Here is a 55,692-nt window from a genome sequence, read left to right as displayed (position 1 = left end):
CCGGTCGATTTTTCCAACATTGGCAGACATATCGAACCTCCTGTTCATTGGAGACATTATATTCCTGTTCTTGAATAAAATCGACAGTCAGCTTGTCGCAGGTCCTGTTCTTAAAGCAGGGGATGCCGGTTGACGTCTTTGTACAAAAGATAGCGGAACGGCGTTGATCCGGTGGCGATGCAGGCCTGCGGACAAAACGCGCGCAGCCACATGAAATCGCCCGGTCCCACATCGACCCAGTCCTTGTTCAGAAGGTATTGTGCCGTGCCTTCCAATACGTAAAGCCCGTGTTCCATCACGTGGGTTTCGGCAAAGGGAATGCGCCCGCCCGGCTGGAAGGTGACGATGTTCACATGCATATCATGGCGCAGATCTTCGGGATCCGCGAAACGGGTCGTGGCCCAGACACCGCCGCAATCGGGCATTTCGACGGGGGCCACGGCGGCGTCAGATGTGACAAAGGCGTCGGGGGCATCCAGCCCGTGTGCGGGTTCGTATTGTTTGCGCACCCAATGGAACCGCGCTGGTCCGTCTCCGGTGTTTCGGATCGTCCAGTCGCTGCCCGGCGGGATGTAGGCATAACTGCCAGCGATCAGCGTATGATTCTGCCCGTCCACCACAAGACGCATGGTGCCATCTGCCACAAACAGAACACCCTGCGCATCCGGATCCGGTTCCGGCCTGTCGCTGCCACCGCCGGGGGCCAGTTCAACCGCGTATTGCGCGAATGTTTCGGCAAATCCGCTAAGTGGGCGGGCAATGATCCAGGCGCGCGCGTCCTGCCAGCCGGGCAGTTTGCTGGTCACGATATCGCGCATCGTTACAGCAGGGATCACGGCATAGGCATCGGTGAACACGGCCGTGCCATCTGGATGAACGGATTGGTCCGGCAACCCGCCGGGGGGAAATGCGTAACTCATACCATGTCCTTCAGACGCAGGAACGCGATGCGTTCCACCTGTGCGCAGGCGGTTTCAAATTCGGTGTCTGTGTCGTTATCCAACCGGGCGCGGAACGCGTTCAGGATACCCGCCCTGGAATGGTCACGCACCGCGATGATAAAGGGAAAGCCGTGCTTTCCCACATAGGCCTGATTGAGCGTCGCAAACGCCTCGTGTTCCTCGGCGGTCAGGGCATCAAGGCCTGCCCCCGCCTGTTCTGCGGTGCTTTCATCGGTCAGGCGCTTTGCGGCGGCAAGTTTGCCAGCCAGATCGGGGTGTGCCGTCAGCACGCCAAGGCGTTCGGCCCTGTTTGCGCTGCGAAACATCCGGGCAAGGGCCGAATGCAGGCCCGCGGCAGTATCGTGGGCAGGACCAAGTTCAAGATCAAAGGCGCGTTCGGCGATCCACGGGGAATGTTCGAACACGCCCCCGAAGGTTTTGACAAATGTCTGTTTGTCCAGCGCGCTGGGGTTTGGCCGATCGGATACGGCGGGGGGATGGTGCGCGTGCCAGTGGCGGGCAATGTCGATGCGGCGCGGGCACCAGACGCCTTCGAACCCCTGAATATAGTCGATGAAACGCGCCAGCGCCTGCACACGACCCGGCCGCCCGATCAGGCGGCAGTGCAACCCGATCGACATCATCTTGGCCGATCCGTCCACGCCTTCGGCGTAAAGCGTATCAAAGCTGTCCTTGAGATAGGACAGAAACTGATCGCCCGCGTTGAACCCCTGCGGCGTGGCAAAGCGCATGTCGTTGGCATCCAGCGTGTAGGGGATGATCAGCTGATCATGGTCCCCGACACGCAACCAGTACGGAAGATCATCGTCATAGGCGTCCGAGACATAATCAAACTGGCCGGTTTCTGCCGCCAGACCCACCGTGTGTTCCGAACACCGGCCTGTGTACCAGCCGCGCGGGGGCGTACCGGTGACTTCGGTATGCAGGCGGATAGCCTCGGCCATGTCGGCGGCTTCGGCCTTGGCGGTGTAATCCTTGTAATCGATCCATTTCAGCCCGTGGCTGGCGATTTCCCAGTCGGCGGCCTGCATCGCCGCCACCTGTTCGGGGCTGCGGGCCAGCGCCGTGGCAACACCGTAAACCGTGACCGGTATGCGCGACCTGGTGAACAGGCGGTGCAGGCGCCAGAACCCGGCGCGCGCCCCGTATTCATAAATGCTTTCCATGTTCCAGTGACGCTGCCCCGGCCAGGATGCGGCCCCGACGATTTCGGACAGGAACGCCTCGGATCCGGCATCGTCATGCAGAACGCAGTTTTCGCCGCCTTCTTCGTAGTTCAAAACGAACTGCACGGCGATGCGCGCACCGTTCGGCCACTTGGGATCAGGCGGGGTTGCGCCATAGCCGATCATGTTTCTGGGGTAACGTGTCATGCAGGGATTCCTTTGATCCCCGTACTAAACCATAAAATATCCGGTGACTTTCAAAAAAAGCGGTAAACACCTTAAGAACTGTTCCGGCGCTCCTGTCAGGATTGGGTCGGATCGGCGGGCGCGCCTGCGCGGGTGCGATGCGGCCCGAACACCGCGGCCAGGGCCAGAATAAGGCCCGAAACCGTCGCGATCATCCCCGCAGCGCTGACCGCGTCATCCGCGCCCAGCCACAGCGGGCCATACCCTGCCAGAACGTAACCCAAAACCGCAGCAAGCGTGGCAAACCCGACGCTCCACCCGATCTGGTGTTCCAGCCGGTTGGTCATCAGACGTGCAGCGGCCGGCGGGCAGATGAACATCGCGATCACGATGATCGACCCCACCGCATCAAAGGCCGCAACGGCGGCAACTGCGGCCACAACCACCAGCGCAAGGCCGATCAGGTTGGTGTTGATCCCGACAGAACGGGCAAACCCTTCGTCGAATGTGGACAGTTTCAGCGGGCGCCAGAACAGCGCGACAAAGGCACAGACACCGATCAGGGCCAGCGCAATGCGGATCAGTTCGACCGGAAGTGTCGCCAGCGCAACCGGATCAAACAAGGACGCCCAGCCCATTGCATCCAGCCAGATCAGGCTTTCCAGATTGCCGAACAGGGCATGTTCGACATCAAGATGCACGGTCGAGGTATCGGATTGTTCAAGCAGAAGGACACCGCCCGCGAACATGGTGGTGAACACAACCCCCATCGCTGCCCCCGGTTCGATGCCGCCCAGTCGGCGCACTGCCTCAATCGCGGCCACGGCGATCAGCGCAGCCCCGCCCGCGCCCAGCATCATCGGCCAGGTGGATACGACCCCCGTGATCAGAAACGCCACCACAATGCCCGGCAACACCACATGGCTGATCGCATCCCCGATCAGCGCCTGTTTGCGCAGCACCAGAAAATTGCCCGGCAGTGCGCAGGCAATCGCCGCGAAGGTGCCGATCAGCAATGGCGGTAGCGACAGCGGAACAAATTCGGTCCCCATCATGCCGGCACCATGCGCGGCGCAGCCATTTTCGCATCGACGTCCCTGATCTGGTCCTGCGTCAGCACCGTTTCGATACCTGTCAACCCGTCGTAATGCGCCGCGGCGGTTTCCTGCAACGGGTCGGCGCGCACGATTTCCCAGCGTTTTTCATCCAGCAGGGCCTTGGCCGCGCGGGCGCGCCCCTGATCTGTCGCAACGCCATCGGGGCGGGCCAGACCGGCGCGCTGCAACAGGCGCAATGTCAGTTTTTCATAGATCGGCTGGCCTTGTGCCAGCGCCAGCAGGCCCTGACGCAAATGCACCTGCCGCTGGAACCGCTGATGACGCAAAAGCGCAGCCAGAACACCGCGGTTGGGCGCCAGAAACAGCGAGAGCGCGAATAACAGGAAACACACCAGAACGATGATCGGGCCTGTGGGCAAAGCCGGGGCCGAGGCGGAAACAGCCGCGCCGACATAACCGGAAATGCCGCCCAGCGCACCCGACAGCAATACGACATGATCTGTGCGGTCGCTCCAGAACCGGGCGGTGACCGGGGGGATGATCAACAGCGCGACGATCAGGATCAGGCCGACAATTTTCAGACCGACAACCGTCACGGCCATGACCAGCCCCATCATCGCCAGATCCATCCGGCGCACGTTCATGCCGGTTGAGGCCGCGTATTCGGGATCGAACGCAACCAGCGTCATCGGGCGGCGCAACAGCAGCACCAGCGCCAGCACGGCCGCGCCACCGACAAGAATGATCATCGCATCGGCCCACAACATCCCCGCAGTCGAGCCAAGCAGGAACCCCTCCAATCCGGCCTGCCGCCCGCTGGACATGTTCTGGATCACGGTCAGCAGCACGATACCAAAGCCGAAGAACACGGACAGTACCGCGCCTATGGCGGCATCTTCGGCCAGCCGCGTTTTTCGGGTCAGCCAGCTGACGCACAAAAGCCCGATCCAGGCTGACAGGGCCGATCCGGCCATCAGACCGGCCAGATTGCGCCCGTCCCCGCCCAGCAGCACCATGACGATAAAGGCCAACCCGACACCGGGCAGGGTGGCGTGGCTGATCGCGTCACTGACAAGGGCGCGTTTGCGTAAAAACAGAAAGGTGCCGGTTACACCGGCGGCGATACCCAGCAAGGCCGCCCCGATGGCCACAAGGGCGGCGTTATAGCCAAGCCCCAACAGCAGCGCGTCGCGCAGCATGGCAGATTACCCCGCAACGCCGGACAACTGATCCATCTGCGCCCCGGCCAGACGCCCGCCATAGGCTTTTTGCAGGTTGTCAAAGGTGAACACGGTATCCACCTGTCCTTCGGCAATGCGGGTGGTGTTGATCAGGAACACATGGTCAAAGTAATCCGGCACGGTGGTCAGATCGTGGTGCACGGCGACGACGGTCTTGCCCTGGGCGCGCAGCGTGTGCAGCACCGCGATAATCGCCTTTTCTGTGGCGGCATCGACACCGGCAAACGGTTCGTCCAGCAGATATAGATCGGCATCCTGTGCCAAGGCGCGGGCCAGAAAGACGCGCTGTTGCTGGCCACCTGACAACTGGCCGATCTGGCGGGTGGCGAAATCGGCCATGCCAACGCGATCCAGACAGTCCTGCGCGATCTTCCTGTGGCTTCCACGCAAACGGCCCAACAGGCCCAGATCACGGTAAAGACCCATCAGGACCACATCGATCACGCGGGTCGGAAAATCCCAATCGACACTGGCGCGCTGGGGCACATAGGCAATACGGTGCCGCTGGCTGGTGACAGATTGGCCAAAGACCGTAACACGGCCCGACAGCGGTTTGATCAGGCCCAGTGCCGCCTTGAGCAACGTCGATTTTCCCGCGCCGTTTGGCCCGATAATGGCCGTCATCGATCCGGCCGGTACTGTCATATCAACCGAAAACACCGCCGGTTTCTGACCGTAAGATACGGTCAGCCCGCGGATCGCCAGCGGACTGTCCGAAACATCGTGCTGCGGTGTCACATGTCCGTTTTGTGCTGCCAGTTCCAGTTGCATGGCTTAGAACCCCGCCGACAATTTACCAAGACGTCCACGCGGCGCTGCGTTGGCACCCAACGCGGCGGCAATGATGGTAACGTTGTGATCAATCATCCCCAGATAGGTGCCTTCATAGGTGCCATCGGGGCCCATCGCATCGCTGAACAATTCACCCCCGACGCGTACGGTGTGGCCGCGCGCCGCAGCGCCTTCGACCAGTGCGCGCATGTTGCGATCAGAAACAGAGGTTTCCACAAAAACGGCGCCGATGTTACGATCCACGATCATATCCACCAGCGCGCTGATCCGGTTCAGACCGGCTTCGCTTTCGGTGGAAATGCCCTGAATTCCGATCACCTCGAACCCATAAGCCGCGCCAAAATAGCCAAACGCATCATGCGCTGTCAGCAGTACGCGGGTTTCAGGCGCTACGCCTGCCAGTGTGTCATCGGCATAGGTGGCCAATTGTGTCAGTTCGTCGATATAGGCGGCCGCGTTCCGATCAAACACCTCAGCTCCTTCAGGGTGGGTTTCGCCCAAGGTGCGGGCCACTTCGGTCACGACATCGGCCCAGATCGACGGGTTCATCCAGATATGCGGATCGTATTTGTCGGCGTAATCGTCATGGGCCAGCAGCTTGTCCTTTGACACCGCTTCGGCCACGGCCACAACGTTGCGATTGCGCCCCAGATCGGCAAAGAAATCTTCCATCTGCGCCTCAAGATACAGACCGTGCCACAGCACCAGATCGGCGCGCGTCATGGCAACGATATCGGATCTTGTCTGGCGATAAGCGTGCGGATCAACACCCGGCCCCATCAGTGCGCGCACCTCTACCAGATCGCCACCGACAACCCGTGCGGCATCCGCGATCATGCCGGTGGTGGCCACAACCTTGATCTGTGGTTGCGCCACAGCGGCAGAGCCGAGGCCGGCCAGCACCGCCGCCGCCATCGCAAACCCCAGAAAAAAACGCCGTACCATCGTGAATGCCCACTTTCCGCGAGAAGACTCGCCTTGTTGCAATTGAATATGAGAGCCATTCGCAACAAAGTCAATGATATTGCGAATAATTCGCGACTACAGATGCGCCGGAATCCGCCTGCGGTTCAGGGCAAAGCGGACGCGAGGGCGATCTTGCCATGGGTCGTTTGCCGTGACACGCTGTAAGGGAAAGATGTGGCAGGGAGCCATCATGCACAGCCAGACAGACACCACGACCGCGCATTTGCCGCTGGTCACCGAGGCCCGCAATCAAGGTATGCCGCTTGACATGCAATGGGTGCGGGCTGTGCAGGCCAACACTTCCGCCATCGAACGCCGTGCCGCCACATTGCCGGGGCGCCGTTCGGTGAAAAAGGAATATCAGGCGGCGTGGCTGTTGCGCGCGATCAGTTGTATTGATCTGACCACGTTGTCAGGCGATGACACGGCGCCACGGGTGCGCCGGTTATGCGCCAAGGCACGCCAGCCGGTGCGCGCCGATCTGCTGTCTGCGCTGGGCATGGGCCAGATCACCACAGGGGCGGTGTGCGTGTATCATGACATGATTGCCACGGCTGTGGACGCGTTGCAGGGCAGCGGTATCCCGGTCGCCGCCGTTTCAACCGGATTTCCTGCCGGGTTGTCGCCGTTTCACCTGCGCGTCGCGGAGATCAGCGAAAGCGTGCAGGCGGGCGCGCAGGAAATCGACATCGTGATTTCACGCCGCCATGTTCTGAACGGTGACTGGCAGGCGCTTTATGACGAAATGGCCGAATTCCGCGCCGCCTGCGGCCCTGCCCATGTCAAAGCCATTCTGGCGACCGGTGAATTGGGCACCTTGCGCAATGTCGCGCGGGCTTCGCTTATCTGCATGATGGCGGGGGCGGATTTCATCAAAACCTCGACCGGCAAGGAAAGCGTGAATGCGACCCTGCCGGTGACACTGGTGATGGTGCGTGCGATCCGCGACTATTTCGAACGCACCGGATATCGCGTTGGATACAAACCCGCCGGCGGCATATCCAAAGCAAAAGACGCTTTGGTGTATCTGGCCCTGATGAAAGACGAACTGGGCGATCGCTGGCTGCAACCCGATCTGTTCCGCTTTGGCGCGTCATCGCTGCTGGGGGATATCGAACGGCAGTTGGAACATTATGTGACGGGCCAGTATTCCGCCGGCTACCGCCATCCGGTGGGGTGATTTTATGTGCGACACACCTGAAACCAAGGGAACGGGCAAAGCATGAGCGTGGCAGACATTTATGAATCGATGGAATACGGCCCCGCCCCCGAAAGCGCGGCCGAGGCGTTTGCGTGGCTGGTGGATCAGGGCGACCGGTTCGGCCATTTCATCAACGGGGCCTTTACCGCCCCCGGCACCGGATTTGAAAGCCGCAACCCCGCCAATAACGAGGTGCTGGCCACGCTAAGCCAGGCGAGTGCCGCCGATGTGGATGCCGCAGTGGCAGCGGCACGTGCGGCACAGCGCAAATGGCAGAATATGGACGGGCCAAAGCGGGCCAAGTATCTTTATGCTATTGCCCGTCTGCTGCAAAAACACGCCCGCCTGTTTGCCGTGCTGGAAACGCTGGATAACGGCAAACCGATCCGCGAAAGCCGCGATATCGATATTCCGCTGGCACAGCGGCATTTCTATTATCACGCCGGCATGGCGCAACTGATGGAAACCGAACTGCCCGATGCGCAGGCCATCGGCGTGTGCGGGCAGATCATCCCGTGGAATTTTCCGCTGCTGATGCTGGCGTGGAAAATCGCGCCTGCGCTGGCAATGGGCAATACAGTTGTTCTGAAACCGGCGGAATACACATCGCTGACCGCCCTGCTATTTGCAGATATCTGCCGTCAAGCCGGTTTGCCCAAGGGCGTGGTGAACATCGTTACCGGTGACGGGGACGTGGGCGAAATGATTGTCGCGCACAAGGATATCGACAAGATCGCGTTCACCGGATCAACCGCCGTCGGGCGCAGGATCCGCGAGGCAACGGCAGGATCAGGCAAGGCGCTGACATTGGAGCTGGGCGGTAAATCGCCCTATATCGTGTTCGACGATGCCGATCTGGATTCAGCCGTCGAAGGGCTGGTGGATGCGATCTGGTTCAATCAGGGGCAAGTGTGCTGCGCAGGGTCGCGCCTGTTGGTTCAGGACAGTATCGCAGAGCGGTTTTATGACAAATTGCGCGCGCGCATGGACAAGCTGCGCATCGGCAGCCCGCTGGACAAATGTATTGATGTCGGGGCCATCATTGACCCCAGTCAGCTGGACATGATCACGCAGAAAGTGGCGGCCAACGCTTCAGGGCAAACCTATCATGCCGCCGTCGAAATGCCGGTTGAAGGCTGTTTTTACCCCCCGACGCTGATCACCGGGATGACGGTCTCTGACCCGCTGATGCAGGAAGAGATTTTTGGCCCCGTACTGGTATCAACCACGTTCCGCACCCCTGCCGAAGCGGTCGAACTGGCCAACAACACACGTTACGGGCTGGCCGCAACGGTGTGGACGGAAAACGTGAACCTTGCACTGGATATCGCGCCGAAACTGGCCGCAGGCGTGGTCTGGGTGAATGCCACGAACCTGTTTGACGCTGCCGCCGGATTTGGTGGCGTGCGCGAAAGCGGGTTTGGCCGCGAAGGGGGCTGGGAAGGCCTGGCCGCCTACACCAAGCCCAAATCAAAAGGAAAGCGCCTGAAACCGGTCGCACCTTTTGGCGGAGATGGCGCGCCCGCCGATCCGATCGACCGGACGGCAAAACTGTATATTGGCGGTAAACAGGCGCGGCCTGACGGGGGATATTCGCGCCCGGTTCATGGCAAGAACGGCGCGCTGCTGGGCCATGCATCGCTGGCCAACCGCAAGGATGTGCGCAACGCCATCGAGGCCGCACATGCCGCCAAGGCATGGGGCAAGACCAGCGGCCATTTGCGCGCACAGATATTGTACTATATCGGCGAAAACCTTTCGGCGCGGGCGGGTGAATTTGCCGACCGCCTGAACAGGATGCAAGGCACCCGCACCGGCAAGGCCGAGGTGGACGCCGCTGTCGAGCGGTTGTTCACCTATGCCGCCTGGGCCGACAAGTATGATGGGCAGGTGCACGGCGTGCCGATCCGCGGCGTTGCGCTGGCGATGAAGGAACCGGTGGGCGTGATCGGGGCGTTGTGCGCGGATACCGCGCCGCTGCTGGGGCTGGTTTCGGTGATGGCACCCGCAATTGCGATGGGCAACTGCATCACGCTGGTCGCATCCGAACCGTTCCCGCTGTCGGCAACCGATTTCACGCAGGTTCTGGAAACGTCGGACGTGCCGGCAGGGGTGGTAAACATCCTGACCGGTGCGCATGGAGAACTTGCTCCTGCGCTGGCGGGGCATATGAACATCGATGCTGTCTGGTCGTTTTCATCTTCGGATGTTTCAGGCGTGGTGGAACGCGCCTCGGCCAGCAACCTCAAACGCACCTGGGTGAACAACGCCCGCGATCTGGACTGGTTTTCCCAAGAAGCGCAGGGCAAACCGTTTTTGGCCGCTGCGACCGAGATCAAGAATATCTGGGTGCCTTACGGCGAATAGCGAGCGTGAAAAGGGGCGGCATTCCCGCCCCTATTGCGTGACGTCCGGCAGGCCTTCGGGTTTGCCGACAACGACAAAGTGCAACCCGTCCGGGTCCAGCAGTTCGCCAGCCACGCGTTTGACATCGTCCACCGTCACCGCGTTGACTTGATCGTTGCGGGTGGCGATGTAATCAACCGGCAGACCCTGCATCTGCATGGCGACCATAATATTGGCAATCGGCCCGTTGCCGTCAAAACGCAGCGGATAGGCGCCTGTCAGATAGGTTTTGGCATCGGCCACTTCCTGTTCGCTTGCGCCCTCTGTTGCCATGCGGGCCCATTCATCGCGGATCACCTGAATGCTTTGGGCGATACGGGTATTGGCCGAAGCGACCGACCCCATGTAGGTGGCCGCATAATCGCGCGGCACCAGATACGAATAAACACCATAGGTCAGCCCGCGCTTTTCGCGCACTTCGGTCATCAGGCGGCTTTCAAACGACCCGCCGCCCAGAATGTGGTTCATCACATAGGCGGCAAAGAAATCATCATCATCCCGTTCGATACCTTTTTGTCCGAACAGGGCGACAGATTGCGGCGTGTCGAAATCAACCACCGTGATACCGCCCGAAAGCGTCACATCCGCGTCTTCTGGCAGGGGCGCGCCGGTGTCGGGCAGATCACCCAACAGCGTATCGATCAACTGCCCCAGTTCGTCGGGCGTGATGTCGCCCACGGCGCTGACATATAAACGGTCGCGGGCAAACACCGCCTTGTGCGCGGCCAGCAGATCGTCACGCGTAAGGGCGGCCACGCTGTTTTCCGTCCCCGACAGCGCTGAGCCATAAGGGTGATCCCCGTAGGCCATCGCGGCAAAGGCATCGCCTGCGATGTCGTTTGGGTCTTTGGCGTTGGACTGGATGTTGGCGATCACCTGCGCGCGCACCCGTTCGATCGAATCCGCATCAAAGCGCGGTTCCTTGATGGTGGAGCGCAACAGAGCCACCGCCGCATCGCGGTTTTCTGTCAGAAAGCGCGCGGAAATACCCAGTGAATCATCATCGACGCTGTAGCTGAACGACGCGGCCAGCGCCTCGGTCGCGCGGGCAAAGGCGCGTGCATCCAGATCACCGGCGCCTTCCTCAAGCAACCCCGTCATAAGATTGATCGCGCCGCGTTTGCCCGACGCATCCAGCGATGCACCGCCGGCAAAGCGGATTTCAAGCGCCACAAACGGGATCGACGGTTCCTGCACAAGCCATGCGTCAATGCCCGAAGGCGATGTGATTTCCTCGATCTTGATCTCGGCCCATGCCGGAATGGCCAGAAAGACCGTCAGAACCGCTGCCAACAGATGTTTCATTGCAGTACCCCTTCCTCGGGTCGCATCAGCCAACCGGTCACGGACGCATCACGATCAAACACATCGCGCGCCGCCTGCATGATGTCGTCTTCTGTCACGGCCTGCAGAAGGTCGGGCCACGCCTGCACATCCTCTACGGTCAGACCCGATGTAAGGGCACGACCATAGCGGTTGGCGATCCGGTCGACATTGTCACGCGCATAGATTTGCGAGGCCCGCAACTGCATCTTGATCCGGTCCAGCTGTTCGCTGTCCACGCCTGTTTGCATGAACTCGGCAATCGCCGCATCCATCGCGTCTTCGGCCTCTTGCAGGGTCACGCCGACGCTGGGCACGACCACGATGTCAAAGGTCGTGTCATCCAGCGATACACCATTGTAAAACACACCGGAATACACCGCGATCTGGCTTTCAAATTGCAGCTTTTCCGTCAGCACCGATGTTTGCCCGCCGCCCAGAACCTCGCTTAGCATGGTCAGGGCCGCTGCCTTTTCCTGTGCGCCGCTGTCGCGTTCCGACGCCAGGTAGGACCGGCTGACATAGGGCTGCGCCACACGCGGATCACGCATCGTCAGACGGCGTTCGGCGCGCTGGGGCGGTTCGATTGTCCGCAGCCGCTCGGGCAGGGCCGGATTGGCAGGGATCGCGCCATAGTATTTTTCGGCCAGCATGCGCACGTTTTCGGGATCAACATCCCCCGACACCACCAGAATGGCATTATTGGGCGAATAATAAATATCGTAGAACGAAAGCGCATTGTTCAGATCAAGCGTTTCCATTTCGTGCATCCAGCCGATGATCGGCACGCCATATCTGTGATTCAGATATTGCCCCGCGCCCATCTGTTCGTTGAACAGGGATTGCGGATTGTTTTCGACGCGCTGGTTGCGTTCTTCGATGATCACATCACGTTCGGTGGCAATATCGGCTTCTGTCAGGCGGATGTTGACCATCCGGTCTGCTTCCATCTGCATCATCAGTTCAAGCCGGTCAGCGGCGACGCGCTGGAAATAGGCGGTGTAATCATAGCTGGTAAAGGCATTGTCGCGCCCGCCATTGGCGGCAACCGTCGCGGAAAGTTCGCCCGCTTCCATATTGTCGGTGGCCTTGAACAACAGATGTTCCAGGAAATGCGCAACACCGGACGCGCCTTTGGGTTCATCCGCCGATCCGGCGCGATACCATACCATATGTTGAACCACCGGCGCGCGGTGATCTTCGACCACCACAACATCCATGCCGTTATCCAGCGTGAAGTGGGTCACAAGTTCGGTGTTGTCGCTGGCGAGCGCAGGTAACGCTGCCAACCAGAGCGCTGTAAAAACAGAAATAATCCGACGCATAACCACTCCATTCACGGGATTCGGGCAGTAGGTACGCCATAATCCGCAGGGTTCAAGCTGTCCTGTCGAATTTGTGACGTCTTCAGGGCGGGGAAGACGGTGTTTTCACGCCGGCCCGGCGGAAGCTGTCCGCAACCTCGAACGGATTAAGCGCAAAGCCATCGTAAACCTTGTTGTAAAGATCAACCGGTACGATGCGTATCCGTGTGAACCGCCCGCGGTTCTTGCGGAACTGTGCATCCTCTTCCGCCAGCGACTGGCGGATGTCAGGGGCCACGCCGAACCGGCTGGCATAGGTCACGATCGCACCGTCCGAACCCGGGATCGGGCCATTTGGCGATCCGGCAGCACGCCCGCCCAGCGCTGTGTTCGCGTCGTCAATCGGGCGCTGATCCACAAGGTTTGCACCGCCCGGCGTCGGGACCGGCAACGCCGTCAGCCCGGTGGGCTGTTGCAGTGGCTTCACGGTTTGCACCTGAAATTCGTCCGGTCCGCTGGAATCACTTTTCAGGTCGCGCAAACCGGTGTCTGCGCAGCCCGCCAAAACCGCGGCCGATGTAATTGCCAATACCGTACTGCGCAAAAGGCGCATTGCTGCACTCCTGACTGTTTGGAACAGGTCTAGCCTATCCGTCTTCCAAGGTCACGGGGCCTTTTTGCCGTCTTTGACAAAGAAAACCAACCCGATCGCCCCCGCAAAAATGAAAATATCCGCAACATTGAACACAAAGGGATTGCGGATGCCACAACAGGACATATTGAGAAAATCAAGCACATATCCGTACCACAGCCGGTCGATCACATTGCCCAATGCGCCACCGATCAGCAAACCGGCGCTGAAATAGCCCCAGATACCGGTTTCAGAGCGCCGTATCCAATAGGAAATCGCGGCGATAATGATCACTGCCACGGCGATCAGCACCCAACGGCTGAGGTCAGAATCCTGATCGAACAGGCCGAAATTCACGCCCCGGTTTTCACCATAGCGAAAATTCAGCAGCGGCGGCCATAAATCTATGGCGCGCACCCGCGCCAGTGCCATGCCGTGGATGACCCAGTATTTGGTGATCTGATCAATCAGAACCGCCGCAAGCGCGGCCCATATCACGGTACGCATATGCCCCAAGCCGTTCACCTAGTGCCTGAAATGGCGCATGCCGGTGAACACCATCGCCAGCCCGGCCGCATCGGCTGCGGCAATCACCTCGTCATCCCGCATCGAACCGCCCGGCTGGATCAGCGCCGTTGCGCCTGCTTCGGACGCCGTGATCAACCCGTCGGCAAAGGGAAAGAACGCATCAGACGCCACAACAGACCCTACGGTCAAAGGCGCGGGCAGGCCCAGTGCCTCGGCCATGTCAATTGCCTTGCGCGCGGCGATCCGCGTACTGTCGACACGGCTCATCTGGCCGGCACCGACACCCACGGTCGCCCCGTCCTTGACGTAGACGATTGCATTGGATTTCACGTGTTTGGCCACCCGCCAGGCGAACAGCAGATCGGCCAGTTCCGCGGCACTTGGCGCGCGCTTTGTCACGACTTTCAGATCGGCGGCGTCAATATGGCCGTTGTCACGGTCCTGCACCAGCAATCCGCCCGAAACCTGCCGCACCACCTGAGCGGCGGTTCGCGGATCGGCCAGACCGTTGGTTGTCAGCAAACGCAGGTTTTTCTTTTTGCCAAAAATACGGATGGCGTCCGCATCTGCGCCGGGCGCAATCACAACTTCGGTAAAGATGCCGCTGATTTCTTCTGCCGTGGCCCCGTCCAGCGGCTGGTTCAGCGCGATGATCCCGCCAAAGGCGCTGGTGCGGTCACAATCAAAGGCGCGCCCGTAGGCCTGCGCCAGCGTCTCCCCCGTGGCCACACCGCAGGGATTGGCGTGTTTCACGATCACGCAGGCCGGGCCGTTTTCCGGGGCAAATTCACTGACCAGTTCAAAGGCGGCATCGGTGTCGTTGATATTGTTATAGGACAGTTCCTTGCCCTGATGCTGTGTGGCGCTTGCCGCGCTGGGTGCGGTGCTGCCATCGGTGTAGAACGCCGCAGACTGATGCGGGTTTTCACCATAGCGCAGGGTTTGCGCCAGCGTGCCGGCAAAGACACGGCGACGCGGCGCAGGATCGTTCAGAGCCGAGGCCATCCATGTCGACACAGCGGCATCATAGGCTGCGGTTCGGGCATAGGCGGTCTGGGCCAGTTTCTGGCGGAAGGCATAAGGTGTTGCGCCTGCACCGGACGACATTTCATCCAGCAAGGCCGCGTAATCGGCGACATCGACGACCACGTTCACAAAGCGGTGGTTCTTGGCAGCGGCACGAATCATCGCGGGGCCGCCGATATCGATATTTTCGATGCAGGTGTCATAGTCGGCACCTTGCGCCACGGTTGCCTCGAACGGGTAAAGATTGACGACCAGCAGGTCGATCGCGCCGATACCATGTTCGGCCATGGCGCTTTGGTGTTCGGCATTGTCGCGCAGCGCCAGCAATCCGCCATGTACCGCCGGATGCAGGGTTTTGACACGGCCATCCATCATTTCGGGAAAGCCGGTAATCTCGGCCACGTCCGTTACATCCAGACCCGCCGCGCGCAGGGCCGCTGCAGTGCCGCCGGTACTCAACAATTCGACCTGCTGTGCGGCCAGCGCCTGCCCCAGTTCGATCAGCCCGGTTTTGTCAGAAACAGAAAGCAGGGCGCGGCGGATAGGGATCAGGTCGGTCATTCAGGTGTCCTTAGAGGCTTAGTCGATATCATCAGGGTCGTTCTGTTTCAGGTCGCGCACCGCGATTGCGGTGTCTTGCGCCTTGGACAGGGACCAGCGTATGCGCGTCGCATACTCGATTGCGCGACCAGATAGAACGATCTGTTTTGTCGCGCGTGGTTTCAGACGGCCATATTCAAGATAAACGCTTGGATCCAAGGACAGTTTAAAAGATCCATCATGCCGGAATACCCAGATTTCACCGCTTTTAAGCGCCATCGACACAGCCGACCCACCCAGATCCAGGGCCGCATCCACTTCGGGGTGCAAATGGAACCGGATGTCAAAACCGACGCCCTTCAACGCAGATTTTTCCAGCGCCATGTCAAAGCTTTTCATGCTGGTGTCATCAATTGCCAGCAACATGTCCTCGCCCACCACACCGCGGCCATCAAAGGTCATTTCCAGAATGCGCGCATGGGTCAGACCGTGGGTCGGCACATAGCCGTCATGACCGCTTTCCAGCCGCATACCATCGGACGCAAGCGACATTTCAATCGGCACATGCCGGGGCGCATCTATCAGTGCCTCTTGCTGCTCTCCGCGCGTCAGGCTGCCCAGCCGCGCGCTGGAATAGCCATCAAGGCACAGGGTGGAATGGGAAGGCGTTGCGCGCCCGGCCCGGCGCCAATCGGCCCCGAAAGACCCGCCCGAGCCGCAGTTCACCACAAGAGGGCGGCGCCCCGATGTCAGTTCGAAAGCCAGAGTTGATGCGTGCGCGTTGTAAGACGCCTTGCCCTTGGGTGGCGGGCTGGCATCCATGATCACGCTGGTGCGCCCGCCCGACAGACGTGCGTATCCCATCGACATGCCGTCAGGGTGCCGGGTTTTGACATGGCTGGCGGCCAGCGCGTGATCAAGCCAGCCTTCCAATCCGCGCCCGCCGCCGTGAAAGCGCGCCAGTCCGCCATCGCTGTGGCGCAGGGTGCGCAAACTTGGGGCGATCCGTTCAATCGCGGCGATGTGGCCCGCTGGCAATTCCCGCCCCGCTTCGCCAAGTGCGGCTGCCGCCCATGTCAGCAAGGTGAACACATCCAGCAATTCTTCGGGGTTGCGGGTGGGCAGGCCGCCTTGTTCATCGATCTGGCTGGCGCATTCCCGCGCCAGTGCGCGAATGGCCGGTTCTGCCCGTGATTCCATTCCTTCAAGCGACATGCCCGCATAGATCAGACCGGTCAGCGCCTCGAACCGGGGCAAACCCGGCGCGGCGCTGTGCCAGCGTCGGGACAGAAACCGGGTCTGATGCGCGAGTGACGTGAAGAACGCATCGCTTTGCGCCGAATCCTGCCCCCGCAACAGAAAAATCGCGTGGTTGATCCATCGGATCAGGCGGCGCCCTGTCAAATCCGGCGACCAGCCCGGCCCCGTTCCGTTGCCATAGCGTTCGATCCAGCCCCAAAGCCAGTTCTGTGCCCTTAACCGTGCCGCGCCATCGCCAACGGCGGCCAGATCGTCCAGCCAGCCGAAACCATGCAATTCCTTTTCATAAGCGCGATCCGGCGAACGCTGATCCCACACGTCACCATTGGGTGCTTCGATCAGGTATCCGGCAAACAGGCAGTTGCCCGCAACCAGTTGCCTGCCACGCGCAAAACTGCCGATGGTGCGCGGTTCGGGTTGCGACACAAAGCCTTTGGCCGCTTTTGAACGCGCTGCAAGACGCGCGTAAAAGCGGTTCATGAATTGCGTGCGCCGCACCGAAAAACGTTCTGGTCTGGACATCTGCTTGCCTCATACGCTCTGCTGGCGTTTGGCGTATGTTACTGTGCTATCGGGTCAGTGTCACCGATCAAGATAACAATCGTGCAAATCCGCTTGGCGGTCATCCGCCCATCTTGCGCAGACGCGCCATATAAAACCCATCCATTCCGCCCTGTGCGGCCCAGTAATCGGGGCGCAGACGCAGCCCGCCCTCGGATGTGATCCAGCCCGGATCGACACCGTCAATGTCCAGCGCAGCGCGATCAACCTGCATGTCGCTGTGACGGGCAAGTGCCTCTTCGATCTGCACTTCGCCTTCGTCGGGAAGCAGTGAACAGGTGCAAAACACCATGCGCCCGCCGGGTTTCAGAAGGGTCCACATGTGGTCGATCATCCGTGATTGCAGATCAATCAGCGCGCCAAATTCCGATCCGTCCTTGGCAAAGGGCAGATCGGGGTGGCGCCGGATGGTGCCGGTGGCCGAACAGGGCGCATCCAGAAGAATGGCGTCATAAAGGCCGCCGTGGGTCATCCCGTCAGCAACAACAAGATCGGCCTTCAAACCAGTGCGGTCCAGATTGTCCTGCACGCGGGCCATACGCGCGGCGGAATCATCGACCGCCGTGACCTGTGCGCCGCTAGCCGCGATCTGCATGGTTTTGCCTCCCGGTGCGGCGCACATATCCAGTACGGTTTCGCCTGCTTGCGGCGACAGAATACGCACGGCCAAGGCCGCTGCCGTGTCCTGCACCCACCAATCGCCTTGCGCATATCCGGCCAAGGTCGTCACTTGCCCCGCATCTGCCACCCGCACCGAACCGGTGGGCAGGACGATACCGTTCACAGCAGTGGCCACGGCCTGCGGGTCGGTCCGCGCCGTCAAATCCAGTGGCGCGCCCGCAAAATGGGCCGCCTCGATGGCGGCGACGGTTGCGCTGCCCCACGCCTCAACCAGGGGCACGCGCAGCCATTTGGGCAGGCGCGGCAACCGCAGTGCGGCCCATGCATCGGGGCCATCGGCGGCAATCTTGCGAAGAACGGCGTTAACCAGACCTTTGAGCTTGGCATTGCGACGGTCGGCGCCAACAACTTCGACTAGCGCATTGACGACACCATGCGCCGCGCCGCCCTGACACAGTTCGACCGTGCCCAGACGCAGCGCATTGCGCACCGTCAGCGCAGGGGGTTTGCGCAGGTGCTTGTGCAATAGACGATCCGCGCGTTCCAGACCGCGCAATGTGTCCAGCGCCAACCGTTGTGCGCGGGCGCGATCATCGGGGGGCAATCGATCCAGCGCGCCGGCCCCGACCAGTTCGGGCAGCAGGCGGCCCTGTCCCAGTATCTGGTCCAGCAGATATATGGCACTGCGTCGCGCGGCGACGCCGGTGTCTGAAGCTGTTGGTGGTTTGGCCATCACTGCGCGCCTTTTTGGTGCCTTGCCCAAGTCGGACGGGCGCATATATCAAGGGCACAGCGCAAAAGGAACCCCGAGATGGCCGACGACACACCCGAAAATGATGCACTGCCCCCCGCCGCACAGCGCGCTCTTGCCGAGGCCGAAGCGCGTCGTGCCGCAGCAAAAGATGAAAAGCTTCCCAAGGAACTTGGTGGGCGCGACGGGCCGGAACCCGTCCGCTATGGAGATTGGGAAAAAAAAGGGATTGCGATAGACTTCTGACGCAATCGCCGACGCTTATTTCAGGCGGAACGTCGCGGAATCGCCTGTGCCTTTGTCCGAGATAAATCGCACTCGGCCCTCTTTGACCTCGACCGCCTGACAATTGTAACCCAGATCGCTGCCGCCCCAATTGATGTCGCGGCAGAAATAACCGTCCTGCCAGCTCCAGGTACCATTCACGGCCCAGCGTGCGCCTTTACCGGTGATCTTGCCGTTTGGATCAACCTCAAGATTAACAAGTGGCAGGGTCAGTTGCTTGCCGCTGATCAGCCTTACGAAATCATCGCGCTGGTCGACCTTGGCAAAATCGGCAAAGGCAGGTGCAGCCGCGAAAACAGTGGCGAATGCGATGGCAAGTGAACGGATCATGTCAAACCTCAACCAAGTTATTTACACTGGGATACGGCCTACGGGCCGCATTGGATCACTTGCCGTAAAATATTTGCTAGAGTCCAAGCACGTCAAGCATATCATATTGGCCCGGGCCCTTGTCCTGCCCCCAAATGGCAGCTTTTAGCGCACCGCGGGCAAAGACCGAGCGGTCGCTTGCCATATGGCGCAGGATGATGCGTTCGCCCATCGCGGCAAACATCACATCATGTTCGCCGATAATATCGCCGCCCCGCACCACGGCAAAGCCGATATCGCCCCGTTTGCGCGCGCCCGTCATGCCATCGCGGGCGCGATCGGAGACATCCCCCAGTTCGACACCGCGCCCGTCTGCCGCCGCCTGCCCCAGCATCAGGGCGGTGCCGGATGGCGCATCGACCTTTTGATTGTGGTGCGCTTCGATAATTTCGATATCGTAATCATCATCCAGCGCGGCGGCGACCTTGCGGGTCAGTTGTGTCAGCAGGTTGACACCAAGGCTCATGTTGCCGGCGCGGATGATCACGGCATGGCGCGCCGCCGGTTCAAGACGGGCCACCTGCTCGGGCGTCATCCCGGTGGTGCCGATCACGTGCACCGCACGGGCCTGTGCGGCAAGCGCGGCAAATTCCAGCGTTGCCTCGGGCGCGGTAAAATCGATCACGGCCTGTGCGCGGGCAAACGCGTCCAGCGGGTCATGTTCTACAGGGACATCCAGCGGGCTGCGCCCCATGGCAACACCAACGTCCTGACCGATCCAGTCGTGGCCCTTGCGTTCGATCGCCCCGACCAGACGCACTTTGTCACTGGACAGGATCGTTTCGATCAGCATCTGGCCCATACGGCCCGATGCTCCTGTCACGACGATACCCGGCAACTCGCTCATGTGGTGTTCCTTTCGCTGCGTTGCGCCTTGTCTAGCGAAGCGCGCAGCGCTTGGCAAAGGCTGCGCAAACCCTTAGATGGGCCCTATGGCAAAGAACAAGTTTCATGATGGCCCCGGCCCGTCGCAACGGCAACTGCGTGTTGGCGAACTGATCCGCAGAACCTTGTCCGAGGTTCTGGCACGCGGTGACGTGCACGATCCCGATCTGAACCGCATGTCCATCACCGTGGGCGAGGTGCGCACCTCGCCTGATTTGCGCATCGCAACCGCCTATGTGCTGCCCCTCGGTGGCAAGGGGCAGGATGAAGTGATCAAGCTGCTGGCACGCAACAAGGGCGAACTGCGCCGAGCGGTGTCCAAGAAGCTGGCCCTGAAATTCGCGCCTGACCTTCGGTTCCAGCTGGATGAAACATTCGACCGGATGGATGACACCCGCAGGATGCTGAATCAGGACAATGTGCGCCGCGACACAGAAACACCGGACACATCGGAATGAAAGCGGCGCCAACATTGCTGGCACTTATGATGTGGGCCACGCCTGCGCTGGCGGATGTGTGCAACGATGTGACCTATCTGGATGTGCCCTATACGATTTGCGAAGCTGACCTGACGCAAAGCGACATGCGTCTGTTCCTTTATGCCGAGGGCGGCGCACCTTACGGGCATTTTTCTACAATCAACCGGCATCTGGCCGAGCAGAACCTGCAACTGGGGTTCGCGATGAATGCCGGAATGTACCACGAAGATCGCGCGCCAGTCGGGCATTATGTAGAAAACGGGCGCGAACAGATGCGGGTGATCACCAATGCCGGACCGGGCAATTTCGGGCTTTTGCCCAACGGGGTCTTCTGCATCCGGAAGGGCCGCGCCGATGTGATCGAAACGCTGCGCTTTGTCGAAGAAACGCCCGACTGCAGGTTTGCCACGCAATCCGGCCCGATGCTGGTGATTGATGGCGAACTGCACCCGCGGTTCCTGCCTGACAGCACGTCTCGCTATATTCGCAACGGGGTGGGCACCAGTGCCGATGGCACACGCGCGGTCTTTGCAATTTCAAGCGTGCCGGTCACCTTTCACGAATTCGGTGAGCTGTTCCGCGACGGGCTGAAGCTGCCCAATGCGCTGTATTTCGACGGTAACATTTCGCGGCTTTATGCACCCGATCTTGAACGCAACGATGCAGGGTTCAGGCTGGGCCCGATCGTGGGCACCGTCGTGCCGCTGGAACAATAGCGGCCGCGCGCGAATTGACGGCACCTTACCGCGGCGTGTAAGGGCGCAGCCGGACCACCGAACCTTACATCAACTGGGCAATCTGGGACAGCACATGGCACGTAAACGCAAAGGCCGCGACATTTCCGGATGGGTTGTGATCGACAAACCGGCAGGACCGACTTCGACGGCTGTCGTGAACAAGGTACGCTGGGCGTTCGACGCCAAGAAGGCAGGCCATGCCGGAACGCTGGACCCCGATGCAACCGGCGTTCTGGCCGTTGCCCTGGGTGAGGCCACAAAAACCGTGCCCTACATTACCGACGCGCTGAAGGCCTATACATTCAAGATCAGGTTCGGGCAGGCCACCAATACAGATGACGCCGAGGGCGAGGTGATTGCGCAAAGCGATACACGCCCGACAGACGATCAGATCAAACAGGCGCTGTCCGGCTTTATCGGTGAAATCGAACAGGTGCCGCCGCAGTTTTCCGCTGTGAAAATCGACGGGCAGCGCGCCTATAAACTGGCGCGCGACGGCGAAACCATGGACATCGCCGCCCGCCCACTCTGGGTCGAAGAGCTGGTTCTGACGGATCGGCCCGATGCGGATCATGCGGTGTTGGAAATGACCTGTGGCAAGGGCGGCTATGTGCGCGCCATTGCCCGTGATCTGGGCAAGATGCTGGGCTGTCTGGGGCATGTCGTTTCATTGCGCCGTATCTGGTCCGGCCCGTTCGACCTAGGCGGCGCGCTGACGCTGGATACGCTTGATGCCATGGCGCGCACCCCGGACCTTGACACCTATTTGCAACCGCTGGAAATCGGGCTGGCCGATCTGCCGGAACTGCGCTGCACACCCGAGGGCGCGGTACGCCTGCGCAACGGCAACCCCGGAATGGTGATCGCATCGGATGTCGACTACGGCGAAGAATGCTGGGCATCGCTGGACGGGCGCGCCGTGGCAGTGGGTGTCTACAAGGCCGGTGAATTGCATCCCAGCCGTGTGTTTCTGCCCGCGTCCTGATGGGATTGTTTCAATCGCTGCCGCAAACCCGGCAGTATCTGTAACGCGGTTCACGCAGACGTCAGACAATCGCGGGCTTTGTGTCAGATCGTGTTTCAAAACACCCCACAAGGATCATAGGACCGTGACAATGCGCGCAATCCAACATGGGCGCGCACATCTTGGGGATGACACACCAACCTGTCTGAACCGGAGAACCCGACATGAACCGAACCCTTGCCACAGTCCTGACTGCCGGTGCCTTTGCCACACTGGCCTTTGATGCCTTCGGGCAAGCCATCAGCCCCTTGCTGGGATACGCCAAACTGGCCCCTGTGGGGTTGGCGGGCGCATCGCTGAAAACCATTTTCGGAGCCAACCCGCCCGGCGCTGCGCATTTGCTGCATCTGGTGACGGGACTGGTGTTTTACGCGGTTGGTTACTTTGCCATCGCCCGCCCGGTTCAACGCGCGATCCTGCCGGCGCTGCCGTGGATGGTAACGGCGGTTGTCTACGGTGTCGTGCTTTGGGTTTTCGCGCTGTATGTCATGGCGCATCTTGTGGTCGGAAACCCGCCATTTCTGGGCTGGGGTGGCATCACATGGGTCGCACTGTGGGGCCATATTGTCTATGCGCTTGTTGCCGCCTGGATCATGGAAACGCGCGGTGCGATTCTGAACCTGTCGCGCCTGCGCGCCGCCACGACAATCTGATCCGGCACAGTTCCTGACGCCGGATCGGCACCGGCCGCCCCTTGCCTAAGGGGGCGGCCCCCTTCATTGGCGTTGAACCCTGCGCGCAGCAATGTCACAACAGGGCGCATGATCACACGCACCCATACCAAGGGCGACGCGCCCTCTGTGGCCGTCTATTCGGATTGCGAGCGGTACCGCTATAGCCTGACCCGCATTTGGGATCATTCCGGCAAGCGGGTCATGTTCGTGATGCTTAACCCGTCCACCGCCACCGAAGTGCAGAATGATCCAACCGTGGAACGCTGCGAGCGACGGGCGCGGGCGCTGGGATTTGGCGGCTTTCGCGTCACCAATATCTTTGCATGGCGCGACACCGATCCGCGCCAGATGCGGGCCGCACAGGATCCGGTGGGGCCGGAAAACGATGCGGCCATAATTGAAGGGTGCCGCTGGGCCGATCAGGTCGTCGCGGCCTGGGGGACACATGGCGCGCATCTGGGACGCGGGGCGCAAATGGCCGCCCTGTTGCACAACACCGGCACACCGGTGTTCCATCTGGGGTTAAGCAAGGATGGCCACCCCAAACATCCGCTGTACATTGCCTATGCTCGGCATCCCGAACGCTGGGGCATCATGAACGGAGCCGACACATGAGCGAAGAAACGCAACAGGACATGCCAACCGCCGAGGCGATGAACCGGATGTCAGAGGCATTGGAGACGCTGAACAGCCACCGGTTTTTCAAGGTCAACAATTCGTTCTGGCGCATGTTGTGGTTTCAACTTGCCCGCGGCCTTGCCTTTGGTCTGGGCACCGCGCTGGGCGCCAGTCTGCTGGTGTCTGTGGTTGCGTGGTGGTTAAGCCAGGTGGAATTCGTACCAATTCTCGGCGACTGGGCGTCACAAATCCTCGAGTCGATGGATACGACGCAGCAATAAGGCGGCAGGCAGGGTTAACCTGCGTTAACCATCTGATACTATTACATTTGACCGCGCCACACGCGTCGTGCGTTAACTCCGGCGGGTGGGTGGCGTTGTGGGATGCGTATCATGTTTTTGCTTGCCGGGTTGCTGGGCCTTGTTGCCGTCGGGTCTGTGATGCTGGTGCCAACCGGCGACGATCCGGATACCCCGGAAACAGACCCGGACCAGCTGTTGCCCGAGGACGGAGCCATTATTTCCGGTACGGCAAGTGCCGACATTTTGCAGGGTATGGGCGGGAACGACCAGATCAACGGCTACGCCAGCGATGACCATATTTCAGGCGGGCCGGGCGACGATCATCTGTTCGGCGATGTCGGGAACGACACGCTTGACGGAGACGCCGGAAACGATGTTCTGCACGGGCAGAACGGGCAGGACACATTGCGCGGTGGCGATGATCAGGACCAGCTCTACGGCCAAAACGGCAATGACAATCTGCTTGGCGGTGCGGACAGCGATGTTCTGGTGGGTGGCGACGGGCAGGACCACCTGTACGGCGGTAGTGGAAATGACGCGCTTCACGGCGGATTGGGCGACGACACCCTGATTGGCGCAGACGGGCAGGACACAATATTCGGCGGTTGGGGAAATGACGTTCTGTCAGGCGTGCAGGATGAGGCACAATCAAACGGCGGGGCAGGCCGCGATTTTCTGAACGGGGGCGGCGGGGACGACACGATACTGGCCGGGCGCGACGATGTTGTAACGGCGGGCGACGGGGACGATACAATCGTACTGGGCGACTGGATTACCGGCGGACAGCCCGCAAGCATTGTCGATTATCACCCGCAGGACGATCAGATCATCGTGGTTTGGGATGATGCCACTGCCGCCGCGCCGCATCTGGACATTGTAAGGGATGCAGACCAGCCACAGGACGCGCTTATTCTGCTGGGCGGTCAGGCAATCGCCCAAGTCAGTGATGCGCCCGATCTGGACGCGGATGCCATTATCCTGATCGCACAGAGTCAGGTTCTGGAAGGCGCGGCATCCCCCGCGCTGCTGGCGCTTTTCCAGATGGGCTAGCGACTATTTCGCGAACCGCAACAGAACCGCGCCAAACAACGTGATCATCGTCGACAGCACTTTGGCCAGATCAAGACGTTCCTTCAGAAATCCGACACCGATCAGAAGTGCGAACACGATACTGGTTTCACGCAGCGCCGTAACAAGCGCGATGGGGGCCTGCGTGAACGCCCAGATCACCAGCGCATAGGCAATGAAAGACGCACAGCCCCCCACCGCGAAAGTGCGCAGGGCGGTTATAAACACGCGTGGCAGAATGCGCGGTGCCGACAGGGCAGTAAAGGCAGCAAACAGGATGCCGTTGCCGATCGAAAGCCAGCCGTAAAAACCCAGTGACGTGCCCGCCAGCCGCGCCCCGATCCCGTCAACAAGGGAATAGGCCGCGATAAAGCACCCTGTGACCAGAGCCAGTTGCGCGGCGTGGATATTTCGCAACCCATCCCTTTGCCGCACAAGGCTGATACTGATGATGCCTGCCGCGATCACCGCAACGCCCAACAGCTCCATCGGTTGCAATGTGACACCCAGAAACAGGATCGAAACGCCAGTCACAATCAGTGGCGCGGCCCCACGCGCAATCGGGTAGACCTGCGTCAGATCGCCGGACCGGTAGGCACTCAACAGAAAAAACTGGTATCCCAGATGCAGCGCGATGCCAGCCGCCAGATAGGGCCAGCTGGCCGCATCGGGGAACGGCACAAAAAACACCGCACACATCGCGATGGGCATATGCCCCAGTACAACGGCACACATCGAAAGATGTTTGTCCGCCCCGCCCTTGACCAGACTGTTCCAAAGCGCGTGCAACGCCGCGGCCAGCAGAACGGCAACAAAGACAATCGGTTCCATCTGGCGCTCCTCTGGCCCTAGGCGGAAACGATGGCCCATCAGATTAAAAACGTCCAGCCAGATGCAAGAACGCGCTGACACAATACCGGCAAGACGACCCGCAGCAGACAGATCAGCAATAACCCTTTGCAAAGAGCGGTTTTATCTCTTATACGCCCGCATCTGCCACAGATTCTGTTTGCGGCGGGTATTCTCCACGGGCCTGAGCTGGACGACATCCCGGCCTGCGCCATTCATATCAACCTTTTCAAAAGGAGACCCCGATGTCGATTACTGCCGAAGAAAAAGCACGTGTCATGAAAGAATATGCAACCAAAGAAGGCGATACAGGTTCGCCCGAAGTTCAGGTTGCCATCCTCAGCTCGCGTATTGCCACGCTGACAGAGCATTTCAAGACACACAAGAAAGACAACCACGGCCGCCGTGGTCTGTTGAAAATGGTCGCCCTGCGCCGCAAATTGCTGGATTACACCAAGGCAAAAGACGAAGCGCGCTATCAGGATCTGATCAAGCGTCTGGGCCTGCGCCGCTAAGGCCGACACCAATACGTTTTTCAAAACCGCGCGTCGCACCAGCGAGGCGCGGTTTTTCTTTGGAAGGTGGTCTTTCGCAACGTTGCGAACGTGCGGATGCACACCCTTCCCAATGGTCGAAAACTCCTGTACAGCCGCACAATCTGAAATCCGGCGCCCGGACTCCAGCGCCCGAAAAAGAAGATATCGGAGTCAGGGGGAATTCGCCCCCTATGAAAAGGCCAATGGGCCAAAACAGGAAACGTAGATGTTTAACGTAACAACAAAATCAATGCAGTGGGGCGAAGAAACGCTGACACTGGAAACGGGCAAAGTGGCCCGCCAGGCCGATGGATCGGTCATCGCTACGCTGGGCGAAACCAGTGTAATGGCGAACGTGACGTACGCGCGCGCTCAAAAACCCGGTCAGGATTTCTTTCCGCTGACCGTTCATTACAACGAAAAATACTATGCGGCCGGCAAAGTGCCCGGCGGCTTTTTCAAGCGCGAGGCGCGCCCGTCGGAAAAAGAGACGCTGACAAGCCGTCTGATCGACCGGCCCATTCGCCCGCTGTTTGTTCCGGGCTTTAAAAACGAAGTTCTGGTGATGTGCACCGTGCTGAGCCACGATCTGGTCAATGATCCGGATATGGTTGCGATGATCGCAGCCAGCGCCGCGCTGACCATTTCGGGTGCGCCGTTCATGGGCCCGATTGCGGCCTGCCGTGTTGGTTTCACCGAAGGCGAATACGTTCTGAACCCGACCGTGGATGACATGCACAACCTGCGCATGAACCCCGATCAGCGTCTGGATCTGGTTGTTGCCGGCACCAAAGACGCGGTGATGATGGTTGAATCAGAAGCCTACGAATTGACCGAGGCGGAAATGCTGGGCGCTGTCAAATTCGCCCATGACGCGATTCAGCCTGTGATCGACCTGATTGTCGAACTGGCCGAAGCAGCCGCGAAAGAGCCGTTCGATTTCCAACCTGTCGATTATTCCGACCTTTACGAGGCCGTGAAGAAAGCTGGCGAGAAAGACATGCGCGCCGCATTCGCCATTCAGGACAAGCAAGAGCGTACCGCCGCCGTTGCCGCCGCCCGCGAAGCCATTCTGGCATCGCTGAGCGAAGAGCAGCAGGGCGATGCGAACCTTGGTTCGTCACTGAAAAAGCTGGAAGCCAGCATTCTGCGCGGCGACGTCGTGAAAACCGGCAAGCGGATTGACGGACGTGACACCACAACCGTGCGTCCGATTGTCTGCGAAACCGGATTCCTGCCCCGCACGCACGGATCGGCCCTGTTCACCCGCGGTGAAACACAAGGCTTGGTCGTAACCACGCTGGGTACGGGCGACGATGAACAGTTCATCGACGCGCTGCACGGCAATTTCAAATCGAACTTCCTGCTGCACTATAACTTCCCCCCCTATTCGGTGGGTGAAGTGGGTCGCGTTGGCCCTCCCGGCCGTCGCGAGATTGGCCATGGCAAACTGGCGTGGCGCGCGTTGCAGGCTGTTCTGCCCGCACCGACCGATTTCCCCTACACAGTTCGGGTTGTTTCCGAGATCACCGAATCCAACGGATCGTCTTCGATGGCGTCGGTTTGTGGCGGCTCCCTTTCGATGATGGATGCCGGTGTACCGCTCAAGGCGCCGGTGGCCGGTGTTGCGATGGGCCTGATCCTTGAAGAGGACGGTTCCTATGCGATCCTGACCGATATTCTGGGTGACGAAGACCATCTGGGCGACATGGATTTCAAAGTGGCCGGAACCGAAGCAGGGATCACATCCTTGCAGATGGACATCAAGGTTGCAGGCATCACTCCCGAGATCATGGAAAAGGCACTGGCTCAGGCCAAAGACGGCCGGATCCACATTCTGGGTGAAATGTCCAAGGCGCTGACAGGGGCGGCTGATTTCAGCATCCACGCACCGCGCATTGAAACCATGCAGGTGCCCACAGACAAGATCCGCGAAGTTATCGGATCGGGTGGTAAAGTGATCCGCGAAATCGTCGAAATGTCGGGCGCCAAGGTTGATATCAACGACGACGGTATCATCAAGATCGCATCGCCCAATGCCGAAGCCATCAAAAAGGCCTATGACATGATCTATTCGATCGTGGCAGAACCGGAAGAAGGCGCGATTTACACCGGTACGGTTGTGAAGATCGTCGATTTCGGTGCCTTCGTGAACTTCTTTGGAAAACGCGATGGTCTGGTGCACGTGTCGCAGATCGAAAACCGCCGCCTGAACCACCCTTCGGACGTTCTGAAGGAAGGTCAGGAAGTCAAAGTCAAACTGCTGGGCTTTGATGATCGCGGCAAGGTGCGCCTGTCGATGAAAGTTGTCGATCAGGAAACTGGCGAAGAGATCAAGAAAGAAGAGAACGCAGCCGAATAAGCTGCCGTTTCTCTGTTAAAACAGAAAGCCCCGGTGGAAACGCCGGGGCTTTTTTTTATGTCACCAAGCGCCGTGGCGAAGGCGTCACCCTTTGCGTGTCCGCGTCATACACGCAGGAAGTGGTGGCATGATATTTTTGCCAACAGGCCTTAATTTTTGCAATTCATCGCAAAGATTTCCCCAAGACTTTTTAATTTGCGGGACTAAAACAAATCCTACAAGCCGCACAAAGCGGCATGATGGAGGGAAATATGAAGAAACCTGTCGCGGAATTTATCGGTACATTTACCCTTGTTCTATTCGGCTGCGGAGCGGCCGTGATCGCCGGTGATCTGATCGGATTTGCCGGCATCAGTTTTGCCTTTGGTCTGGCATTGATCGGGATGGCCTATGGCATCGGCGCGGTGTCGGGATGTCATATCAATCCGGCGGTGACACTGGGCGTGGTTGCTGCCGGGCGCATGTCAATCGGCGAAGCCATTCCTTACATGATCGCGCAGGTGGCCGGTGCGATTGTAGCGGCCATGATCCTGCTGATGATCGTATCGGGCCAGGCGGGCGGATATGATACTGCGGTTTCCGGGCTTGGGCACAATGGTTGGGGTGCGGGTTACAACGGCGAATATTCCATGGGATCGGCATTTCTGTTCGAAGCGGTGGCCACATTCCTGTTTGTCGTTGTCATTCTGGGCGCCACAGGCGTTGGCGCACCGGCAGCCATGGCCGGTCTGGCCATCGGTCTGGCCCTTGTCGTGATCCATCTGGTCGGCATCAACATCACTGGCGTTTCGGTCAATCCGGCGCGGTCGATCGGGCCGGCACTGTTTGTCGGCGGAACGGCAATATCACAGCTTTGGCTGTTTATCGTCGCCCCCATCGTGGGCGCGATTGCGGCGGGTATTCTGTTCCGGTCGGGCCTGCTTGACGGGGAATAAAACCTGACAGTGTATCCTTGCGCCCGGCACAACCGCCGGGCGATTTTTTGATGTTTGCATCCAAATGGCGACCGCATTTCCGGCCATTGGGCCCAATCTGAATGCGATTTCTCATAAAGTGACCCAAGGTTATATCGCCGAATGGCTTGTTTACGGGGCGTTTGGCTTTTCCGTCCCCGGACAACTGGGAGGTTTCATGTATATTAAATCAATTACCGCCATTTTGGCGCTGTCTTTACCCACGTCCGTCTGGGCAAGCCCAATCACCGACGCATACACAAGCTTTTATACCTTTGGCGACAGCCTGAGTGATGACGGCAAGTTTCTTGCTCTTGATCCACCCAGCCTTGGTGGCCGGTTCAGCAAAGATCTGGTCTGGGCCGAACGGATCGAGGATCAGTTTATCGCCGCCGGGCGCGACACGGCAAACCTTGCCATCGGTGGCGCAACCGCAGGGGATCAGACGACACCCGCAACGCCACTGTCTACCTTTGGCGGGCAGATTGGGCCTTTCAAACCGCGCTTGGCTTCGGGGCGCAATCGCCGGGCGACAACCCGCTGGTGTCAGTCTCGTTCGGGGCGAATGACTTGTTCGCCAGTTTCGTGCCCGATGATATCGAAGCCGCCGCAGATGCAGTGGCAAACGGTATCCGGTCGATTGCAGCAATCTCCAGCCATGCCTTTGATGATTTTCTGGTCGTGAACCTGCCCGATCTTGGCGCCACACCGGCGTATAACTTTCTGATCGCAGCCGCGGGTGGATCAGCAGATGATGTCGCAGCGGCATCCGAGGCGGCAACGACCGCAACCAACACCTTTAACACGCGTCTGGCGAAGAACATCATTGATCTGAAAGACGAAGGGCTGAACATCATCGAATGGGATTCGAACGAATTGGTGTCGGATATCATCGCAAATCCGATTTCGTTTGGCATCGCGGACACGTCGACCCCCTGCACCGTCAGTATCGGCGCGCCGCTTGATCCGACCTTCAGCAATCCGTCGCCCAACTGCGTTGATCTTAACTTGGACCCGAACCTGTTGTTGTTTGTCGATGGTGTGCACCCCAATGGCGTTGCGCATTCGTTGGCAGCCGAACGCGCGGCAAACGCAATTGCGGCCAATCTGGCTCCCGTACCGGTTCCGGCAAGTCTTCCGATGCTGCTGTCGGTTGTTGCTGTGGCCGGCTTTGCCGCACGCCGGCGCGCCAAAACCGCCTGATCCTGTCGCATCAATCCGCGATCAAGCCCCGGCCCCTGTGCCGGGGCTTTTGCGTTGAGGCATCAGCACAGCACTGCTTTCACAGGTCGCAAATGCGCGCTACACATACCGCATATGCAGTCTTACATCATCCATATGTCTTCCAGCACCGCGCGGCGCGCGAATGCACAGCGACTGCTGGACACGTTGCCGGATGCGCACCTGATCGAGGCGGTGAACGGACGTGATCCGGCACAGATTGCGCATATCCGAACACATGCAGGCAACCTTTATGCGCCGCACTATCCCTTTGCCCTGCGCCCTGCGGAAATCGGGGTATTTGCCAGCCACCGCGCCTGCTGGCAGCGGCTGGTCGACAGCGGCGCAGATTATGCCGTGATCGCCGAAGATGATTTGCAGGTCGATCCCGACCGCCTGGCTATAGCACTGCAAATGGTGGCGGATCACGCCACGCCCGATATGTACATCCGCCTTCCTGTCAAAGCACGCGAAACCGCACAGTCCACGCTGGCACAGGAAGGGGACATGGCGTTCATCCTGCCGCGGGTGGTCGGATTACAGTGCATCTGCCAGATTGTCGGGCGCGATGTGGCACAGCGATTGCTGGAGTGCACCCGCGAAATCGACCGGCCTGTTGATACGTTTTTGCAAATGCACTGGGTGACGGGACAGAAGGTGCATGCCATCCTGCCCAACGGCAATCAGGAAGTCGCTGCCCAAATCGGCGGGTCCACGATCCAAGTAAAAACCCGCGCCAGCGGAAAACTGGCGCGGGAATTGAAACGGGCCTGGTATCGCGCGCAGGTCGCCCTGCGCCCGCAAAAGATTTAGGTCGGCGCCTTGGTCTTGCGCAGGTAAGGCAGCACGGTTTCAAATTCGCCGAACTTGGCCTTTGCATCCTCATTGCTGACAGATGGCGGAATGATAACATCTTCGCCCGGCACCCAGTTGGCGGGTGTGGCAACGCCTTTGGCTGACATCTGCAATCCGTCAAGCGCGCGCACGACTTCGGCAAAATTCCGGCCAACCGTCATCGGGTAGGTCATGCTGAGTTTCAGTTGCTTGTCCGGGCCGATGATAAACACGGACCGCACTGTCGCGCTGTCGGCTGGGGTGCGCCCGTCGGGCAAATACGCTTCGGCGGGAAGCATATCAAACGCCTTGGACACGGCCAGACCTTCGTCCGCGATGATCGGAAAACCGGCCTTGGCGCCGCCGACCTTTTCAATGTCGGATTTCCATTTCTTGTGGTCTTCGACACCGTCCACGGAAACGCCGATCACTTTGGTGCCGCGTTTTTCCCATTCGTCGGCCAATTGCGCCACGGCACCGAATTCGGTCGTGCAAACCGGAGTGAAATCCTTGGGGTGTGAAAAGAGAATCGCCCAGTTGTCGCCGATCCAGTCGTGAAACTGAATTGTGCCCTGATCCGTTTCTGCGGTGAAATTCGGCACCGTGTCGTTAATACGCAAACCCATGATCTTCTCCTTCATGTTCGGTTTTGAACCATTCCGAGTCGTAATCTAAACCTTTAGAGGGCCAGTTACATCCCCTCTCTTGCCCCTTTCTGTCTGCAATGACAGAGTGCGCCGGAATTCCGGGCCAAAGAGGCCGGATCAAGTTTTCTGCAAGCGGAGTAGCAAGATGATCGAGAAACGAGATTTTTATATCAATGGCGCGTGGGTTGCCCCTGCCAAGGCCAACGACTTTTTTGTCATTGATCCGTCGACAGAAGAAAAATGCGCCGTCATTTCGCTGGGCGACCAGGCGGATACGGATGCTGCCGTGGCGGCGGCACGGGCGGCGTTTGAAGGCTGGTCGCAGACAACGCTGGATGAACGCGTTGCGCTGCTGCGCCGTCTTGGCGAAGTCTACGAAGATCGCCAGTCTGAAATGGCCGAAGCGATCAGCCTTGAGATGGGCGCGCCCATCGATCTAAGCCGGGTGCAACAGGTCGGGTCCGGCACCTGGCACATGGGCGGGTTTCTGAAAGCACTGGAAAACTTCAGCTTTGAAACGGATTTCACCGCAACCGAAAAAACCCTGCGCGAACCGATTGGTGTCTGTGCGCTGATCACGCCGTGGAACTGGCCGATGAACCAGATTGTTCTGAAGGCGATCCCGGCGATGGCAACGGGTTGTACGATGATCCTGAAACCTTCGGAAATTGCGCCTTTGTCGGGTTTGCTGTTTGCCGAATTCGTCGATCAGGCCGGATTCCCCAAAGGCGTGTTCAACCTTGTGAATGGCGACGGTGTAGGCGTTGGCAGCCAGCTTTCGTCGCATCCCGGTGTCGATATGGTCAGCTTTACCGGATCAACCCGCGCCGGCATCGCAATTTCCAAGGCCGCCGCTGATTCATTGAAACGCGTCAGTCTGGAACTGGGCGGCAAAGGCGCCAACATCATTTTTGCCGATGCCGAACCCAACGCCGCCAAAGCAGGCGCAATCCGCTGCTTCCGCAATTCGGGCCAGTCGTGCAACGCACCGACACGGATGTTGGTTGAACGCTCGCGCTATGACGAGGCGGTGGAAATGGCGGCAGATGTTGCCAACACCACCCGCGTTGGCCCGGCATCCGAAGAAGGCAAACATATCGGCCCTGTCGTGTCCGAAGCCCAGTTCAACAAAATTCAGGGCCTGATCGAGGTTGGCATGTCCGAGGCCCGTCTGGTTGCGGGCGGTCTGGGCCGTCCTGACGGATTGAACCGAGGCTATTACGTGAAACCCACGGTGTTTGCGGATGTTACAAATGACATGACCATCGCACAGGAAGAAGTATTCGGCCCTGTGCTGTCGATCATTCCGTTTGACACCGAAGAAGAAGCGATCGCGATTGCCAATGACACGCCTTACGGTCTGACCAACTATATCCAGTCGCAGGACGCTGAAAAACGCCGCCGCGTGGCGCGCCGGTTGCGGTCGGGCATGGTGGAAACCAACGGACAGGGATTTGCCCAAGGGTCGCCCTTTGGCGGTTACAAACAATCGGGCAATGGCCGCGAAGGCGGCGTGTTCGGGATGGAAGAATTCCTTGAGATCAAAGCTGTCTCGGGATGGTCAGACGCATAACCGCGCCTGTTTCCAGATAATGGAACGGTTCAGGGCCGCCCCTAGCAGGGCGGCCTTTTGCGTCTGGCCGCGCGCCCTTAATCGGCCTAAACACAGACGGGAAACTGGCTAAAGGGTCGCCCATCCTATGATCTATTCACGTCTGCACGGCCGCTTGGGCAACCAGATGTTTCAATACGCCGCCGCTCGTGGTCTGGCGGCGCGGCACGGAACGCAGGTTGTGCTGGACACCCGTACCGCCCTGCATCGCGGCGAAGGCGTGCTGACACGTGTATTTGATCTGGATGTTGCAGATCCTGCACCCCTGCCGCCAGCCCGCCACGACGCGCCGTTGCGATATGCCATCTGGCGCATGACGGGTGCCGCGCCTGCGTTCAAACGGGAACGGGGTTTGGGGTATAATTCCGTGATCGAAACCTGGCCCGATAATGTGTACCTGCACGGCTACTGGCAGTCAGAGCAGTACTTTGCGCATATCGCACAGGACATGCGCCGGCAATTTGCCTTCCGCCCGCCGCCGTCACCCCAAAATAAACAAATGGCGGCCCGCATCCGTGACACGCTGTCGGTTTCGCTGCATGTGCGGCGCGGCGATTACCTGACATTCGATGCCCATACGATCTGTGATCAGACCTATTACGGCGCGGCACTTGCGCAGGTTGCCGCACCGTTGGATGGTACGCCGACCGTATTCGTGTTTTCGGATGATCCCGATTGGGCACGGGACAACCTGCCCCTGCCCTACGAAAAGGTGGTGGTTGATTTCAACGGGCCAGACGCCGATTACGAAGACATGCGCTTGATGAGCCTGTGCCAGCACAACATCATCGCCAATTCTTCGTTTTCATGGTGGGCCGCATGGCTGAACGCGAACCCCGAAAAACGCGTGGCGGGGCCGTCGGACTGGTTTGGCGATCCCAAGCTGAACAACCCCGATATTCTGCCGCAAAGCTGGTTTCGTATCTGACCCCTAGAACGGCGCGGCGGATTGGAACGTAACGGGTTCGCCGGTTTCCGGATGTTCGAACCCAAGCGTCGCCGAATGCAGCATCATGCGGTCATAATCTGCGTCCCTGCCCGTTGCGTAAAACGGATCACCCAGAATGGGATGGCCCAGCGCCATCATGTGCAGGCGCAGCTGATGGGTGCGCCCGGTTCTGGGTGTCAGTTCCATTCGGGTTTCGCCCGCATCCCGTGCGATCACCCGCCAGTCGGTCTGGGCCGGTTTGCCGGTGTCGTGGCACACCATGTGGCGCGGGCGGTTCGGCCAATCCACGATCAGGGGCAGATCAACCTGCCCGCTGTCGCCCTGCACCTGTCCCGCTACTCGGGCCACATAAGTCTTGCGGGTTCTTTTCCGTTCGAACTGCTGGCCCAGCGTTTTTTGGGCAGCGCGGGTCAGTGCAAAGACCATGATGCCGGATGTGTCGCGATCCAGACGATGCACCAGAAGCGTATCGGGGAAATCCTGCGCCACCCGCGCAATCAGACAATCGGCAAGATGCGGCCCACGCCCCGGAACCGAAAGCAAGCCCGCCGGTTTGTCGACGATCACAAAAGACGGATCGCGGTGCAGCACCGATAGCGGGCCGGTGGGCGGATCATATTCAGATTGCACGGTCATGGGGGTGATTACCGTGGTGACCGGGCCGCGACAACCACATTGGCGCGGGCAGGCCACCATGACGATTAAACTGCAAAAAATTCGTTGATCTCGCGGGCGACGTCTTGCGGTCTGGTCATTGCGGGCAAGTGGCCGGACCCTTCCATTATGACCAGCTTGGATTGAGGAAGCAGCGATTGCAGATATTCCATATCCTTGACGTCAACCAATGGATCAAGCTCTCCGTGAACCAGAAGCGTGGGCAATGACAGGCGCCCCAGCTCTGCAGGCCAATCCAGGGTTTGCGATGGCTGGGTCAGGAACGATGCTTCTGCTGCCTCGGGTGTGGCCCGTGATAACAGATTCACGGCCCATCGGCGAATATGCAGCGCACCAGGTTCCGGCGTACACATCGTCGCAAACCACTCCAGCCGTTCAAGGTGCGTATCACCGGGCCATTGGGATGGCGGAACGCGTGGTTTGATTTCTGCGTCCGACACTTTCACCCCGCCGCTGCCATTCAGCAGCATGAGACCTTCAAACCGGTCCGGATGTCTCAGCGCAGCACGCAATGCCGTTACGGCACCTGCGGAAAAACCGGCAAGTGTGCAGGTTTCGATCTTCAGCGCGTTCATAACCCCGAAAACGTCGTCCACAAGAGCGTCTGCAGTAATGTCTTCGCTTGGAACGGGTGTTTCGCCGCTTCCGCGATGGTCATAAACGACAACCCGCCACTCTTCGCTTAGTATGGAGAGGGTTGCGATCCAGTCTTCGAAGTTTCCGATCCAGCCACTATGCGCAAGAAACGTCTTGGGCCCCTTCCCAAAGCTGAGCGCGAAAACGCGGTTGCCTGCAATATCAAGGAACATGTCCCTTGCCATCCTAAGCCTTGGCGTGCTCCGCGCTTGGGTCATACATCGGCTTCAGCGATACCTCGGCCTTGACCCGGGTACCTGCAACATCGATTTCATAGCTTGAAGCAAGAACATCCGCCGCGCTTTCGCCCTTGCAGGGCACGTATCCCATGCCGATGGCCGCACCCAGGTGGTGGCCGTAGGCACCGGAAGACAGGTAGCCCACAATCTCTCCGTCACGGATCACCGGTTCGTTGTGATAGAGCAGCGGTTCGGGATCGGTCAGCCTGAACTGGACCATGCGGTTGGCCAGACCTTCGTCTTTCTTGCGCAGCACCGCATCACGCCCGATAAAGTCCGGTTTGTCGGTTTTCACGGCAAAACCCAATCCGGCCTCAAGCACATGATCTTCGCTGGTGATGTCATGGCCGAAATGGCGAAAGCCTTTTTCGATCCGAGCGCAATCCATCATGTGCATCCCGCAAAGGGTCAGGCCCATGTCCTGACCGGCGGCGTGAAGCGTTTCAAACGTATGGCCCGCCATGTCAGAGGACACATAGATTTCCCAGCCAAGCTCTCCGACATAGGTGACGCGATGTACCCGCGCCAGACCCAGACCCAGTTCGATCTCTTGTGCGGTGCCGAACGGATTGACGGCGTTGGAAAAATCGTTGGGTGAAACAGCCTGCATCAGCTTGCGCGCATTGGGGCCCATGACGGCCAATACGGCTTCGCCCGCGGTCACATCTGTCAGAACAACGTTGTAATGACCCTTGTGGCGCATCATCCAAGTCTGATCGGCCAGTCGCGTGGCGGCAGGCGTGACCACCAGATAGGCAGTTTCCGACAGGCGGGTGATGGTTACATCCGCTTCGATCCCGCCAGTGACATTCAGGAACTGGGTATAGACGATCTTGCCCACCGGGACGTCATATTGCCCGCCACCCACATGGTTCAGGAATGCAGTTGCATCCGGCCCTTCGACGCGGATTTTGCCAAAAGACGACATATCGTACATGCCGACATTGCTGCGGATCGCAGCGTGTTCGGCGGCAACGTTGTCAAAGAAATTCTGCCGCTTCCAACTGTATTCGTATTCGGGTGTCTGGCCCGGATTGGCGAACCAGTTGGCCCGCTCCCAGCCCGCGATTTCGCCCATGACGGCCCCGTGTTCCAGCAAATGGTGGTGGAACGGGGTACGGCGCACGCCGCGCGCCGTGGCCTTTTGCCGGTAAGGGTAATGATCCGCGTAGAGCAGGCCCAGCGTTTCGGTTGCGCGTTCGACCAGATATTTCTTGTTGCCCTGAAACGGCTGCATCCGCGCGATGTTCACATCGCCCAGATCAAACGGTTTTTCGCCGGTATGCATCCACTGGCTAAGCGCCATACCCGCGCCGCCACCGGACTGGATGCCGATCGAATTGAACCCCGCAGCGACCCAGACATTGTCCATCTCGGGGGCAAGGCCCAGATGATAGGCGTCATCGGGGGTAAAGCTTTCGGGTCCGTTAAAGAACGTGTGGATACCGGCCGTTCCAAGCATCGGCAAACGGTTGACCGCCTGTTCCAGAATGGGTTCGAAATGATCAAAGTCTTCGGGCAACTGATCGAATTCGAAACTGTCGGGGATGCCCCCCATTCCCCACGGTTTGCTGACCGGTTCGAACGCGCCCAGCATCATTTTGCCCGCATCTTCCTTGTAATAGGCACATTCGTCCGGCACCCGCAGCACCGGCATCTGGGTCAGCCCTTCGATCGGTTCGGACACGATGTAAAAATGTTCGCAGGCTTGTAACGGTACGTTGATCCCCAGCATCCGGCCCACATCATGGCCCCACATTCCGGCACAGTTGACCGCCATATCGCAAGTCATGTGGCCGGTATTTCCGTCTTCATCTGTCCAGTTCACGCCTGTTACCGTGCGATGATCGCGGGTCACGCCTGTTACCTTGACGCGTTCCTGTATCAGCGCGCCTTGCTGGCGCGCGCCCTTGGCCAGCGCCAGCGCGATATTGGCGGGATCACCCTGCCCGTCCGTTGGCAGCCAGACACCTGCCTTGACCCCGTCCAGATTGATATGTTCATACCGTTTCTTGATCTCCGCGGGCGAGATTTCTTCGACCGGCACCCCAAAGGCACGCGCCATGGCGGCATTGCGGAACAGTTCCTCCTTGCGCGCGTCGGTTAGGGCGACAGAGACCGAACCAACTTGCCGCAAACCGGTTGCAACGCCGGTTTCTTCCTCCAGACGCGCATAAAGATCGGCAGAGTATTTCGCCAGCTTGGTCATGTTCGAGGAAGCGCGCAACTGCCCGATCAGACCGGCGGCGTGCCATGTGGTGCCCGAAGTCAGTTGCTTGCGTTCCAGCAGGACAACATCCTGCCAGCCCAGTTGCGTCAGATGGTAGGCAACAGAACATCCGATGACGCCACCACCAATGATGACCACGCGAGCCGAAGAAGGAAGAGTATTCATATCGAAATCCTATACGATGGAATGACCTGCCGCGCGGAGATCGCGGGCCAGTTGTGCAATGTGATCAGGCCCCACTTCGCAGCAGCCGCCGACAATGGTGGCGCCTTGCGCGATCCAGCCCATGGCAAATTTGGAATAGGCCGCTGGCCCCAGATCTGTGCGCTGTTCAAGTGCATCGACTGTGGGGGCATCCGCCTTGAATGCATCCGAAATCCGGGTGAACCCGTTGGCATATGCGCCGAATGGCAGCCCGAATGCCTTGATGATTTCAAGCGCGGAAGCTACCGCTTCTGGCCGCGTACAATTGATCAGGACAGCGTCAGGCTTGAAACCGTCGATCACCGGACGAATATCTACAAGCGCCTCGCCGGATCGCAGGCGCGTTCCGTCGTCGTCCTCGACACTCAGCGCCAGCCAGACAGGTTTTGTTGTCGCTGCCGTGCCGCGCAATGCGCCAATCGCCTCTTGCACCGAAGACACGGTTTCGATCAGGAACAGATCAACCTTGTCCTCCATAATCCGGACCAGTTCACCGAATTTTTCGGCGGCATCGTCAACATCCGGTTTGAGGTCAGGGCGGTAGGACGCCAGTAGCGGGCCAAGCGCGCCCGCAACACGCCCGCCACCATGGGCATCGCGGGCCGCGCGGGCCTGATCCAGCGCGGTGTTCACCAAGACCGGCATCTGATCGTCCAATCCGACGCGTACCAGACGGGATCGGTGTACGGCATAGGTATTGGCCGTCGCGATCGTGGCACCGACACCAAAGTAATCGCGGTGTACCTCGCCCACCATTTCGGGATGGTCCAGCATCACTTGCGTGGACCACAGCGGCGTGGCCCGGTCCGCGCTGCGCCTGACCAGTTCCTGCCCGATAGACCCGTCCAAAAGGATAATGTCCGTCATTTTCCAGCCTCTGCCGCCAAATCACGGCTGCCCAAAAGCGCCGCTGCTGCGATCATTAATGCGCCGGACAGCCTGTTCAGCCAGACACCCTGAAGCAACCGGATGCGACCGAGTGTTCGTTGAGCCAGCCAGCCCCAAAGAACCAGCATTGCCCCATCCACAACAAGATAAGTCAGCCCCAGAATGACAAGCTGCGGAAGCACAGCCAAAGTCGGATCGATGAATTGCGGGAACAGGGCGCCGAAAAAAACCACAGCATATGGATTGGCTGACGATGTCAGAAACCCCTGCCGGTAAAGGATGCCAAGCCGGGCCGCAGGAGCAGCGTTCGCTGGCCCCGTTTCGGGCTTTGACAACATCAGGGTCAGGCCGATCCAGACCAGATAGGCAACGCCCAGCCACTTCACGATCCAAAGCGCATCAGCCGATGCCGCGATAATGGCTGTCAGACCAAAGGCCGCAGCGCTCATCTGCAAGGTGTTGGCTGAGAGATCACCCGCAACAGTCGCAAGGCTGCGCTTTAGGCCATGCCGCATTGCGTTTGACATGATCAGCAATTGGCTGGTGTCAGGCGGGGTCGCGAAAAAAGCCGCCAGCACACCAAGGTAAAGCAGGTACGTTTCAAGCGTCATGCACGCAGCCTTTCGTTGTCCGCGTCCCACAAGGGCGCGTCTGCCTGTACGGTTGCGCGGCGGCGTTCACCGTAGATTTCAACCTCGAGCGCGGTGTCGGGCACCGCGAGGTCGGTACGCACCATCCCCAAGGCAACCGAGCTGTTTATCCGGTATCCCCATGCGCCGGATGTGGTTTCACCCACCACCTGCCCGTCATGCCAAAGCGTGGACATGTAAGGCGCATCTGCCGCGCCCGCATCGACAAGAAGGGTGACAAACCGTTTTTTGCTGCCCTGCTGCTTTTCATTCTGCAAGGCAGCCTTGCCGCGGAAATCCTGTGGTTTGTCCAGTTTGACAAACCGGTCAAGCCCGCCTTCGAACAGGGTGTAATCGGTCGACAGATCGCCTTTCCATGCGCGATAGCCTTTTTCGATGCGCAAGCTGTTCAGCGCCCACATGCCGAACGGTTTTGCGCCCGCGGCGATCACGGCATCGTAAATCTCGGGCATATCCGCATTGGTGGCATGGATTTCCCAACCCAGTTCACCGGCAAAACTGACCCGTGCAAGCGCCGCACTCTTGCCGGCGACCCTGGCGGGCTGGTGTGACAGCCACCCCAGTGACAAATCAGCCTCGGCAATCTGTTCGAACAAGGCGCGCGCCTTTGGCCCAGTCACGATCAGGGTGGAATATTCCGTCGTGTGATCCGTCAGGCTCAGGCCCGTGGGCAACGCGTTATTCAGCACGTCGAAATCATGCCATTGGGCCGTGGCGGCGGTGATCAGGGTAAACTGATCCTCGCCGTGACGCAGCACGCTCATCTCAGTCAGGATACGGCCGCGATCATCGGCGAAATAGGCAAGGTTCATCCGCCCGATTTTGGGCAAACCGCCGGTGATCATGCCGCGCAACCACTCTGCCGCGCCTTCACCGCTAAGGTTGAAGCGCGAAAATCCCGGCAGGTCGAGCACACCGACATTATCGCGCACCGCTTCGCATTCTTCACGAATGCGCTGTTCCCAGGGGCCGGCGCGTTCCCATGTATGGGTGGCATCAAGCGATGTGTCGTCACCCGGTTGGGCAAACCAGTTGGCGCGCTCCCATCCGTTATAGGCCCCCATCACACCGCCTGCCTTGATCACCTTGTCATGAACAGGCGACAGTTTCTTGTCGCGCCCCGCAGGCCACGCGTGCCAGGGGAAATGCATGGCGTATTCATGGCCATAGGTTTCCATCCCTTTCTGGATGCAATAATCGGCATCGGTGTAATCGGTGTAGCGGCGCGGATCGACCGCCCACATATCCCATTCGGTCGCACCTTCGGTGATCCACTCGGCCAACACCTTGCCCGCACCGCCGGACTGGGCGATGCCAAAGGTGAACACACATGCCTCAAATGCGTTTTTCACGCCGGGCATCGGGCCCAGCAGGGGCAATCCGTCAGGGGCATAGGGGATCGGGCCGTTGATCACCTTGTTGATGCCGGTGCTGCCCAACAGCGGCACCCGAGCCATTGCGTCTTCGATGTACCATTCAAGCCGTTCCAGATCGTCGGGATAAAGCTGAAAGCTGAAATCTTCGGGAAACGGGTCTTCGGGCGTGATCCAGTGTGCCTTGCAGTTACGCTCGTACGGGCCAAGGTTCAGGCCGGTCTTTTCCTGCCGCAGATAATAGGATGAATCCACGTCGCGCAGCAGCGGCAGTTTACCGTGATCCGCGGTAAATTTTGCGATTTCGGGGATTTCGTCGGTCAGCAGGTACTGGTGACTCATCACCATCATCGGCACAGTGCGTCCGCCATAGGGTTTGAACCATTCACCCACTTTTTGCGCATAGTAACCCGCGGCATTGACCACGAATTCGCAACGGATATCGCCCTTGTCGGTGTGAATGATCCATTCATCGCCATCGCGCGACACGCCCGTCGCAGGGCAGAAACGTTCGATCCGCGCACCCAGATCGCGTGCGCCCTTGGCCAGTGCCTGTGTCAGCTGGCTGGGATCGATATCGCCATCGTTGGGATCATAAAGCACACCCTTGAGATCGTGCAGTTCCATGAACGGGTAGATCTCTTGCGCTTCTTTCGGGGACATCATTTCGATGTCCATTCCCTGATAGCGCCCCATACCCTTGGCGCGTTCGAATTCCTGTACGCGTTCCTTGGAATGGGCCAGACGGATCGATCCGGTGACATGGTAATTCATCGGATAGTCAACTTTGTCCGCCAACCCGCGATACAGCTCGGTCGAATAGCGCTGCATGTTCATGATCGCCCAGCTGGTCGAAAATGTCGGCACGTTGCCCGCCGCGTGCCATGTGCTGCCCGCAGTTAGTTCGTTTTTTTCGAGCAGAACGCAATCGGTCCAGCCGGCCAGCGCCAGATGATACAAAGCCGAGGCGCCAACCGCCCCGCCACCAATGATAACCACCCGTGCGGTTGTCGGAAATTCAGCCATTTTCTTGCTCCTCTTGCGGGACATGATCCGTGATGTCGTAATAATCACCCTTGTCGGCGGTATAGATATGACGTTCCAGCCTAAGACCGGTCGGGGCATCCAGCGCGCCAAGCGCGACGCCTATTTCGTCTTCGTCGTGTGCCTTCCAGAACAGGAAAGATCCGCAGGTCGGGCAAAAGCCGCGTTTGGCAATCGGGCTTGCCTCGTACCAGCGCACATCGCCGGAACAGGTAAAGCCGGACATCGGCACGTTGACCGCGGCCCAGTAATGGCCCGATTGCTTTCGGCACTGGCCGCAATGACAGGCGGCAGGGTCGCGCGCTGTTCCCGTGGCCTCGAACTTGATCGCGCCGCACAGGCAGCTTCCCTTTAACATCAGACTCTTCCTTGCGGTACAGAGGTGCTGCCCAGAAGCACCCCGTAGATGATGAAGCAGGCGGCCATGACGCGGCGCACCCAAAAATTGAAAACAACGCCCAAAGCCGCGCGCCCGATGCCCGCGCCCAACGCAGTGAACCCCGTGTAGCTTAGCGCGGTCAGCGTCAGGGCCGTGGGCACGATCACGACCATCTGGTCCCAGATCGGCACATCGGGCTGAACGAATTGCGAGAACGCGGCAAGGTATCCCGCCACGCTTTTGGGGTTGATGGTGGCGATGGCCAGCGCGCGCAGATAGATCGATCTTGCGGGGCGCTGTTCAATGGTCACGGGCTTTGCCGCATTCATCCAGCCGCGCACACCCAGATAGATCAGAACCGCCGCCCCAATCAGTTTGGCCGCCAGAAACGCAGTCGGCGATGCCGCGATCAGGGCGGTGATACCCAATGCCGAAAGGATCAGAAACAGGGTTGCCTGAGTGAGGATCGCCAAAACACCGACAAGCGCGCGCCTGAAACCGAGTGTCATGCCGTTGTTGATACAGTTCACCGCGTTCGGCCCCGGCGTGGTGACAAACACAACCCAGAACACGGCAAATACGATCCACGCCTCAAAACTCATCCCCGCCCCGCTTAGTAGACCGGCGGTGCGATCACCCAGATCGCAACGGCAGGTGTGTCATAGGGATTGATCCAGCGAAAGGGTTCGCCGCGAATGCGAAAACTGTCACCGGGATGAATGGTGAACCGCCGCAGGCCGATTTCCAGATCAAGCTTGCCGGAAACCAGATAGCCCACCTCTTGTGTCGGGCGCGAAAAACATTCGACGCGCTGGCTGTTCGGTTCGAAGGTGGAATAGACCATTTCGAAATCATCCGTCAGATCCGGGGACAGCAATTCTTCGACAAGGCCCGCGGCATTCGATCCGATGGGGCGGCGCGTGTCTTTGCGCACCACATACCCGGCCTCGTCGGCGACAGCGGCGCTGTGGCTGAACAGCATCGACAGGGACACATCCAGCGCCTTGGCGATCTGGCGCAGTTCCGTCACCGACACATCCGACAAATCCCTTTCGACCTGACTTAGCCAGCCGACAGAGCGCCCGAGCGTGCCCGCCAGATCGGCCAGCGTGATCCCACGCGCCTTGCGCAGCGCGCGCAGGTCGGCACCGAGGGTTTCAGCTTTGGATGGGTCTTGATGCAGCATCAGACTTTCGTGAAAAAAGTGGCGATAATTTCACGATGCGATGAGTCGGTGAAAAAAACAACTGTTTTTTCATTATGGATACTTGCCAATGCGCTGCAGCCTGTCACAAGCCAGACATGACCGTCATGCCCGCCCTTTCGCCTGCCGCGCTTATCAGCCTTGTTCTGCTGACCTATCTGGTCGGGATCAACGCGGTGACATGGGGGGTGTTCTGGTATGACAAACGCCGATCGCGCGCACGCAATTCGCGGGTATCCGAATTCAACCTTCTGTTTCTGTGCGCTGTTGGCGGCACAATCGGCGCATTTGCCGCGCGCGGCAGGTTTCGCCACAAGACCCGCAAACGCGCCTTGACGCTGAAGATGAAAACGATTGCCGCCTCGCAGGTCCTGGCGCTGGGATACGCCGCGTTCGTGTTCAGCGAGGCGTTTCAGACGTAATGGCGGGGTTGGGTGCGCTGTTGTGCAGAACAAGGAGACCCTGCCGCTATGCATCGCTGGCCGTAAGCGAAATACAAAGCCGGCCGGCAATCTCTGTCGTCAGTCCACAAGTCCCAACTGCCGTGCGATTGTGGCGCTGTCGTAGTAGTCCCGCCCCTCGACGACCATCCCGTCTTTGACCCGCATGACAGAGCAATAGCGAACCTCAGCTTTTCTTCCGGTCGGTGGAAAATCCCCAAGGCTTGATCGCAGAACCCCTGTATGCGTGCCGGTATTGCGGAACTCGACAGTGGCCCATTGCCCATCCTCGCTTACGATGACGTTCTCGACCTTGCAAAGCCCATCCGGGAAAGCCTCGCGCCAGCGGTGGTAATCGGCCTTGTAAGCCTCCTTGCCCACAAGCTTTTCACCGCGGGCGATATCCTCAAAGTCGCAGTCGTCTGCGATAACCTCTGCGCCACGATCAGGGTCGCGCAGATCCCATGACTCGTGAAACTGTAGAACAATCTTTTCGGTCGGATGCATGGCCCTGATCCCATTTTCGAGTGCTTCAGGGTAGGGTACCAGCAGACCCTCGCCCATGCACGAGAAAGTCGGCTTTGGAGTTCGGACCGGTCATTCGTCGCTGTTTGCCCCGATGGTTGAGTTGCGGGACATTTCAGACCTTCGCTGCGCGGCCGAACATGAGACGCTGATCCGTCAATGAAATAGGAAGGTGTCATCTTTTCGGGGCATCGCGATATTGGCCAAAGCGACACCCTGACGCCATTTATGTGGGTGAACTTGGCGGTTGTTTCCACGAAGCATTTTGACCACGCGTAGCTACGATCCAATGATCCAATCTCAACATACCCCAAGCAATAGGTATAGCCGCGATCCCGCCAATGACATAAGCAAGCGGCTGGTCGTAGTAGCTCTCGAAAAACTGCGTATAGGCGTGAATTCCAGCGAAAGTAAGAGAGGCATTGAAAAGGCCTCGCTGGGACTTGTGCGCAGCCCAGAGAATGAGGGCTGTCAATGCTACCGCCCAGAGGACCGAATAAACGTTATAGGACAAATATAATGCTGTTTCTCGGAATGCTGCTCGGGCTGCTTCGAATTCCCGCCAAGCTGCTTGTTGTTGCTCCATCGTCGTGTTGGCCTCCCACCTGAATGTAGGCCCCCAAATGGTTTCGCCGATCCAATCCCCCCACAATGATCCAACCAGTGCACACAGATTGGCGACTAAAAAAGCCATAACAGCTAAAATACGAGCGTGTCTGGCGATCCTTTCGGGCTGCTGCGCTGCCATCCAGAGACAAGCAGCGCTCAGAACTGCCATTTGAAGAATAGAGAGCGTGGTCTCCGGAGAGTAGAAGGCGTAAGCCGCATGAAAATAATTCGTACTGGTATCCAGCGTCTGGGCAAACGGGATAACGGCTAGCGCGGTGACGAGCCGCACGTCGGTCAACAAACCCGCCATGACAAGTGCAGCCGTCGCGTATAAGTAGAAACCGCTAATCGGTGCGCCGGAGATGTCTGCTTGATCCAAGAAAAATGCGATGCCGACCAAATGCATCGCAACACCCATCAAAGTTATCGAACCAATCACGAAGCGCGCGGAAACTCGTTCAGACATAAAAACCCAAGCAGCGCCCCCGGCGATAATGAAACCACCAGCAGACATGGCTGCTCCTGCGAATTGCTCATAGTTGGACATCAGTTCAACGCTTGCCCCGCCGATCAGCATGCCCGCACCGATAAGCATCGAAGCATTGCCGAACATTCGGAACATTTCGCTGACATAGGCGAGGATCAGAACGCCCATTCCTGAGAAGAGCAGTCCGGTTATTGCAACGGATGCAGGTGTCCCAAGCCACGCAATGAAGCCACCGGTTGCAGCGATTATGCCGAAGCACAAAAGGGCGTTGATGGCGAGGTAGACCATAGTTTCTCGCGCCCTGGCCTCAATTGTCTTGGCTTGTTCGCTGGTGATGATCCCATCTTTTACCAGAAGCGTGGTGTCCGCGACCGCTTGCATTCTTTTGATCCTAAAGTCGAAATACGGTTTTGAGATGCTATCAAAATTGAGGGTTTGACACCTTGACCTGCGTCAATCTTTGGGCAGTTTCGATTTTCCGATGTGATGTGCAGAAGTCCGTTTGCTGCTGCACCGTTAAAGGACCGCTCCGGGCTCAAACCCGCTCTTGACCATCTTGTGCCCCAATGTCCGGTCCGAACGGCATCTGGTCGGGTGAACGCGTCGGGTTGATCACTTTCTGCCTTGATCAACGCTTTGCGGTTTGCCCGCGCGCGCGCCGCGGCAGCGTTGCGAGCAATAGCGCACGTCGTCCCAGACTTTTGACCACTTTTTGCGCCAGCTGAACGGGCGGCCACAGGTTGCGCAGGTTTTCTGCGGCAGGTCAGACTTTTTCATCTGACGCAATCGCGTTGAAGAACCGGCGGCTGTCATCCCCGATCGCGCGGCGTTTTTCATCGCTCATCCGATCAAGGCTTTTGTACATGAACCCCATGCGCGGATTGCCCCGCAGCCGGTCGCTGTTGCGATCCAGAAAATCCCAGTAAAGATAATTGAACGGGCAGGCTGTCGGGCCGTTCTTGACCGTGGGCTTGTATTTGCAGGACCCGCAATAATCCGACATCCGGTTGATATAAGAACCACTGGCGGCATAGGGTTTTGACGCCAGAAGCCCGCCATCAGCAAACAGGATCATTCCCGTGACATTGGGCAGTTCGACCCATTCATAGGCATCGGCGTAAACCAGCAGGTACCATTCGTTTACTTCTTCGGGGTCCAGCCCCGCGATCAGTGCGAAATTGCCCAATACCATTAGGCGCTGGATGTGGTGCGCATAGGCGTTAGCCCTGGTTTCATTCACACACTGGCGCAGACAGTTCATCTGGGTATCGCCGGACCAGTAGAATTCCGGCAGGGGCCGACTGGCTTCCAGAAAATTCGCGGTTTTATACTCTGGCATTTTGAGCCAGTAGATACCGCGCACATATTCGCGCCACCCCAATATCTGACGAATAAAGCCTTCGACGGCGTTCAGCGGTGCGTTTCCCTTGTGATAGGCGGATTCCGCCCGTTCGATACATTCAAGCGGGTCCAGCAGGCCGCAGTTCAGATAAAGGCCAATATGGCTGTGAAACATCCAGGGCTCACCCTGAATCATCGCATCCTGATAATCGCCGAACAGGGACAGGCGTTTGGCGATGAACTGATCCAAAGCCGTCAGGGCCTGCGACCGTGTCACTGCGAAATGAAACGGGGAAAGATCGCCGAAATGGTCGGGAAAACAGGTTTCGACCAGATCAATCACCTCTTGCGTGGTGGCATCAGGCTGGGCGCGATACGTATCGGGAATGTCCAGTCCGCTGGCGGGCGGTTTGCGGTTTTCGGCGTCAAAATTCCATTGGCCGCCAATGGGATCGTCCTGATCCATCAGAACATTATATTTGCGGCGCATTTCGCGGTAAAAATACTCCATCCGCAACTGCTTGCGCCCTTTGGCCCATTGCGCAAATTCAGCCGTGGAACACAGAAACCTGTCATCTTCCCTGATGCTGACCGGCAGGCCAAGCGTATCGGACCACCCTTGCATTTCAGCGCGCAAACGGTATTCGCCCGGCGCAGTCAGGATGATTTCGGTCACGTCATCCTGTGCAACCGCGCGCGACACCTCGCCCAGCAGTGAGCCGGTGTTGTCAGGATCGTCATAGCGCACATAGCGTACATTCAGACCCTTGCTGGTCAGGGCGGACGCAAAGTGGCGCATTGCCGAAAACAGGAAGGCGATCTTTTTCTTGTGATGCTTGACATAGGTGGCTTCGCTGCGCACCTCGCACATCAATATCAGATCGTTTTCCGGATCAAGATCAGCAAGACCGGACATATGCGGGCTGAGTTGATCGCCAAGTATCAAGCGTAGTTTCATAGGCGAAACCTGTGATTCACGAGCGGGAAATCAAGGGCGAAATTCAGGGGTGGCGCGCGCGACCTTGTCGCTATGCCCCTTTTGCAAACACCTGATCCAGAATGTCGGCCAACCGGTCGGCATCTGTTTGCGTGAATGCATCGGGTCGATCGCTGTCGATGTCAAAGACCGCAATCAATTCTCCCGCATGGTTGCGCACCGGCAGCACAAGTTCGGAGAGGGTTGAGGCGACGCAGGCGATATGATCGTCAAAGGCCGTCACATCGGGCACAAGCTGGACCTGACCGGTGCGCGCTGCCGCGCCACAGACGCCGCGGCTGAACGGGATGACCAGACAGCCATGGCCACCCTGATAGGGGCCGATTTTCAACAGATCAGGCTCTGTCACGCGGTAAAACCCTGTCCAGTCAAAGCGGTCGTCGGCGTGGTGCACCTCGCAGACGGTGGTGGCCATCAGCGCGATGGGATCGGTCTCGCCCTGCGTCAGCGACGCGATGGTTGCGGCGAGTGTATCGTAATTGACCTGCATGGACATGGTTCCGTTATTGGCTGGACAGTTCCGGGGGCTGTCTGCCCCCGGACCCCCGAAAGTATTTCTGAAAAGATGAAGTTACACGCGCTCAATGGCAATGGCCGTACCTTCGCCGCCCCCGATGCAGATGGCGGCCACGCCACGCTTCAGACCGTGGAATTCCAGGGCATTCAGCAGGGTCACCATGATGCGCGCACCCGACGCGCCGATCGGGTGGCCCAGTGCGCAGGCGCCGCCATGCACGTTGACCTTGTCGCGCGGCAGGCCCATTTCATGCATGAACGCCATCGGCACAACCGCGAAGGCCTCGTTCACTTCCCAGAGATCGACATCGTCTTTGGACCAGCCGATTGAGGCCAGCAGTTTCCGGGCCGCAGGCACCGGCGCGGTGGTAAAGAGCCCCGGTGCCTGCGCGTGACTGGCATGACCGAGAATGCGGGCGCGCGGGGCCAGATCCTGACCCTTGACGGCATCCCCCGAAGCCAGCAGCAAAGCCGCCGCACCGTCGGAAATGGACGACGAGTTGGCCGCGGTCACAGTGCCATCCTTGCGAAAGGCTGGCTTGAGGTGCGGAATTTTATCCGGCCGGGCCTTGGCGGGTTGTTCATCACGGGTAATGGTCTGGTCACCGGCGCGCGCCGCGACGGTGAAGGCGGTAATTTCACCATCGAACGCGCCGCTTTTTTCCGCCGCCAGCGCATTGGACAGCGATGTCAGGGCATAGTCGTCCTGTGCGGCGCGGGTGAACTGGAACGCTTCGGCGCAGTCTTCGGCAAAGGTGCCCATCAGGCGGCCCTTGTCATAGGCATCTTCCAGCCCGTCGAGAAACATGTGATCCTGTGCGCTGGCATGCCCGATACGCGCGCCGGCGCGCATCGCAGGCAAAAGATACGGGGCACCCGACATGCTTTCCATGCCGCCCGCCACCAGCACCCCGGTCTGGCCCAGTGCGATCTGGTCAAATCCGATCATGGCGGCTTTCATACCGGAACCGCACATCTTGTTCAGAGTTGTCGCGGGAACATCTTCACCCAAACCGGCGGCGAATCCGGCCTGCCGGGCCGGAGCCTGGCCCTGACCGGCCGGCAGCACACAGCCCATCAGAATCTCTTGGACCCGGGCGGTTTTGGCCTGTTGCAGGCAGGCCGAAATGGCAGCCCCGCCGAGTTGTGCGGCCGGCACATTGTTGAAAACACCCTGAAAGCCACCCATGGGCGTACGCGCCGCGCCGGCGATATAAACGTCTTGCATGTCACACCTTTGGTTTTGCCGCTGCAAACGGAATGGTAATATCTTGGTCCTAGACCACAGGGTACAGTCAATTGCCGCAGGTCTGCCAGTATGAAAATCATCAGTTCTGATCATGAAAACTGCCGCGTGGTGAGTGTGTGCGAAAACCGGATCGATGCTGCCGTGGCGATCCGTTTCAAGGAGGCCTTTCGCGCACAGACGGGCGGCAAAGCGCACACCATCATTCTGGATCTGTCACAGGTTGAGTTTATCGATTCCAGCGGTCTGGGCGCAATTGTCGCTGCGATGAAGCATCTTGGGCCCGACCGCAGGCTGGATCTGGCAGGGCTTAACCCGGCTGTCGATACGGTGTTCCAGTTGACCCGGATGGACAGCGTTTTTCGTCTGTTCAAGACCCTGCAATCGGCGATTGATGCCTGCGCGAACTGACAGCAAGTGTTATCGCAATCCCGGCCTGCAAGCGGGGGGAACGGTTTATCGCGCCATCGTAAACCCCGAGGCATTCGGCGTGCGCAAAGCGTTGCAGGACATGACCGGATTTGCCGCAGGGCTGGGGGTGGAAAAGGGCGATCTAGCGACGCTGGAACTGGTGCTGGCCGAGGTGCTGAACAACATCGTGGAACATGCCTGTCACGATGCGCAAAACGCGATGATCCGGCTGTCCTGCAGGTTCGAAGATAACCGTGTTGTGATGACAGTGACAGATAACGGTGCGCCATTGCAGGGGGGAAGCGCTCCTGATTCCGTCCTGCCGCGCGGTCATGGTAATTTAGAAAGCCTGCCCGAAGGCGGATTTGGCTGGTTCATCATCAGCCGGCTGACGCAAGACCTGACATACCGGCGCAGGAACGAACGGAATTTCCTGACATTCACGATCCGGTTTTTGGGCAGGTAACGCTGTTTTCAAAGGGTTTTGTGATCGCCGGCGCGCGCGCTGACACAGGCAAACCATTGGGCATAAGAAAAACCAAGTTGCCGCAGCGCCGCAAAAGCGCCTTATTGAGTCCGCATTCGCGCCTGAATGTTCCGGCATAGTCAGAATTGTAGCTGCATATGGCTTCCCTCGGCGTCGCGTTTCACAGCCCCCACCCAGTGCGCGATGCCGAGGTTTAAAACCTATCCCGACATTCAGAAAAGTGACCGGATTGCATTCCGGCGTGGCGGTTCTATTGTTCCGACAAACACGAACAAGGGGATGCAAAATGCGTGATTTTCACAGCCCGGGCCGATCTGCGGTCTATGCCACCAACGGAATGTGCGCCACGTCGCACCCGCTGGCTGCAAAAACCGCCATTGACGTACTGGAACAGGGCGGCAATGCCATGGATGCGGCGATTGCGGGCGCGGTACTTTTGGGCCTGTGCGAACCACAAAGCACGGGCATCGGTGGCGATTGCTTTGCCCTGATCGCGATCCCCGGCCAAAGCGACATTATTGGCGTCAACGGATCCGGACGCGCACCGATGGCGGCATCGGCTGCCGCGTTGCGTGAACAGGGGGCGCAGATTGTGCCCCCGTTCAAGCCCGATGCCATTACCATTCCCGGCGCCATCGATGCGTTTTGCCACATGTCGGAAAACTGGGGGAAACTGGGGCTTGAGGCGGTCCTCGCGCCAGCCATCCGATATGCAGACGAAGGCATAGCCGTGGCGCCTCGGGTGGCGTTTGACTGGAAACACGAAAGCAAAACGCTGCAAGGGCACGGGCGCACCCATTACCTGAGAGACGGGGCCATTCTGGGTCTGGGCGATGTGTTTCATGCGCCCGGACAGGCCGAAGTGCTGCGCCGCGTTGCGCAACACGGACGCGATGCATTCTATACCGGCGAAATCGCCGAAGACATGCTGGCCGCCGTGCAGGCGATGGGTGGTGTGCACGTTATGGACGATTTTGTCGCAACACATACGGATCAGACAACGCCCGTTATCGGCGCTTATAAAGATGTCGAACTGGTGGAACACCCGCCCAACGGCCAGGGCGCGACCGCGATGTTGATGCTGAACATCCTCTCGCATTTCGATATCGCGGATATGGATCCTGTGGGCACGATGCGCGCCCATATCGAAGCCGAGGCGGGCAAACTGGCCTATGATGCGCGCAATCGTTTCATCGCCGATCCGGATCATACGACGCGCCTTGAACATATGCTTTCGCCTGAAACGGCGCGCCAACTTGCGGCGCTGATCGACCCAAAAAAGGCCATGGAAAGCCCCGCAGCCCTAAGCGAAACGGTGCACAAAGACACCGTATACATCACCGTGGTCGACAAGGACCGGATGGCGGTTTCGCTGATCTATTCGATCTACGAGGCGTGGGGATCGGGCATCGCTTCGGAAAAATTCGGGATTCTGCTGCACAACCGCGGCGCCGGCTTTACGCTGGAACAGGGGCACCCCAACGAATTGGCGGGGGGCAAGCGCCCGATGCATACGATCATTCCGGCGATGCTGCGCCAGAACGGGCGTGTCACCATGCCGTTTGGCGTGATGGGTGGCGGATACCAGCCCAAAGGGCATGCGCGGTTTGTCAGCAACATGGTTGATTTCGGGCTGGACCCGCAAAGCGCAATTGATATGCCGCGCTGTTTTTCAGATGCGGGCGTGATGAAGATCGAACGCGGTTATTCGGATCAGGTGCGGCAGGAGCTGGCCGATCTGGGGCACAAGGTCGAGGTTCCGATAAAGCCAATCGGCGGCGCGCAAGCCATTCTGATGCACGAAAACGGTGTTCTGGAAGGGGCAAGTGACCCGCGCAAGGATGGCTGTGCTATCGGATACTGAAATCAATCCGGTGCGGGCCATCCGCGCCGGATACCATCACGCAGACGGGTAAGGTTCAGTTCAGTTGGAAATGCAGCGGATACTGGCCGTCTTCGAATGGTCCGAACAGGTCCGGTATGTCGGGATGTTCGACCGGTTGGCCGGAATAGTCGGCAACAAGGTTCTGTTCCGACACATAGGCGACATAAAAACTCTGATCGTTTTCGGCCAGCAGATGGTAAAACGGCTGATCCTTGACCGGGCGGCTTTCCTCGGGGATGGCCTCGTACCAGTCTTCTGTGTTGGAAAAAACGGCATCCACGTCAAAGACAACACCGCGAAACGGGTGTTTCTTGTGACGGACAACTTGCCCCAAATGGTATTTTGCACGCGTTCTAATCATAACAATACAATAGCCCCTACACCTTGTTTGGTAGACTCTATCGATTCGTTTGTCCAACATTCGGGGCTGTTTTTCTTGGAAACAGACTGTGAACGTGATTTGAACAGTTGGATTTGGGCCATGTGATCGGGCCACCTTTGCCGGTTATTTCGTGTCGATCGGTTGTGGCTGAAAACAGCCATAACCCTATGCCGCCTTTTTGCGCGAACATGCACCGGATGCAAGCAGGTCATGGGCTGAAATCGGGAACCGCAGGAAATGTGATTTCCCTGTGGAACACAATCGGTTACAATGCAGAAAAAATAATAACCAAAAGCGAGAGGCAGATGAGCAGAGCTCTTCGCGCATTGGTACTGGTAGTGTTGGTCGTATCTTGCGGACGTGGCGAATATTCTGCGCCGCGCAACCTTGATAACGCCTGCAGCATCCTGAGCCAGCGCCCCGATTACATCAAGGCGTTCCGCGCCACCGAACGCCGTTGGGGCGTTCCGGTGCACGTGCAGATGGCCACGATCTATCAGGAAAGCAAATACATCGGAAACGCGCGCACGCCGTTCCGCTATACATTGGGTGTAATCCCGATGGGACGTCAAAGCAGCGCATACGGGTATTCGCAGGCGCTGGATGGCACGTGGGACGAATACAGACGCGAAACGGGAAAACGCGGAGCCAAACGCGACCGTATCCGCGATGCATCCGATTTCATGGGCTGGTACATGACAAAAAGCCGCGAAAAGAACGGAATTGCCCTGACGGACACGCGCAACCAGTATCTGGCCTATCACGAAGGCCACACAGGTTATGCGCGCGGCAGCTATAACAGAAAAAGCTGGCTGTTACGGGTGGCGGGCGAAGTCGATGCCCGTGCAGACATGTATCAGGCCCAGCTGAACACCTGCCCCCGACGCGCAAAAGGCTAGGCGTTCAGCGTTCGCGCTTGACGCCCAGCGCCCTGATATCGAACAGATCGTTTTGCAATGTGCCGCCTGTTTGCAGGTCGCCCAAAACAACAGTGGTTTGCCCGCCACCTGAGTCGTTGATCACCCACTGGCGCAATTGCACCGGATTTCCGGTGAACAGCAGTTGGATGTTTCCGTATTCCGCATTTTCGGGATCTTGCGCGGTGACGGTTGTCGCCGTGCCGTCATAGCTGTGGCCAACGACCATGTCGGCGCGATCCAGATCGACGTTGCGCGCCAGAATAATCGACAGAGGCGTGCGGTTCAGCGGATAGCTTTCTGGCGGCTGGTTTGATTTCGTGTCCACAATCACCACGGCCCCGCTGCCTGCCACGACAAGTGCGGATTCAGGCGGGTTATATTCGAACCGGACCTTGCCGGGTCGCTTGATATAAATCTGACCCGTCGAAATCGTGCCGTCATCGTTGATCTGGGTGAATTCCCCCTGCGCCGTGCCGATATCATTGAGGTATCTGGAAATATCGGACAAAGGCAGAATTTCAGCCTGCGCAGGCAGGGCAAGCAGAAGGGCAATGACGCCACTGAGAACCGTGTTTTTCATGCACCTTACATACGCATTACCTACGGGGTTTAAACCCCCCGTCTGCTCACATAGCTGCGATCCGCCGATGGGGGCAAAGGCAGGGTTTGCCCGCCTTTGCCGTGCTGTCATCAATGCTGTTCCGGCACCAGAATGTCGCGTTTACCAACATGGTTCGCGGGAGAGACAAGACCCTCTTCTTCCATCTGTTCTACAAGGCGCGCGGCCTTGTTATAGCCGATGGCCAATTTGCGCTGGATGTAGCTTGTCGAACATTTGCGATCCTTGATCACGATCTGCACAGCGGTATCGTAAAGCGCATCTTCGCTGTCGGTGTTGCCGCCAAGGCCCAGAACCATGTCGATGTCGCTTTCGCGGGCATCGCTGGGGCCATCCAGAACGGTATCGACATAAGACGGAGGACCATAGCCCTTGAGG

General features: G+C 59.0%; 59 protein-coding genes (2 of these 59 running past the window's edge). 23 read left to right on the top strand and 36 right to left on the bottom strand.

The window, feature by feature from the left end; translation table 11 throughout:
• The 7 genes from C1J05_RS00820 to C1J05_RS00790 form a co-directional block, all read right to left on the bottom strand.
• Positions 1-30, bottom strand: partial view of a YgaP family membrane protein gene (locus C1J05_RS00820; RefSeq protein WP_114872028.1) — the 5' portion only. It extends 183 nt beyond the left edge of the window; 30 of the gene's 213 nt are visible here — the first part of the coding sequence; it begins with the start codon at positions 28-30; the stop codon falls past the left edge of the window.
• An 80-nt stretch (positions 31-110) separates the two neighbouring features.
• A complete protein-coding gene (locus C1J05_RS00815) occupies positions 111-920 on the bottom strand; it encodes a bifunctional allantoicase/(S)-ureidoglycine aminohydrolase (RefSeq protein ID WP_114868600.1) in 810 nt (269 codons plus the stop codon).
• Positions 917-2,335: an allantoinase PuuE gene (puuE, locus tag C1J05_RS00810; RefSeq protein ID WP_114868599.1), complete on the bottom strand. Its 1,419-nt coding sequence runs from the start codon at positions 2,333-2,335 to the stop codon at positions 917-919. Before puuE ends, C1J05_RS00815 begins: the two co-directional genes overlap by 4 nt.
• 95 nt (positions 2,336-2,430) lie before the next feature.
• A complete protein-coding gene (locus C1J05_RS00805) occupies positions 2,431-3,369 on the bottom strand; it encodes a metal ABC transporter permease (RefSeq protein ID WP_114868598.1) in 939 nt (312 codons plus the stop codon).
• Positions 3,366-4,571, bottom strand: a complete 1,206-nt coding sequence (locus tag C1J05_RS00800) for a metal ABC transporter permease (RefSeq protein WP_114868597.1) — start codon at positions 4,569-4,571, stop codon at positions 3,366-3,368. The genes C1J05_RS00805 and C1J05_RS00800 overlap by 4 nt, the downstream gene beginning before the upstream one ends.
• Positions 4,572-4,577: 6 nt before the next feature.
• Entirely contained in the window at positions 4,578-5,384 is an 807-nt protein-coding gene (locus C1J05_RS00795; protein WP_114868596.1) for a metal ABC transporter ATP-binding protein, read from the bottom strand.
• A gap of 3 nt (positions 5,385-5,387) precedes the next feature.
• Complete coding sequence (locus tag C1J05_RS00790) at positions 5,388-6,350, bottom strand: metal ABC transporter solute-binding protein, Zn/Mn family (protein ID WP_114868595.1); 963 nt, start codon at positions 6,348-6,350, stop codon at positions 5,388-5,390.
• 211 nt (positions 6,351-6,561) lie between these two features.
• Here C1J05_RS00790 and deoC point away from each other — a divergent pair, with 211 nt between their 5' ends.
• On the top strand, positions 6,562-7,551 hold the full coding sequence (gene deoC, locus C1J05_RS00785) for a deoxyribose-phosphate aldolase (RefSeq protein ID WP_114872027.1): 990 nt from the start codon (positions 6,562-6,564) through the stop codon (positions 7,549-7,551).
• A 42-nt stretch (positions 7,552-7,593) separates the two neighbouring features.
• Positions 7,594-9,939: an aldehyde dehydrogenase family protein gene (locus C1J05_RS00780; RefSeq protein ID WP_114868594.1), complete on the top strand. Its 2,346-nt coding sequence runs from the start codon at positions 7,594-7,596 to the stop codon at positions 9,937-9,939.
• A gap of 30 nt (positions 9,940-9,969) precedes the next feature.
• Here the strand turns inward: C1J05_RS00780 and C1J05_RS00775 are convergent, their stop codons facing one another.
• The 7 genes from C1J05_RS00775 to C1J05_RS00745 all read right to left on the bottom strand — a co-directional run bounded on the left by C1J05_RS00775 (position 9,970) and on the right by C1J05_RS00745 (position 18,505).
• A complete protein-coding gene (locus C1J05_RS00775; RefSeq protein ID WP_114868593.1) occupies positions 9,970-11,283 on the bottom strand; it encodes a M16 family metallopeptidase in 1,314 nt (437 codons plus the stop codon).
• Positions 11,280-12,626 (bottom strand): M16 family metallopeptidase, encoded by a 1,347-nt coding sequence (locus C1J05_RS00770; RefSeq protein ID WP_114868592.1) that lies wholly within the window; start codon positions 12,624-12,626, stop codon positions 11,280-11,282. Before C1J05_RS00770 ends, C1J05_RS00775 begins: the two co-directional genes overlap by 4 nt.
• A gap of 82 nt (positions 12,627-12,708) precedes the next feature.
• Positions 12,709-13,218 carry a DUF3035 domain-containing protein gene (locus C1J05_RS00765; RefSeq protein ID WP_114868591.1) on the bottom strand — a complete coding sequence of 170 codons (510 nt, stop codon included), beginning with the start codon at positions 13,216-13,218 and terminating at the stop codon, positions 12,709-12,711.
• A 51-nt stretch (positions 13,219-13,269) separates the two neighbouring features.
• Positions 13,270-13,743 carry a signal peptidase II gene (gene lspA, locus C1J05_RS00760; RefSeq protein ID WP_114868590.1) on the bottom strand — a complete coding sequence of 158 codons (474 nt, stop codon included), beginning with the start codon at positions 13,741-13,743 and terminating at the stop codon, positions 13,270-13,272.
• A gap of 18 nt (positions 13,744-13,761) precedes the next feature.
• Entirely contained in the window at positions 13,762-15,351 is a 1,590-nt protein-coding gene (purH, locus tag C1J05_RS00755) for a bifunctional phosphoribosylaminoimidazolecarboxamide formyltransferase/IMP cyclohydrolase (RefSeq protein WP_114868589.1), read from the bottom strand.
• Positions 15,352-15,369: 18 nt separating this feature from the next.
• Positions 15,370-17,112 (bottom strand): heparinase II/III family protein, encoded by a 1,743-nt coding sequence (locus tag C1J05_RS00750; RefSeq protein ID WP_114868588.1) that lies wholly within the window; start codon positions 17,110-17,112, stop codon positions 15,370-15,372.
• 100 nt (positions 17,113-17,212) lie between these two features.
• Positions 17,213-18,505, bottom strand: coding sequence for an RsmB/NOP family class I SAM-dependent RNA methyltransferase (locus tag C1J05_RS00745; RefSeq protein ID WP_114872026.1), 1,293 nt, complete (start codon positions 18,503-18,505; stop codon positions 17,213-17,215).
• 78 nt (positions 18,506-18,583) lie between these two features.
• Between C1J05_RS00745 and C1J05_RS00740 the strand changes: the two genes are divergently transcribed.
• A complete protein-coding gene (locus C1J05_RS00740) occupies positions 18,584-18,769 on the top strand; it encodes a DUF1674 domain-containing protein (RefSeq protein ID WP_114868587.1) in 186 nt (61 codons plus the stop codon).
• A 15-nt stretch (positions 18,770-18,784) separates the two neighbouring features.
• Here C1J05_RS00740 and C1J05_RS00735 read toward each other — a convergent pair whose 3' ends face one another.
• Together C1J05_RS00735 and dapB are read right to left on the bottom strand one after the other, a co-directional pair.
• Positions 18,785-19,138 carry a dihydrodipicolinate reductase gene (locus C1J05_RS00735; RefSeq protein WP_114868586.1) on the bottom strand — a complete coding sequence of 118 codons (354 nt, stop codon included), beginning with the start codon at positions 19,136-19,138 and terminating at the stop codon, positions 18,785-18,787.
• A gap of 76 nt (positions 19,139-19,214) precedes the next feature.
• Positions 19,215-20,024: a 4-hydroxy-tetrahydrodipicolinate reductase gene (dapB, locus tag C1J05_RS00730; RefSeq protein WP_114868585.1), complete on the bottom strand. Its 810-nt coding sequence runs from the start codon at positions 20,022-20,024 to the stop codon at positions 19,215-19,217.
• 85 nt (positions 20,025-20,109) lie between these two features.
• Between dapB and rbfA the strand changes: the two genes are divergently transcribed.
• The 7 genes from rbfA to C1J05_RS00695 all read left to right on the top strand — a co-directional run bounded on the left by rbfA (position 20,110) and on the right by C1J05_RS00695 (position 24,946).
• Positions 20,110-20,520: a 30S ribosome-binding factor RbfA gene (gene rbfA / locus C1J05_RS00725; protein ID WP_114868584.1), complete on the top strand. Its 411-nt coding sequence runs from the start codon at positions 20,110-20,112 to the stop codon at positions 20,518-20,520.
• Entirely contained in the window at positions 20,517-21,257 is a 741-nt protein-coding gene (locus C1J05_RS00720) for a phosphodiester glycosidase family protein (RefSeq protein ID WP_114868583.1), read from the top strand. The genes rbfA and C1J05_RS00720 overlap by 4 nt, the downstream gene beginning before the upstream one ends.
• A gap of 94 nt (positions 21,258-21,351) precedes the next feature.
• A complete protein-coding gene (truB, locus tag C1J05_RS00715; protein WP_114868582.1) occupies positions 21,352-22,263 on the top strand; it encodes a tRNA pseudouridine(55) synthase TruB in 912 nt (303 codons plus the stop codon).
• 203 nt (positions 22,264-22,466) lie between these two features.
• Entirely contained in the window at positions 22,467-22,955 is a 489-nt protein-coding gene (locus C1J05_RS00710) for a hypothetical protein (RefSeq protein ID WP_114868581.1), read from the top strand.
• A gap of 108 nt (positions 22,956-23,063) precedes the next feature.
• The gene (locus tag C1J05_RS00705) at positions 23,064-23,591 is read left to right on the top strand and encodes a DUF1643 domain-containing protein (protein WP_114872025.1); all 528 of its coding nucleotides are present in this window, start codon (positions 23,064-23,066) and stop codon (positions 23,589-23,591) included.
• Positions 23,588-23,875, top strand: a complete 288-nt coding sequence (locus C1J05_RS00700) for a DUF5665 domain-containing protein (RefSeq protein ID WP_254684676.1) — start codon at positions 23,588-23,590, stop codon at positions 23,873-23,875. Before C1J05_RS00705 ends, C1J05_RS00700 begins: the two co-directional genes overlap by 4 nt.
• 111 nt (positions 23,876-23,986) lie before the next feature.
• A complete protein-coding gene (locus C1J05_RS00695; RefSeq protein ID WP_114872023.1) occupies positions 23,987-24,946 on the top strand; it encodes a calcium-binding protein in 960 nt (319 codons plus the stop codon).
• A gap of 3 nt (positions 24,947-24,949) precedes the next feature.
• Here C1J05_RS00695 and C1J05_RS00690 read toward each other — a convergent pair whose 3' ends face one another.
• Positions 24,950-25,795 (bottom strand): DMT family transporter, encoded by an 846-nt coding sequence (locus C1J05_RS00690; protein WP_114868580.1) that lies wholly within the window; start codon positions 25,793-25,795, stop codon positions 24,950-24,952.
• Between the two features lie 263 nt (positions 25,796-26,058).
• Between C1J05_RS00690 and rpsO the strand changes: the two genes are divergently transcribed.
• From rpsO to C1J05_RS00665, 6 genes are all read left to right on the top strand, one after another.
• The gene (gene rpsO, locus C1J05_RS00685) at positions 26,059-26,328 is read left to right on the top strand and encodes a 30S ribosomal protein S15 (RefSeq protein WP_114868579.1); all 270 of its coding nucleotides are present in this window, start codon (positions 26,059-26,061) and stop codon (positions 26,326-26,328) included.
• Between the two features lie 247 nt (positions 26,329-26,575).
• Positions 26,576-28,711 (top strand): polyribonucleotide nucleotidyltransferase, encoded by a 2,136-nt coding sequence (pnp, locus tag C1J05_RS00680; protein WP_114868578.1) that lies wholly within the window; start codon positions 26,576-26,578, stop codon positions 28,709-28,711.
• A 251-nt stretch (positions 28,712-28,962) separates the two neighbouring features.
• A complete protein-coding gene (locus C1J05_RS00675; RefSeq protein ID WP_114872022.1) occupies positions 28,963-29,646 on the top strand; it encodes an aquaporin in 684 nt (227 codons plus the stop codon).
• A 196-nt stretch (positions 29,647-29,842) separates the two neighbouring features.
• Positions 29,843-30,349 carry a hypothetical protein gene (locus C1J05_RS22040; RefSeq protein WP_368073725.1) on the top strand — a complete coding sequence of 169 codons (507 nt, stop codon included), beginning with the start codon at positions 29,843-29,845 and terminating at the stop codon, positions 30,347-30,349.
• The gene (locus C1J05_RS00670; RefSeq protein WP_368073750.1) at positions 30,250-30,867 is read left to right on the top strand and encodes an SGNH/GDSL hydrolase family protein; all 618 of its coding nucleotides are present in this window, start codon (positions 30,250-30,252) and stop codon (positions 30,865-30,867) included. The genes C1J05_RS22040 and C1J05_RS00670 overlap by 100 nt, the downstream gene beginning before the upstream one ends.
• 135 nt (positions 30,868-31,002) lie before the next feature.
• Positions 31,003-31,698, top strand: coding sequence for a glycosyltransferase family 25 protein (locus C1J05_RS00665; protein WP_441351679.1), 696 nt, complete (start codon positions 31,003-31,005; stop codon positions 31,696-31,698).
• On the opposite strand, the gene C1J05_RS00660 is transcribed toward C1J05_RS00665, so the two are convergent.
• Positions 31,695-32,345: a peroxiredoxin gene (locus tag C1J05_RS00660; protein WP_114872021.1), complete on the bottom strand. Its 651-nt coding sequence runs from the start codon at positions 32,343-32,345 to the stop codon at positions 31,695-31,697. The two genes, C1J05_RS00665 and C1J05_RS00660, sit on opposite strands and share 4 nt — an antisense overlap.
• A gap of 166 nt (positions 32,346-32,511) precedes the next feature.
• On the opposite strand from C1J05_RS00660, the gene C1J05_RS00655 reads away from it, so the two are divergent.
• Together C1J05_RS00655 and C1J05_RS00650 are read left to right on the top strand one after the other, a co-directional pair.
• Positions 32,512-33,939 carry an aldehyde dehydrogenase family protein gene (locus C1J05_RS00655; RefSeq protein WP_114868575.1) on the top strand — a complete coding sequence of 476 codons (1,428 nt, stop codon included), beginning with the start codon at positions 32,512-32,514 and terminating at the stop codon, positions 33,937-33,939.
• A 127-nt stretch (positions 33,940-34,066) separates the two neighbouring features.
• On the top strand, positions 34,067-34,906 hold the full coding sequence (locus C1J05_RS00650) for an alpha-1,2-fucosyltransferase (RefSeq protein WP_114868574.1): 840 nt from the start codon (positions 34,067-34,069) through the stop codon (positions 34,904-34,906).
• Positions 34,907-34,909: 3 nt separating this feature from the next.
• Here C1J05_RS00650 and C1J05_RS00645 read toward each other — a convergent pair whose 3' ends face one another.
• From C1J05_RS00645 to C1J05_RS00605, 9 genes are all read right to left on the bottom strand, one after another.
• Positions 34,910-35,557, bottom strand: a complete 648-nt coding sequence (locus C1J05_RS00645) for an RluA family pseudouridine synthase (protein WP_254684819.1) — start codon at positions 35,555-35,557, stop codon at positions 34,910-34,912.
• Positions 35,558-35,628: 71 nt separating this feature from the next.
• On the bottom strand, positions 35,629-36,411 hold the full coding sequence (locus tag C1J05_RS00640) for an alpha/beta fold hydrolase (protein ID WP_162797869.1): 783 nt from the start codon (positions 36,409-36,411) through the stop codon (positions 35,629-35,631).
• A 13-nt stretch (positions 36,412-36,424) separates the two neighbouring features.
• Positions 36,425-38,872, bottom strand: a complete 2,448-nt coding sequence (locus C1J05_RS00635; RefSeq protein ID WP_114868572.1) for a GcvT family protein — start codon at positions 38,870-38,872, stop codon at positions 36,425-36,427.
• Between the two features lie 9 nt (positions 38,873-38,881).
• Complete coding sequence (locus tag C1J05_RS00630) at positions 38,882-39,778, bottom strand: homocysteine S-methyltransferase family protein (RefSeq protein ID WP_114868571.1); 897 nt, start codon at positions 39,776-39,778, stop codon at positions 38,882-38,884.
• A complete protein-coding gene (locus tag C1J05_RS00625; RefSeq protein WP_114868570.1) occupies positions 39,775-40,410 on the bottom strand; it encodes a LysE family translocator in 636 nt (211 codons plus the stop codon). Before C1J05_RS00625 ends, C1J05_RS00630 begins: the two co-directional genes overlap by 4 nt.
• Positions 40,407-42,848, bottom strand: coding sequence for a GcvT family protein (locus C1J05_RS00620; protein WP_114868569.1), 2,442 nt, complete (start codon positions 42,846-42,848; stop codon positions 40,407-40,409). The genes C1J05_RS00625 and C1J05_RS00620 overlap by 4 nt, the downstream gene beginning before the upstream one ends.
• A complete protein-coding gene (locus C1J05_RS00615; RefSeq protein ID WP_205389021.1) occupies positions 42,841-43,224 on the bottom strand; it encodes a GFA family protein in 384 nt (127 codons plus the stop codon). The genes C1J05_RS00620 and C1J05_RS00615 overlap by 8 nt, the downstream gene beginning before the upstream one ends.
• Positions 43,224-43,847 carry a LysE family translocator gene (locus C1J05_RS00610; RefSeq protein ID WP_114868568.1) on the bottom strand — a complete coding sequence of 208 codons (624 nt, stop codon included), beginning with the start codon at positions 43,845-43,847 and terminating at the stop codon, positions 43,224-43,226. Before C1J05_RS00610 ends, C1J05_RS00615 begins: the two co-directional genes overlap by 1 nt.
• An 11-nt stretch (positions 43,848-43,858) precedes the next feature.
• Positions 43,859-44,431, bottom strand: coding sequence for a helix-turn-helix domain-containing protein (locus tag C1J05_RS00605; RefSeq protein ID WP_114868567.1), 573 nt, complete (start codon positions 44,429-44,431; stop codon positions 43,859-43,861).
• Between the two features lie 116 nt (positions 44,432-44,547).
• On the opposite strand from C1J05_RS00605, the gene C1J05_RS00600 reads away from it, so the two are divergent.
• Positions 44,548-44,871 (top strand): DUF1294 domain-containing protein, encoded by a 324-nt coding sequence (locus C1J05_RS00600; RefSeq protein ID WP_205389019.1) that lies wholly within the window; start codon positions 44,548-44,550, stop codon positions 44,869-44,871.
• 99 nt (positions 44,872-44,970) lie between these two features.
• Here the strand turns inward: C1J05_RS00600 and C1J05_RS00595 are convergent, their stop codons facing one another.
• The 6 genes from C1J05_RS00595 to C1J05_RS00570 all read right to left on the bottom strand — a co-directional run bounded on the left by C1J05_RS00595 (position 44,971) and on the right by C1J05_RS00570 (position 50,592).
• Positions 44,971-45,396, bottom strand: coding sequence for an ester cyclase (locus C1J05_RS00595; protein ID WP_162797868.1), 426 nt, complete (start codon positions 45,394-45,396; stop codon positions 44,971-44,973).
• Positions 45,397-45,640: 244 nt separating this feature from the next.
• Positions 45,641-46,891, bottom strand: a complete 1,251-nt coding sequence (locus C1J05_RS00590) for a hypothetical protein (RefSeq protein ID WP_114868565.1) — start codon at positions 46,889-46,891, stop codon at positions 45,641-45,643.
• Between the two features lie 231 nt (positions 46,892-47,122).
• The gene (locus tag C1J05_RS00585) at positions 47,123-47,287 is read right to left on the bottom strand and encodes a DUF2256 domain-containing protein (RefSeq protein WP_205389017.1); all 165 of its coding nucleotides are present in this window, start codon (positions 47,285-47,287) and stop codon (positions 47,123-47,125) included.
• Positions 47,274-48,809, bottom strand: a complete 1,536-nt coding sequence (locus C1J05_RS00580; protein WP_114868563.1) for a cryptochrome/photolyase family protein — start codon at positions 48,807-48,809, stop codon at positions 47,274-47,276. Before C1J05_RS00580 ends, C1J05_RS00585 begins: the two co-directional genes overlap by 14 nt.
• A 70-nt stretch (positions 48,810-48,879) precedes the next feature.
• Entirely contained in the window at positions 48,880-49,338 is a 459-nt protein-coding gene (locus C1J05_RS00575; protein WP_114868562.1) for a GAF domain-containing protein, read from the bottom strand.
• Positions 49,339-49,419: 81 nt separating this feature from the next.
• A complete protein-coding gene (locus C1J05_RS00570) occupies positions 49,420-50,592 on the bottom strand; it encodes an acetyl-CoA C-acyltransferase (protein ID WP_114868561.1) in 1,173 nt (390 codons plus the stop codon).
• A 90-nt stretch (positions 50,593-50,682) separates the two neighbouring features.
• On the opposite strand from C1J05_RS00570, the gene C1J05_RS00565 reads away from it, so the two are divergent.
• The 3 genes from C1J05_RS00565 to C1J05_RS00555 all read left to right on the top strand — a co-directional run bounded on the left by C1J05_RS00565 (position 50,683) and on the right by C1J05_RS00555 (position 53,372).
• Positions 50,683-51,021 (top strand): STAS domain-containing protein, encoded by a 339-nt coding sequence (locus tag C1J05_RS00565; protein WP_114868560.1) that lies wholly within the window; start codon positions 50,683-50,685, stop codon positions 51,019-51,021.
• Positions 51,005-51,487, top strand: coding sequence for an ATP-binding protein (locus tag C1J05_RS00560; protein ID WP_114868559.1), 483 nt, complete (start codon positions 51,005-51,007; stop codon positions 51,485-51,487). The genes C1J05_RS00565 and C1J05_RS00560 overlap by 17 nt, the downstream gene beginning before the upstream one ends.
• A gap of 307 nt (positions 51,488-51,794) precedes the next feature.
• On the top strand, positions 51,795-53,372 hold the full coding sequence (locus C1J05_RS00555; protein WP_114868558.1) for a gamma-glutamyltransferase family protein: 1,578 nt from the start codon (positions 51,795-51,797) through the stop codon (positions 53,370-53,372).
• Positions 53,373-53,427: 55 nt separating this feature from the next.
• On the opposite strand, the gene hspQ is transcribed toward C1J05_RS00555, so the two are convergent.
• The gene (gene hspQ / locus C1J05_RS00550; protein WP_114868557.1) at positions 53,428-53,754 is read right to left on the bottom strand and encodes a heat shock protein HspQ; all 327 of its coding nucleotides are present in this window, start codon (positions 53,752-53,754) and stop codon (positions 53,428-53,430) included.
• A gap of 326 nt (positions 53,755-54,080) precedes the next feature.
• Between hspQ and C1J05_RS00545 the strand changes: the two genes are divergently transcribed.
• Positions 54,081-54,674, top strand: a complete 594-nt coding sequence (locus C1J05_RS00545) for a transglycosylase SLT domain-containing protein (protein WP_114872017.1) — start codon at positions 54,081-54,083, stop codon at positions 54,672-54,674.
• A 4-nt stretch (positions 54,675-54,678) separates the two neighbouring features.
• On the opposite strand, the gene C1J05_RS00540 is transcribed toward C1J05_RS00545, so the two are convergent.
• Together C1J05_RS00540 and C1J05_RS00535 are read right to left on the bottom strand one after the other, a co-directional pair.
• Positions 54,679-55,275 carry a LolA family protein gene (locus tag C1J05_RS00540; RefSeq protein ID WP_114868556.1) on the bottom strand — a complete coding sequence of 199 codons (597 nt, stop codon included), beginning with the start codon at positions 55,273-55,275 and terminating at the stop codon, positions 54,679-54,681.
• A 110-nt stretch (positions 55,276-55,385) separates the two neighbouring features.
• Positions 55,386-55,692, bottom strand: the 3' end of a protein-coding gene (locus tag C1J05_RS00535; protein ID WP_114868555.1) for a DNA translocase FtsK. 2,555 nt of this gene lie beyond the right edge of the window; 307 of the gene's 2,862 nt are visible here — the last part of the coding sequence; the start codon falls outside the window, past its right edge; it ends in the stop codon at positions 55,386-55,388.

This window comes from Sulfitobacter sp. JL08, from assembly GCF_003352045.1.
In the GTDB taxonomy this organism is placed as follows: domain Bacteria; phylum Pseudomonadota; class Alphaproteobacteria; order Rhodobacterales; family Rhodobacteraceae; genus JL08.
Note: the sequence above shows the minus strand (reverse complement) of the source record. Positions and strands in the feature narration are given on the sequence as shown.

Bases quoted from the DNA above. Each gene is read 5' to 3' on its own strand.
- C1J05_RS00630 (WP_114868571.1), bottom strand. From the start codon at position 39,778: ATGACGGACATTATCCTTTTGGACGGGTCTATCGGGCAGGAACTGGTC.
- C1J05_RS00565 (WP_114868560.1), top strand. From the start codon at position 50,683: ATGAAAATCATCAGTTCTGATCATGAAAACTGCCGCGTGGTGAGTGTG.
- C1J05_RS00790 (WP_114868595.1), bottom strand. From the start codon at position 6,350: ATGGTACGGCGTTTTTTTCTGGGGTTTGCGATGGCGGCGGCGGTGCTG.
- C1J05_RS00605 (WP_114868567.1), bottom strand. From the start codon at position 44,431: ATGCTGCATCAAGACCCATCCAAAGCTGAAACCCTCGGTGCCGACCTG.
- C1J05_RS00735 (WP_114868586.1), bottom strand. From the start codon at position 19,138: ATGATCCGTTCACTTGCCATCGCATTCGCCACTGTTTTCGCGGCTGCA.
- C1J05_RS00805 (WP_114868598.1), bottom strand. From the start codon at position 3,369: ATGATGGGGACCGAATTTGTTCCGCTGTCGCTACCGCCATTGCTGATC.
- C1J05_RS00780 (WP_114868594.1), top strand. From the start codon at position 7,594: ATGAGCGTGGCAGACATTTATGAATCGATGGAATACGGCCCCGCCCCC.
- truB (WP_114868582.1), top strand. From the start codon at position 21,352: ATGGCACGTAAACGCAAAGGCCGCGACATTTCCGGATGGGTTGTGATC.
- C1J05_RS00720 (WP_114868583.1), top strand. From the start codon at position 20,517: ATGAAAGCGGCGCCAACATTGCTGGCACTTATGATGTGGGCCACGCCT.
- C1J05_RS00775 (WP_114868593.1), bottom strand. From the start codon at position 11,283: ATGAAACATCTGTTGGCAGCGGTTCTGACGGTCTTTCTGGCCATTCCG.
- C1J05_RS00560 (WP_114868559.1), top strand. From the start codon at position 51,005: ATGCCTGCGCGAACTGACAGCAAGTGTTATCGCAATCCCGGCCTGCAA.
- C1J05_RS00570 (WP_114868561.1), bottom strand. From the start codon at position 50,592: ATGCAAGACGTTTATATCGCCGGCGCGGCGCGTACGCCCATGGGTGGC.
- C1J05_RS00660 (WP_114872021.1), bottom strand. From the start codon at position 32,345: ATGGGTTTGCGTATTAACGACACGGTGCCGAATTTCACCGCAGAAACG.
- C1J05_RS00665 (WP_441351679.1), top strand. From the start codon at position 31,003: ATGTCTTCCAGCACCGCGCGGCGCGCGAATGCACAGCGACTGCTGGAC.
- C1J05_RS00690 (WP_114868580.1), bottom strand. From the start codon at position 25,795: ATGGAACCGATTGTCTTTGTTGCCGTTCTGCTGGCCGCGGCGTTGCAC.
- C1J05_RS00580 (WP_114868563.1), bottom strand. From the start codon at position 48,809: ATGAAACTACGCTTGATACTTGGCGATCAACTCAGCCCGCATATGTCC.
- C1J05_RS00575 (WP_114868562.1), bottom strand. From the start codon at position 49,338: ATGCAGGTCAATTACGATACACTCGCCGCAACCATCGCGTCGCTGACG.
- C1J05_RS00745 (WP_114872026.1), bottom strand. From the start codon at position 18,505: ATGGCCAAACCACCAACAGCTTCAGACACCGGCGTCGCCGCGCGACGC.
- C1J05_RS00815 (WP_114868600.1), bottom strand. From the start codon at position 920: ATGAGTTACGCATTTCCCCCCGGCGGGTTGCCGGACCAATCCGTTCAT.
- C1J05_RS00770 (WP_114868592.1), bottom strand. From the start codon at position 12,626: ATGCGTCGGATTATTTCTGTTTTTACAGCGCTCTGGTTGGCAGCGTTA.
- C1J05_RS00625 (WP_114868570.1), bottom strand. From the start codon at position 40,410: ATGACGCTTGAAACGTACCTGCTTTACCTTGGTGTGCTGGCGGCTTTT.
- C1J05_RS00640 (WP_162797869.1), bottom strand. From the start codon at position 36,411: ATGTTCCTTGATATTGCAGGCAACCGCGTTTTCGCGCTCAGCTTTGGG.
- C1J05_RS00635 (WP_114868572.1), bottom strand. From the start codon at position 38,872: ATGAATACTCTTCCTTCTTCGGCTCGCGTGGTCATCATTGGTGGTGGC.
- C1J05_RS22040 (WP_368073725.1), top strand. From the start codon at position 29,843: ATGTATATTAAATCAATTACCGCCATTTTGGCGCTGTCTTTACCCACG.
- C1J05_RS00540 (WP_114868556.1), bottom strand. From the start codon at position 55,275: ATGAAAAACACGGTTCTCAGTGGCGTCATTGCCCTTCTGCTTGCCCTG.
- C1J05_RS00800 (WP_114868597.1), bottom strand. From the start codon at position 4,571: ATGCTGCGCGACGCGCTGCTGTTGGGGCTTGGCTATAACGCCGCCCTT.
- C1J05_RS00595 (WP_162797868.1), bottom strand. From the start codon at position 45,396: ATGCATCCGACCGAAAAGATTGTTCTACAGTTTCACGAGTCATGGGAT.
- C1J05_RS00555 (WP_114868558.1), top strand. From the start codon at position 51,795: ATGCGTGATTTTCACAGCCCGGGCCGATCTGCGGTCTATGCCACCAAC.
- C1J05_RS00655 (WP_114868575.1), top strand. From the start codon at position 32,512: ATGATCGAGAAACGAGATTTTTATATCAATGGCGCGTGGGTTGCCCCT.
- C1J05_RS00700 (WP_254684676.1), top strand. From the start codon at position 23,588: ATGAGCGAAGAAACGCAACAGGACATGCCAACCGCCGAGGCGATGAAC.
- C1J05_RS00740 (WP_114868587.1), top strand. From the start codon at position 18,584: ATGGCCGACGACACACCCGAAAATGATGCACTGCCCCCCGCCGCACAG.
- C1J05_RS00615 (WP_205389021.1), bottom strand. From the start codon at position 43,224: ATGTTAAAGGGAAGCTGCCTGTGCGGCGCGATCAAGTTCGAGGCCACG.
- dapB (WP_114868585.1), bottom strand. From the start codon at position 20,024: ATGAGCGAGTTGCCGGGTATCGTCGTGACAGGAGCATCGGGCCGTATG.
- C1J05_RS00600 (WP_205389019.1), top strand. From the start codon at position 44,548: ATGACCGTCATGCCCGCCCTTTCGCCTGCCGCGCTTATCAGCCTTGTT.
- C1J05_RS00705 (WP_114872025.1), top strand. From the start codon at position 23,064: ATGATCACACGCACCCATACCAAGGGCGACGCGCCCTCTGTGGCCGTC.
- C1J05_RS00545 (WP_114872017.1), top strand. From the start codon at position 54,081: ATGAGCAGAGCTCTTCGCGCATTGGTACTGGTAGTGTTGGTCGTATCT.
- puuE (WP_114868599.1), bottom strand. From the start codon at position 2,335: ATGACACGTTACCCCAGAAACATGATCGGCTATGGCGCAACCCCGCCT.
- C1J05_RS00610 (WP_114868568.1), bottom strand. From the start codon at position 43,847: ATGAGTTTTGAGGCGTGGATCGTATTTGCCGTGTTCTGGGTTGTGTTT.
- C1J05_RS00590 (WP_114868565.1), bottom strand. From the start codon at position 46,891: ATGCAAGCGGTCGCGGACACCACGCTTCTGGTAAAAGATGGGATCATC.
- C1J05_RS00710 (WP_114868581.1), top strand. From the start codon at position 22,467: ATGAACCGAACCCTTGCCACAGTCCTGACTGCCGGTGCCTTTGCCACA.
- C1J05_RS00750 (WP_114868588.1), bottom strand. From the start codon at position 17,112: ATGTCCAGACCAGAACGTTTTTCGGTGCGGCGCACGCAATTCATGAAC.
- C1J05_RS00675 (WP_114872022.1), top strand. From the start codon at position 28,963: ATGAAGAAACCTGTCGCGGAATTTATCGGTACATTTACCCTTGTTCTA.
- purH (WP_114868589.1), bottom strand. From the start codon at position 15,351: ATGACCGACCTGATCCCTATCCGCCGCGCCCTGCTTTCTGTTTCTGAC.
- C1J05_RS00585 (WP_205389017.1), bottom strand. From the start codon at position 47,287: ATGAAAAAGTCTGACCTGCCGCAGAAAACCTGCGCAACCTGTGGCCGC.
- lspA (WP_114868590.1), bottom strand. From the start codon at position 13,743: ATGCGTACCGTGATATGGGCCGCGCTTGCGGCGGTTCTGATTGATCAG.
- C1J05_RS00765 (WP_114868591.1), bottom strand. From the start codon at position 13,218: ATGCGCCTTTTGCGCAGTACGGTATTGGCAATTACATCGGCCGCGGTT.
- rbfA (WP_114868584.1), top strand. From the start codon at position 20,110: ATGGCAAAGAACAAGTTTCATGATGGCCCCGGCCCGTCGCAACGGCAA.
- C1J05_RS00650 (WP_114868574.1), top strand. From the start codon at position 34,067: ATGATCTATTCACGTCTGCACGGCCGCTTGGGCAACCAGATGTTTCAA.
- rpsO (WP_114868579.1), top strand. From the start codon at position 26,059: ATGTCGATTACTGCCGAAGAAAAAGCACGTGTCATGAAAGAATATGCA.
- C1J05_RS00795 (WP_114868596.1), bottom strand. From the start codon at position 5,384: ATGCAACTGGAACTGGCAGCACAAAACGGACATGTGACACCGCAGCAC.
- C1J05_RS00695 (WP_114872023.1), top strand. From the start codon at position 23,987: ATGTTTTTGCTTGCCGGGTTGCTGGGCCTTGTTGCCGTCGGGTCTGTG.
- deoC (WP_114872027.1), top strand. From the start codon at position 6,562: ATGCACAGCCAGACAGACACCACGACCGCGCATTTGCCGCTGGTCACC.
- C1J05_RS00620 (WP_114868569.1), bottom strand. From the start codon at position 42,848: ATGGCTGAATTTCCGACAACCGCACGGGTGGTTATCATTGGTGGCGGG.
- hspQ (WP_114868557.1), bottom strand. From the start codon at position 53,754: ATGATTAGAACGCGTGCAAAATACCATTTGGGGCAAGTTGTCCGTCAC.
- pnp (WP_114868578.1), top strand. From the start codon at position 26,576: ATGTTTAACGTAACAACAAAATCAATGCAGTGGGGCGAAGAAACGCTG.